This window comes from Psychrobacter sp. UBA3962, from assembly GCF_002385225.1.
Classification (GTDB): Bacteria; Pseudomonadota; Gammaproteobacteria; order Pseudomonadales; family Moraxellaceae; genus Psychrobacter.
Genome location: NZ_DGDC01000049.1, coordinates 1 through 57,671 on the forward strand (window position 1 = coordinate 1; position 57,671 = coordinate 57,671).

A 57,671-nucleotide genomic window follows, 5' to 3' on the forward strand; every position below is an offset into this window, starting at 1 on the left:
TGTATTTCAGGACGAGACACTAAATATATTATTAGCTCATTCAATAACTTTTGATTAATACACTAGCTTACCATTCAGGCATAGGTTGTACAGGCAATGTCACTAAATCAAACACTATAGCAATGGGAAGTACCATCCATAGACCAGCTTCAGCTATTTTTCCTGTACCATTATTTTGATAAAAATTTATTTTAGCAGGTTGCCTTAAGGTGTAATTCAGTGTGTTCGCATTGCTTGGTCTATTGGCAATAGTTAAATGCATATTTGACAGCTTTTTCCGACAATCAAATTTAATGTCGCGAGGAACACATTTAAAACCAAGTGATTCAAATTTTTGTGTGGTAGCAAAATAGTTGGGGGTAAATTTATTGGCGTAATCCTCATACTGTTCAACGTATTCTAAACGAAGACTTGTACACCCGTTTTTCGCTTTGCAGTCACTCCCCCCTATATCAACTCGAAAAATTCCCTTACTGTCACCTCTTCCTGGTGATATGTTCATATTTGATAAGTTTATATCAGAATTTAAGAGCTTGATAAGTGAGTCATCCTTATTTGGCATTTGTAATAAATAAGCATATTTTTCACCTGAAAGAATTAAAGCATTTTCATAACCTTTAATGGGCTGACTAGGCAAACCAACGGCTACAATAGTATCACTCAATGACTCATTTAACTCCCATCGGGCTGTTTTTCTCTCATCAATCCTGTCGATAATGTGGCTCGTTGCAACACAGCCTGTTAAACCTGTTAACGCTAATGTAGATGCTAAGGCATATTTAAAAATATTCTTTGACATAGACTCCCCTTATTAAAAACTGTTGCTTAGTTTTTTGACCCTAACAATATTTAGAGCTTTCATAGTCCTTAAACACTCTTGTTATTAACCATTATTTAACTATTTAATTATTAATTATATATTGATATTAAAAAAGGTAGGTATTTATTTTTAATAAGCTACTTCACATTTTAAGTCATCAAAGCGTATCTATGGTTCGAGAAAGCTCTATAAAAATTAAACTCTTTTTCTAGGATAATCTATTTTAACTATTTGATTAGGCAATTGGTCAAAACTACTTATTCAATAGGGAGATTGCCTATAACATGACTTTGCGCTTTAGCAAAAGCAGAGGCTAAAAACCAGACCTACCCCATAAAAAAAGAGCTAAACCATTGCTGATTTAACTCTTTTAAAGACTTTAAATGATTTAGAAACGCTTTTTGAAATCTGGTGGAAGCTTTTGTTCAAGCTCTTTCATTTGGCGCTCCATCTCTTCCTTGCTGGGCATATTACTTGGATCTAAACCAAAGGGAGGCATGCCACCAGATTTAGCTCCTGCACCTGCATTACTTTGGCCACCGCCAAACAGTGGGCCACCGCCAGAAGCGCCGCCACCCATACCGGTTAAGCCTTGAACCGCTTTCATCATCTTACTTAGCCCTTCAGGCTTAGACAACATCTTCATCATCTTAGCCATTTGCTTATGTTGCTTAAGCAAGCGGTTGATGTCCTGAATTTGCTTACCAGAACCTGCAGCAATACGGCGCTTACGGCTTGGGTTAATTTTATCTGGGTTCTTGCGCTCATATGGGGTCATTGAGTTAATCAGCGCTTCCATCTCTTTTACTTTTTCTTCTGGCTTAGCTTCTTCTAGTGCTTCTTTCACACCAGCGCCACTCATGCCTGGCATCTTATCTAAGAAACCAGCCATACCGCCCATATTTTTCATTTGCTGGAACTGGGTTAGTAAATCCTCAAGGTCAAATTCGCCGCCTTTTTGGATTTTCTTCGCCATTTTTTCCGCTTTTTCGCGGTCAATCTTCTGCTCAACTTCTTCTACCAGACTCAGTACGTCACCCATACCTAGGATACGCTGGGCGATACGTTCTGGGTGGAAAGCTTCTAAGGCATCAAGTTTCTCACCACGGCCCAAGAACTTAATAGGCTTACCGGTAATGGCGCGCACAGATAGAGCCGCACCGCCACGCGCATCACCATCGGTCTTAGTTAAGATAACACCCGTTAGCGGTAGCGCATCGTTGAATGCCTTGGCAGTATTGGCCGCATCCTGACCGGTCATGGCATCAACAACGAATAAAGTCTCTGATGGATTAACCGCAGCGGTCAATGCTTTAATCTCATCCATCATCGCTTCATCGACGTGTAGACGACCGGCGGTATCGATGATCAAGATATCTTGATACTGCAGCTTAGCTTCTTCAATAGCGCGCTTGGCAATATCAATCGGATTTTCATCGGTAGTAGAGTTGACAAACTTAGCGTTTACCTGCCCTGCCACTTGCTCTAGCTGTTTGATCGCTGCTGGGCGGTAGACGTCAGCTGAAACCAGCATTACTTTTTTCTTATGACGTTCTTGTAAGAACTTAGCCAATTTACCGGCTGTTGTGGTTTTACCCGCGCCTTGCAAGCCTGCTAGTAAATAAACCACAGGCGGCTTACCCGTCATCTCTAACTGCTGATTGGCACTGCCCATCATCTCAGTCAATTCATCATAGACAATTTTGACGAAAGCCTGGCCAGGGGCTAGCTCTTTTAGCACTTCTTGACCCAAGGCCTGCTCTTTCACACGCTTTACAAAATCACGAGTGATAGGCAAAGCCACGTCAGCTTCTAGTAACGCCATGCGCACTTCACGCAGCGTGTCTTTAATATTGTCTTCAGTCAACTGTCCTGAACCTGAAATCTTGCGCAGGCTACCAGAGAGTCGTTCGGTTAAAGTATCAAACATAAGGTTTTCTCAATAAAACGTCTGTTAAATTAGGAGGTATTAATATCTTAAATGGGGCACTAAGCCCCTAATAAAAGGGGCTCTATAATTGGGTAACTGTTATTTGGTTCAATGGTTATGTGGTTCAATAGTATTAAACCGTTTAAAATCTCAAATATTTGGCAAGTTTAGCAAAATTAATCTATAAACTCTTTTATTGTTTCTGTTAAACCATTAATTTTAACAAAAGCCGTCAGTTAACTGTATAGCAATCGCAAATAAGAGTCATTCTATGCTAAATTAGGGTATGATTGCTTTGTGATAAATCTGCTCTATGATTTATAGCCCTTATCTTACAGTTATATTGACACACAAAGATGTTGACGCACAGATTACCACACTTAGTATATCAAATATTGTCAGACCTAATTTGTTAACTCGATTTCTTTGAGGACCCAAACACCGTGTTGCTTGCCTATGTCATCGCCCTTATTATTTACACCCTTGTAAGCTGTCATTTGGCATGGGCTTTGTTACGCCTAAAGCCCATTGCTAAAGGCTTCACTTTGGGCATGCTACTGGTCGCTTTGGTAGCTCATGCAATTACCTTATACCCCAACATATATACTTTGCATGGCCTTAACTTTAATGTGTTTAATACCGCAAGCCTAACCAGCTTCTATTTTGTGCTGTTTTATGTGATATTTTGTTTTTATCGCCCTATTCTAAGTCTAGGGCTTTTTGCAGCACCGACCGCCATAATTGGTTTAAGTTTAGGGTATTTTGGGGTAGCTCCCTATGCCCCTTTGACAGATATTAGCCAAGGTCTAGAAGCCCATATCATTTTATCTATTGCCGCCTATTGCGTGCTATTAATGGCGGCAGTACAAGCTGTTATTTTACGCATTCAGATTCGCGAGCTTAAGCACAAAACCAAACAGCGCTTCTGGGTCAACAAATTGCCCTCGCTACAAAGCATGGAATCTTTGTTATTTGACATGATCTTGGTGGGCTTTAGCTTACTTACTTTAGCTTTGGCGATCGGTTTCGTCTATGTCAGTGACTTAATGGCTCAACACATTGCCCATAAGACCGTGTTTAGTATCATTTCTTGGCTGTTATTCGGCTGGTTATTATTTGGACACTGGAAATATGGATGGCGCGGTCGCCGGGCAGCCAACATGGCCATATTGGCCTTTTTGTTATTGGCTGTAGGTTTTATTGGCAGTAAGTTTGTGCTTGAGATGCTGCTATAACATCAACTTTTGACCGCCTAGCCTTTTAAACACTCACAATTTATAACTGTTTAATAAATTGACTGCGCCAGTAGATCAATGGCAATAAACATAAGCAGCCCAACCCCACGCTGATTATAAAATGAGCGCTATACCCCACCTGAGCAGCAATAAAACCACTGATTAAGTGCGCCCCACCACTAAACACCGTTAATAAGCATACCTGGGTAGTGAAATCACTGCCCGCTTTATCATGCCTGGCATAATGCATGACCATAGTCAGCATGGCGACCAGCGCCATTGCCCCTGCCAAATGCTCAATCGCATTGGCCGCGTAAGCCCACCAAAAGGGCACTGACCGTCCCTCAAAAGATAGCCCCAACCAATTTGGATGCTCAAAGCCAATAGCCACAATCACATAGAGCACCGTAGTGGCCACTTGCAGCGCATTAAAGGCTAGTAAAGCATTATGATGAGCCATTCGCTTTAACAGTACTGCCGCCAAAGCAGCCCCAACCAAAGAAGCTGCAGAGCCTAACACACTGGCCCATAACCCAATACTAGAAGTCGGTATACCCATATCTACCATCATAGGTTTAACCATACCACTAGAGATGCCATCCACTACTTTGAAGGTTAATAGTACGGCTAGCCAAGCCCGCATGTGCTCATTTTGCCAAAAATAGCCATAGTGACTTTTAATATAGGCCCTCAAGGAAGCCGATGTGGATGGGTATTTTAAGGATTGAGCTTCCTGATTAACAGGGGCTTGCTGAGTAGCTGGTAAAGAGTTTAACTGCGACTCATCAGCAGCCGCATATTTGCTTTCGGGGTAACGCCAAATCGGTAAGGTATTTAGCACAATCAAAGCTGCCATCGCAAAAAAACTATAACGCCAAGACCACTGTCCTAATACCAGTAGTAATACCCCACCTCCCAAAATCAGCCCCATGCGGTAGCCTATCACTTGTGCCGCATTGCCCATGCCTTGATAAGGATTTTTCACTGCCGGTAAAGAGGGATTGTTACGCATCAAGCTCGTTAATGACCGCGTGGCTAAACCATCTGCTGCCACATCATGGGTAGCGCCTATTAAGCTTAATAAAAAAAGCAACCCATAAATCGCCCAAAGCGTGTGCGGTGAGCTTAATTGATGCGGATTAAATAAACCCACTACGGCCACAATTACCGCTGAGATAAGCTGCAGGGGCAGAATCCAACTGCGTGAGCGCCCCCACTTAGTAATAAAATACTTATCCACCATAGGCGCCCACAGAAACTTTAGTGCCCAGGGCAATAATAGTAGCCCTGAAAGCCCGATCATCTCGAGCGACACCTCATACTCACGCAAAATAGCCGGCAGTGCCTGAGTAATAAACCCTGAAGGCAAACCTTGAGCGAAATACAGAGTCAATAGCACCAGCATCAAAGCATAAGGAGATTGATTGGGGTTGGCTGGCTGATTATTGTCAAAATTATCAGCAGGAAGCTTATTTTGAGCCTCTTGAGCTGAGGCAGTTGAAGCAGACGGTTTTTGCATCTTATGAGAGCGTCCTATAAGCTTGAGGTCAATACTGGGATAAGTACTAAGCTAAATCTTAACAAGGCGGATTACTGGATCGATAAAATTAAAAAAAGACTTTGCTAACCTGCCGAATAATATCTGCTATAATAGCCGGTTTTAACATGGCATTGGTACATCTTGCTGTGACATCCGCATATTTTAAATTTATGTTTGCAGTTTTGCAGTTTTAACCTTTAATTATTAAGCTGAATTTATCAGCTAATGGTGAAAACTTTATATAACTCTTTAAGTTTAAGCCACTTAAACAGCGCTTTAATCTTTAGGGGCTTAAAGTTTTGGGTTATTTATGCGATAATAGACAAACATTTAATTTGAAAAAACTGGGTATATGTGGTATAAATACGCCCTTAAAAATTTATTCTGGTCAACCTTTACTTGTTGTGGCGATTAAAGGGCAAAGACCACTATCTTTCTGTTAACATTTTATTCAAGTTGCAGTCCTATGTGTCCATAGCCGCATTGTGATTCGTTATCTTGAGTAGTTAAGGCAACCAACTATCTCGACATGATTGACATGTCACCCAGTTGCCTTACAACTTTATTAGGAGTCCGTCATGTCTCGAGTATGTCAAGTGACAGGAAAGCGCCCTCAGGTGGGTAACAATGTTTCGCATGCGCTTAACAGAACCCGTCGTCGCTTTTTGCCAAATCTACATAACCATCGTTTTTGGGTAGAATCTGAAAACCGTTTTGTTCGTCTTCGTGTTTCTACTAAAGGCATGCGTATCATTGATAAGCACGGTATTGATAAAGTACTTGCTGATTTACGTGCCAAAGGTGAAAAAGTTTAGTCAATTAAACGACTAACTAGAAGGCTTCTTAAGCCCTCTTACTTTACAAATTAATAGGAATGCATCATGAGAGACAAGATTAAGTTAGTATCTACCGCTGGTACTGGTTACTTCTACACCACTACCAAAAACAAACGTACTATGCCTGGCAAAATGGAAATCAAAAAGTTTGATCCAAAAGTACGCCAGCACGTTATCTTCAAAGAAGCTAAAATCAAATAATTTTTTGATTTATTAGCATAAAAAAAGCGGGTTATCTTAGGATAACCCGCTTTTTTTATGTGTTAGATTTAATGAATGCTTATTGCTTATGAATAAAAAACCAATCTTAACAATAGTTAAAACAGTTAAAAGAATTTAATAAACGGATAATTAATAGCTTAGCTATAATGCTCAGGCTCTTCATCATAGACATTCGCATGCCATTGGCTCACTTGCTTTTGCATTACGGCTTGTACCGCAGCATGAATCATTTTATGACCAATATACTGCGCTTCACCGCCTAGCATATCTTTAATCTTCTCAGAGAAAGTAATGGTCACTAAAGGATCTTCAGAGTCTGCTGAGTCACGTAGGACGATTTGACCCTTATCGTTTTCGACCAACTCCAGTATCGCTTCTTGAGCGAAACCTTGAGCTCGGCGAGTCTTTCGCTCTCCAGTGTCTGAGTCAATTTCAACATCAATGTTGTCTTTTTCAAAATCAAATACCATGCCCTATTCACCTCATATAGCATATGTGTATCTATTAACAATGGACGCTAATGATCTAAATTTCAAGGGCTAATTGTAGCAGCAGCTATCTAAAGTGATTATTTGTGGGGGTTTATAGGGCTATTACTAAGCTTAAAACTAACATTAAGCTTGGGTTAACGCCAATAACGCAGCTTAGCTAGAGTAAATAGTAAAGACACAAACATGCCCAGATAATAAGCATTTTTTAGCTCAAAGCTCGGATCTCGATATTTAAAAGGAAGGGCTATTACTGCGGTAGCAGTGGGAAATATTACCAACATCAGTAACCAGTTTTCAAAAACCGCCAACCAACCTTGCCAGCCTTCTGCATGGCGCAGTCCTGCTAACCCCATTAGTAGACAGGCAATAATTAGGGTCTTAATCAGTCCCTTGGGTAGGTTGTCTGGATAAGGGTAATAAAATGAATTGCGATCAAAAATTGACAAAGGAATTCCTTTCTATGGATTCTTATAATCTTACTTTAAATTAAGTAGAAACTGGCTAATAAAAAACTAGCTATAAGTGCCCATTAGCCACAGCATGGTCACACAAGAGATCAGCCAGCCCAAAGTAAAGGCATTACGGCGCTGAATATGCATTCCCTTAACCTTATTCATAATTAAGGCGCCCAACCAAAAAAGTAGCGGAATACCAATTACGAACGCAGGGACTAACACTGCAGCATGACGCAAAATATCTGCAATAGGGTCACCAGAAATATAACGAAATACGTAACCGGCCAAGCTTAAGACTAATGAAAAAATAGCTAAGCCGATAGTGAATCCTTTGGGCACCAAGCTAGGTGGCGCCTCAAAAGTAGCGTTTCTATCGATATCGCTAGTAGGACTACCCTTTAGATTACGGTCTATCGGCTTATTATTTGTCATAGTATCTCTATTAAATTGTTCACATTTATATATTGTGAGCTGCTATTTTTTGGATTGAAAGTTTGGGAGTTAAGCTATTAAAGTTAACGCCAAGAACTTAAGCTTGCGCAGTTTCCACAAGACTTAACTCATGACGCATCGCATCAATCGCTTGCTTGTAATCTAGTTGATTAAAAATAGCTGACCCAGCAACGAACATATCTGCCCCTGCTTCAGCAATGGCTCTTATATTGCTGGCTTTAACCCCACCGTCTACTTCTAGACGAATATCGCGGCCACTGGCATCAATAAGCTCACGTACTTGTTTGATTTTATCTAAAGTACCGTCAATAAAAGATTGACCGCCAAAGCCTGGGTTCACACTCATTAGTAAGATTTGATCCACTTTATCCATCACGTAATCCAGATAATGTAGTGGCGTGGCTGGGTTTAATACCAGGCCACACTCCGCGCCCCCATCTTTAATCATTTGCAACGAGCGGTCTATGTGATTGGTGGCTTCTGGGTGAAAAGTAATGATACTTGCCCCCGCTTCCAAAAACTGCTCAATCATACTGTCTACTGGCGATACCATGAGATGCACATCGATAGGAGCCTCCACACCATAGTCACGCAGTGCCTTACAAATCATGCTACCAAAGGTTAAGTTTGGCACATAGTGATTGTCCATCACATCGAAGTGAATAACATCGGCGCCCGCCTTAAGGACATTTTCAACCTCTTCTCCTAAGCGAGCAAAGTCCGCTGAAAGAATTGAGGGAGCGATAAGATAATCGCGCTGACAGGCTTGGGTGGCTGCGGCTTGTGTGCTGCTCATAGTGGTTCTCTAAGATAATTACAAATTTAGTTAACAGGAGGATTGGATAAAAGTACTGCTAGATTTAACATTACTTTTATAGCCTACTATTATAACAATTATCCATGACTTAATGCGGCGTTATAGTGATGATCGATATGATCTTCAATAACGGTTTGGATAAAGTAATAACTGTGATCAAAGCCAGCGTGATATCTAAGCGTTAAAGGCTGCTCAACTTTTTGACACACTTGTTGTAATGCTTCAGGGCGTAAATAGCCGTCGATATAAAAGTCATCGGCAGCCCCTTGATCCACTAGAATTAAAGGATATTGTTTGCCTGCTTTTTCTACCACATTTACGGCATCAAATTGTGCCCAATCCTGTTGCTGATTGCTGTCTTGTCCAAAGTACTCGCCAAATGCCGCTTTACCCCAATCTGATTCACTAGCCACACAGACAGGCGCAATGGCTGAGACACTAATGAACTTGCTTGGGTATTTAAAGCCAAACATAATCGCCCCATGACCGCCCATAGAGTGCCCGGTAATGCCCACACTGCTAATGGGAAATTGACTGCGAATTAAATCATAGAATTCATCTGCGATATAGCTATGCATCTTGAAGTTCTCAGCCCAAGGCTGTTCGGTAGCATCCACATAATAGCTTGCCCCTTGACCCACGAAGTAACGGTCATCGTTAGCAACGCTCTCTCCCTTAGGAGAGGTATCTGGTGCAATAAAGATCATCCCAAGCTCGCTACACTTTTGTTGAAAATGTGCTTTGTGAGTAACGTTATCAGGACTACAAGTCAGGCCTGACAAATACAATATCGCAGGGCAACTCTTACCGGCAATGGCTTCACCTGGTAAATAGATACTAAAACTCATCTCTGAATTAGTCACTGCAGACTGATGGGTATAATAACGTTGTTCGCCATTGAAGCAGCGATTGTTACTGGTCAATGTTAACTGAGTCATATCATCATCCTAATTTTCTGTTGTTTACTGTCTATAAGGAAATTCATTAAAGTATAAGTCGATTCTAACATAGCCCCGAGCTTTTGAAAGTAAGGGCTAGTAACCAAGTCAAGGCTTCAAGGGTGAAAAACGTGCTGCCCTAAAAAATTAAGATTTTTAATAAATATCTTAACCTTAACGCCCTTTAATCTTTGTTAAGCTTATAGCTATTAAAACGATAATCAACAATGGAGGTGTCCTATGAATAAAACTACCCCTACCGAAGCCCAGCGCGTATTAGACTTTTGGTTCGATCCTGAAAATCAGCCTTACTGGTTTGAAAAAAGTGAAGCCTTTGACGATAAGATTAGAGATAACTTTTGGTCCACTTTATTAGCCGCTAAAGCCGGAGAATGCGCCCACTGGCGAGAAACAGCACAAGGCGCATTGGCTGAAATCATTGTCCTCGACCAGTTTTCTCGTAACTTGTTTAGGGACTCTACTGAAGCTTTTGCTCAAGATGGTATGGCGTTGGTTTTGGCACAAGAACTGGTGAAGCGTGAAGACTACAGCGAGATTGATTTAGATCATAGAAAGTTTGCTATCATGCCTTATATGCACTCTGAATCTGCCCTGATTCATGAGCAGGCCCTGCCTTTATTTGAAGCCTTAAATGATGAATATACTCTAGGTTTTGAGATAAGACACAAAGAGATAATTGATAGATTTGGGCGTTATCCTCATCGTAATGATGTCTTGGACCGCGAATCAACCCCAGAAGAAATCGAGTTTTTAAAGCAGCCTAACTCTTCTTTTTAAGCTCCTCTTTTTAAGTTCTTCTTTTTAAGCTCCTCTCTTTAAGCCTGTTTTTTAGATAGCTCTTTTTTAGATGCTTGTTTCTTAAAAGAGAGCTAATGAGAATTAGCGACTTACATAACTAAGCCCAGCCTGGAAATTCAGACTGGGCTTTTAATTTTAAATAGCTAGAATAAGGCGCTATATTTATAAAATAAACGATATACAAAATAAAAGGCAAACCCACAATTAAGACTAAGCCACTATGCCTAACTCTTCTTTCATAATATCAATAATTTTGAATTTTTGAATTTTCCCAGTCACCGTCATCGGGTACTGCTCAACAAAACGAATGTAGGTGGGAATCTTAAAGTGGGCAATTCGGTTATAACAAAAGTCGCGTATTTCTTGTTCAGTGATGGTTTCGCCTGCCCTAGGAATAATCCAGGCGGCCAGAACCTCACCATACTGCTTATCTGGTACCCCTACTATTTGTACGTCAGAGATTTTGGGATGACGGTATAAAAAGTTTTCGACTTCAATGGGGTAAATATTTTCCCCACCGCGAATAATCATGTCTTTGCTACGCCCAACTATTGAAATATAGCCTTGCTCATCCATACTGCCCAAATCACCGGTGTGCATCCAGCCATCAACGACTGCCTCGTCGGTTTTAACCTTGTCATTCCAGTAGCCTTGCATTACCGCATAACCTTTGGTTAGTACTTCCCCTACTTCACCAATAGGCAACGTTTCGCCCGTCTCTGTGTCTACTATTTTCACTTCTAAATGGGGCTGAACCACACCCACTGTCGAAATACGTTTTTCAAATTCAGTCGTCGGCAATGTCTGAGTGGACTTCGGACTGGTTTCAGTCATGCCATAGGCGATGCTCAGCTCTTTCATATGCATGTCATTGATAACGCGCTGCATTAATTCACTTGGACAGCTTGCACCCCCCGATAAACCCCCTCGTAAACTACTCAAATCAAATGTTGAGAACTCTGGGTGGTTTAATATTGCCAAGAACATGCTTGGCACCCCATGTAATAAAGTACAACGCTCTTCACTGACTGCCTGTAATACGGCTAACGGCTCAAAGCTGCTACTAGGATAGATCACCGTACCCCCTATGGATAGCAGGGTTAGATTCCCCAATACCATCGCAAAACAATGATATAAAGGCAGCGGTAAGCACAATTTATCATCGGAAGATAAGCACAGTGATTCTGCTAAGTGATAGGCATTGTTCAATAAGTTTCGATGAGTTAAGGTTGCCCCTTTTGGGGTACCTGTGGTGCCACTGGTAAATTGGATATTAATTGCATCATTGGCATTTAGCTGTTTTTGTCGTTCTGCCAATCTAGGATCGTTGGCATCCCCTTCAGCTATCCAGTCAGAGAAGTTCTGCATATAGCCGAAGGTTTCCCAAGTACCGGGTTGGTCAATCAAAACCAAACGTTTTAAATTAGGTAAGGTAGTTAGCTCCAAATAGCGATAGTCTTGATGGCAAATCTCTGGGGCCATTTCTTGTACCATTTGTACATAGTCACTGCTCTTAAAGTGACGCATATAAACCAATACTTTGCAGTCTACTTTATTCAGCGCATATTGCAGCTCTGAGATACGATAAGCAGGGTTGATATTGACTAAAATAATCCCTGCTTTCGCCGTGGCCAATTGCATCAGTAGCCACTGTGCATTGTTATGCGACCAGATACCAACACGATCGCCTTTCTCCAAACCCATATTAATCATACTGCTGGCCAATTGATTGGCTTGTTGCTGCAGTTGTTTATAAGTCATACGAATGTTTTGATGACGCGATACTAAGGCTTCTTTATCGGGATACTGAGCCACTATTTTGTCAAAATAATCACCAATAGTGTCTTCAATTAACGGGCTGTCCGTAGGACCGATATCATGGCTCATTTTTAAGGGGGCATTTCGAGAGGATGCTTGAGGATAACGCTGCTCTAATAAGTCTCTTAACATTGAAACTCTCCTTGTCAAATGTTGAGGGGGTAGCTATCAACTTCCTGTGATAGCTGTAAGAATACCTAAATATATAAGCATAAATAAATTTAAAATGAAACTATTTTTATCGTTATAACCGATATTTATATTATTGAAATACTTGATTTAATAAATTTTTCTTATTCACCCTTGCCTAGTTAACGTGATCAACCCAACCTTCTACCTTTAACATGGGCTATTGCTGTCGAAGCCTGCCGACTATTTAATCTATAACTAAAAAGAGGACTTATAAAAGTCCTCTTTTGGTTAATCAAGAAAGCACATTGCTACTCTTCGGAAACATCTTCAATCTCAAACACCTGGCGCAAATACGCCAAATAAGTGTCATTATGAATCATGGTTTTCCCTGGACTATCGGACAGCTTAGCAACAGGCTGACCATTACATTCAACCAGCTTTAGCACAATATTTAGCTGGGTAAGTCCCATATCATTGGTCAAATTAGTACCGATGCCAAAGCTGGTCTGTATGCGTTGCTTAAAGTATTGATGTAACTCCCAAGCTTTTTCGATATCAAGGCCATCACTGAAAGTTAATATCTTCGTTTTTGGGTCAATTTTTAGCTTCTGATAATGAGCAATGGCTTTATCACCCCACGCATACGGATCACCACTGTCATGACGCAAGCCATCAAATAACTTAGCAAAGTACAAATCAAAATCACGTAAGAAGGCGTCCATTCCTACCACATCGGTCAAAGCAATTCCCAAGTCACCTCTATATTCATGTACCCATGCCTCTAATGCCGCCTTCTGTGAATCGCGTAGACGCACATCTAATGCCTGAAAAGCCTGCATAAATTCATGCGCCATGGTACCAATAGGCGTAATTTTTAATTTCTTGGCTAAGTAAACGTTAGAAGTACCCCGGACGATACTCGGTGCTGCTTTGTGCAACGTCTCAACCACATGGGTATGCCAAGCCTTGCTAAAGCGGCGGCGGGTTCCAAAGTCAGCAATAATAAAAGGAGGCTCTCCTCGGTCAGCTTTTAACGCATACTCTTGTAAGGTAACCACTTTTTGCTGCAGACGACGCTCACCTTCCTCGAGTACTGCTGGCGTGGTTAACTGCTGATAATACAGCTCATTCACAATCGCTAACACAAAAACTTCGAAGAACATGGCCTGAATCATTGGGCCTTCAATATCAATATTTAGCCGGTTTTTCTCATCAATACTAACTGTAATATGACGACGCTTTAGCTTAAATAATTCTAGATAATCTACGAAATCTGAGCGAATAAAACGCAAGCTGCTTAAATACTCGAGCTCATCTTGGGTGAAACTGAGCTCACATAGATAATCTAATTGCTGCTCTAAAGCTTCTTTGATGTCAGGCAAAGGATAGGCAGTATCTTCATAATTACGACAGCGGAAACGGTATACCCCATGCGTCTGCGGGAACTGATGCAGCATGGCTTGTAGCATGGTGAATTTATACAAGTCATTATCTAAAAGAGAGGTAATAATGGGCTGGGTCATATTATTGCTCAATGATTTGGTAGGCGATTTATTTTTATCCATATTAATATTATGACTGTTTCAGCGAATTAAAGCTATTTAGCTTTATTATTGATAATAAAAAGCTTGAGTTATAAATAATTTAACAATAGAAAAAGGACCCAGGTAATCTGGATCCTTTTTTATAATTAGCTATTGGTTAATGTTCTCAAATAGACATTATCGAATGCTCAATGCCTATTTCAACAACAGCTCATTAACACGTTTTAAATAAGCCGCTGGATCATCTAACTGACCGCCATCTGCAAGTAACGCTTGGTCAAAGATAACTTGTGCCAAATCGTCAAACTGCTCGCTAGTTTCTAACTTCTGAATTAGCGGATGGTTTGGGTTAACCTCAAGCGTAGGCTTAATGTCAGGTACTTCTTGACCCATTTGCTTTAGCATTTGTACCATTTGTGGAGTCAGTTCACCTTCGCCTACTACCAAGCAAGCAGGGCTATCAACCAGACGTGTTGACACTTGAACGTCTTTTGCACGGTCGCCTAATGCTGTTTTTAGCTTATCTACTACTGGTTTTAGGTTCTCTTCCGCTTTCTTGGCTTCTTCTTTTTCAGCTTCATCTTGCAGGTCGCCTAAATCTACCGCGCCTTTAGCGATATTCTGTAGCGGTGTTCCCTCAAACTCATGTAAGAAGTTCATGGCCCACTCGTCAACACGACTGGTCATCAAGATAACTTCAATACCTTTTTTCTTAAATAGCTCAAGCTGAGGGCTATTCTTGGCAGCGGCTAAGTTTTCAGCGGTTAAATAGTAGATGGCTTTTTGACCGTCTTTCATGCGAGCTTTGTAGTCCTCAAATCCAGTCTCTAGACCTTCGTGCGCGCTGGTCGCATAACGCAGTAATTTTGCGATACGGGCTTGGTTAGTCATGTCCTCACCAAGACCTTCTTTGATCACATCACCAAATTCGCTATAGAACTGCTTAAACTTCTCTTGCTTATCCGTATCCTCACTGTTGGCAAGACTCGCCAGCAGAGTTAACACACGGCGCGCGTTACCATCACGGATAGACTTCACATCACGTGACTCTTGTAGGATTTCACGGCTGACGTTAAGCGGTAGGTCTGCTGAATCGATAACCCCTTTTACGAAACGCAAATACATAGGCAATAACTGCTCAGCATCATCCATAATAAAGACGCGTTTTACGTACAGCTTTAAGCCATGCTGCTGCTCACGCGCATACAGATCAAATGGGGCTTTAGCAGGGATATATAACAGCTGTGTGTATTGCACACGACCTTCTACCCGGTTATGGGTCCAAGCTAAAGGATCTTGGAAGTCATAGCTGATATTTTTATAAAACTCAGTATATTCTTCATCTTCAATCTCTGAGCTTGAACGCGTCCACAAGGCACTGGCTTTGTTGATGGTTTCCCACTCATCAGTAACCACCATCTGACCGCCTACTGGCGTGTCACTGTCATCGCCCTCTTCTTTGACATCTTCCTGCCACACTTCTTTACGCATCTGAATCGGCAAGCTAATGTGGTCTGAGTATTTGTTAACCAAAGATTTGATCTTATTGCGGTCCAGATAGTTGTCTTCGCCTTCGGTGTATTCCTCTTTTAGATGTAGCGTAATAGAGGTACCACGGCTGTCTTTGGTGATGGTCTCAGTCGTGAATTTACCAGTACCGTCAGAAACCCAGCGGACGCCTTGATCGGCAGGCTCGCCCGCTTTACGGGATTCAACACTAATAGTATCGGCAACGATAAAGCCTGAGTAGAAACCCACACCGAACTGACCAATTAGTTGGCCATCTTGCTTTTGTGATTCAGACAATTGCTCCAAGAACGCTTTGGTACCTGATTTTGCAATGGTTCCTAAGTTTTCAATAGTATCCGCCTCATTCATACCGATACCATTGTCGATGAAGGTAATGGTCTTGGCATCTGTATCGACATCGATGCGAACTTTTAGCTCGCCATCTTCTTCATAAAGACTGTCGTCACTGGTGGCTTCAAAGCGCAGCTTATCGCAAGCATCTGAAGCGTTTGAGACCAGCTCACGCACAAAAATATCAGAGTTTGAATACAGTGAGTGAGTCACTAAATTTAGTAATTGTGCTACTTCAGCTTCAAAGACGTGCTGGGTGGCTTGTTGGTTTTCGCTCATAATATCCTCTTGGTTTATCCATAATTATTTTTATGCTAATAGATACCTTGCTGCTTATTACTTAATATGCTTATTGAATATAAAGTTCAGCAGCCGGATCTATAGACTAGCTTGGGATAACTCTCTAATAGGGGCACGTACTAAATTTTTCAAGCAACAAGTGATTAATTTCGCTCCCCTAACCTGTAACGACTTGTCTAAATATTTTCACCTAGACTTATACAAAAAAACGCCAGTCGAATTAACCGGCGTTTTTTTGTAACTGTGCAATTCTATAAACTGTATTTTTTTAGTAGTCTGGCTACAGTCCGTAAGGATTAATATGTTAAACAGCAACTTAGGCCATAGCACGAATAGTCAAAATCTGTTCACTACGCCCAAAAGGCCCTTGCAAATCGTGCAAAATGGTACTGGTTAAGCCAATACCATCTTCACCATATTGCTGCACTGCTTCAATCCCTAGCCATTTACCTTGTGGCAGTCGGTGCATATGGATTTGCAAGTCAGTGTTGGGGAAAGCCCACTGCATCTCAGACATTCTTAGCCCATTTCGGGGTACCACGCCATTGGCAGTATCGACCAAACCTATAAGACGTACTAAATCTGAGGTGTTCTCATCTTGAACCATATCAAGCTCTGTGGTCAACCAAACCAGGCCTTTGCCAGGACGTCGAGCAGGGTCTGAGGCCAGTTTGATACTTTCAATAAAGCCACCCGGCCAGCCCTTCATCTCATCCCAAACAGGTAAGCTCTCAGGATGCGAGGTGGCTACCAAATCTTCTAGACCTGCAATTTCAGCCGTATCTTGAGTCAATAAACGCCAAGCTCGGGCGATGATACAATCTCGTCCACCACTGCTCATTACCGCTTCGATAAGCTCGATGGTTTTGCCCGGGCGAATACAGCGGGTGGTAATAGTAAATTCTTGTAGAGGTATTAGGCCTAGGATATCTAAGCTTATCCGTGCTATGCGCAGGTTTGACTGAGGAGAGAAAAGCTCAAGCTCGCGGGCTAGAATCCCCGTGGCTGGTGCCATGTGTTGCTCATGTTCATTCCAAGCACCCTGAGCATGTAACGTCGGTTTATAATGTGCGACTGTACTATTATCGGACTGAGTTTCTCGTTTAATAAGTTGGTAATATGAAGTCATAAGTCATCCTTAACTTTTTATTGACTATTGATTATCGGGAGTAAATTCAAAGCTTTGTGTAAAAAGACAGCGAGCTTACAAAGGGCAATTGGTTTAAAAAATGGCCGTTTTAATACTTAAAAAAACTGTGGCTATTTTTCAATAAGCCACAGCTTTTTCTATTATTATTTTAGATTACACTCTAACCTGCTTTACAGGGATGCGTAACTCTTTGGGCAGACTAAAGGTAACATTTTCTTCAATACCCTTCAATTCATCAGGCATATCCCCGCCCCAATCTTGTAACTGGTTTAGCACCTCTTGAATAAGAACCTCTGGAGCAGAAGCACCGGCGGTTACCCCCACCGCATTGACCCCGTCAAACCATTCCTTTTTCATTTCACCCGCATTATCAATAAGGTAGGCTTTGCAATTCATGCGCTCAGCCAGCTCACGCAGACGGTTTGAGTTAGAAGAGTTTGGCGAGCCTACCACCAATACCACTTCACAACGTGCAGCCAAATCTTTAACCGCATCTTGACGGTTTTGGGTGGCATAGCAGATATCATCTTTACGCGGCCCTTGAATATTAGGGAACTTCTCACGCAAAGCATCGATAACTTTCGCTGTATCGTCCATAGACAAGGTGGTTTGGGTCACAAATGCCAAATGATCAGGGTTCTTAACCTCAAGCTTTGCCACATCCTCTTCGTTCTCTACCAGATAAATCTCGCCCCCATATTGAGCGCTAAAGCGGCCCATGGTGCCTTCTACTTCAGGGTGGCCTTGGTGACCGATTAAAATAGCATCCATATTGTCACGGGCAAATTTTGCCACTTCGATATGAACCTTAGTAACCAAGGGACAAGTGGCATCAAATACGGTCAAATCACGGCGTTTGGCTTCATCTTCCACCGCTTTAGAAACCCCATGCGCTGAAAAAATAACAATAGACCCATCCGGTACTTCGTGCAGCTCTTCGACAAATACCGCCCCACGATTGGCCAAGTCAGAAACCACAAATTTATTGTGTACTACTTCATGACGCACATAGATAGGTGGCTCAAAACGTGTCAATGCCTCATTTACAATAGCAATAGCACGGTCAACACCAGCACAAAAACCACGTGGATTGGCAAGATAAATTTGCATAACAGACCTTCACAATAGATAATCAGATAAATAAAGTAGGCCAACGCCAGCTAAACTTCTAGGCTTTTAACCAAATTAGTAGGCTTTTAACCAGATTGGACAAACTATTTTGTGACTACTTTAACATATCCAGTAAAATAGCACGTATAGAAGCTTCTATTTTGGTGTAATAAACATCTATTTTTCATAATCCTTATTCACCGCAATTATTATTTCAAATCCCAACCCTAAGAGATTTTCTTATATGAAAGGTTCACTATTTATTGTCACTGCCGCTTCAGGCACCGGTAAAACATCCCTAGTTAAGCAGCTTATCGCCACCACCAATGACTTAGCTGTCAGCGTCTCTCATACTACCCGAGAGCCTCGCCCAGGTGAGGTTGATGGTCACCATTATCACTTTACCGACACTGAGACCTTTACCAAGGGAATTGAAGCAGGAGAGTTTCTTGAACACGCGCAGGTCTTCGATAACTATTACGGAACCTCACAACAAAGCGTGAATAACCAATTAAACTCAGGTATCGACGTGATTCTGGAGATTGACTGGCAAGGTGCCTTGCAGGTTAAAGAGCTGTATGACGATGTGACGATGATCTTTATTCTTCCGCCCAGTAAAGCCACCTTGCGCCAACGTTTATCTTCACGTGGTCAAGATTCGCAAGAGGTTATCGAAAAACGTCTGGCCGGTGCAGTGACCGAGATGCAGCAGTATGTTCATTTTGATTACGTGGTTATTAACGATCAATTTGAAGCTGCCTTAACTGAGCTGAAATCTATTATTGTCGCCAAACGTCAGACGCTAAGTCGTCAGCAAGCCCGTTATGGGGATACTATTAGCGATCTGATCAGTGAGTAGTCCAAAATTAATACAATAAAGTAGCCCTTTAATTTTATTAATAAAGTTTCTAGTGGCTTGTTGAAATAAAGCTACCCACTTCATCCAGTAAATTTGCTATAATAACTGATTAACTATCGAATTTTTATATATCACCTAGTGATAACAAGAGGACTTTATGGCACGTGTAACCGTAGAAGACTGCTTACATGCAGTAGATAACCGCTTTGAGCTGGTATTGGTTGCCAGCAAGCGCGCCCATCAATTGGCCAAAGGCATCTCTGAGCCATTAGTTGAAGTCAATAATGACAAACCAACGGTATTAGCATTACGTGAAATCGCAGAAGGTTTGGTATCTAGAGATATCCTAGACCAACCTGATCATCATTTTGCTACCAACTCATTAGACTTAGCATTAAGCGGTGGCCAAGGTTTTTAGTAACTGACTGGCTAAATGCTAAAGAAGAGTATGTTATTTATGAAACAACCCCCTCTTCTTTAAGCTCTTTAATATAAAAACCACGATAAGCGTTAAGCAAGTCGTGGTTTTTTATATTCTAATTGATTTTCATGAATAACATTTGTTCTCTACACCTCGTTAAAGCTGTGTTTTATCGAATTAAAAAAGGTCTTATACCGCACTCTGTGCTGCACCTTAGCTGACTTTTAGGCCCATTTAGGACGATTATTTTATTTTTTTTAAAGCATTCCTAGCTTATTGGTTGACACGCAGCTATTTTTAAGATTAATTAAGGTATTAAACGCGGTGTAATTTTATTAGCTAAATATTAATTTTATTACTTTATTTTTATAATTTGACCTGGGATGGACTTGATACCCCTTGAATAAGTCTGAACAGGGAATTATTAAATTACTTATAGACTTACACTCTAAACTGATTGCCTATTATTGTCTGTTATCTGGCTGAAGGATGATTAAATGATGTTAACCTCAAATGTTAAGAATATTTCTAATCCTGATGCAAGCTTATCTGACTCTGAAGCCGATATGATTGATTCTCTAAAAACTGATATTGATGGCAATGTCATCAACAATATTGCCAATTCAAACAACATTGTGGACACCTCACTAAGTCCAGATATCATCTTGCCAAACTCCTACGATGATGAGCATTTAAATCAAACCTCTTATATGCAAAACCTACCTAAGCTTAGCCATCATTTGGTAGATGAAGCTCAGCGCAACTTAATGCGTGCTGTGGCCTATTTAAATGATACTGAGAAGCAAGATGTGCTAAAAGCTTGTGCTTACGGGGATAAAGCACATATCAAAGACAAAAGAAAATCTGGTGAGCCGTATATCACCCACCCTATCGCCGTTGCTGAGATCCTAGCGGGCTTCCGTCTTGATAGAGACAGCATTATCGCAGCAATATTGCATGATACGGTAGAGGACACAGAGGTAACTTCAGAAGAAATAGCCCAAATCTTTGGGGAAACTGTGGCAAGCTTGGTCGATGGGGTGACCAAACTAAAGTCTTCCAGTCATAATAAAAGACAAAATAAAGCGGCTACTTTCCATAAGATTATGTCTGCCACTTTAGATGATCCTAGAGTGCTAATTATTAAGCTTGCTGACCGCCTGCATAATATGTCGACCTTAGACTCAGTACGCCGAGAAAAACAAAAGTCTACCGCGTCTGAAACCTTAGAGTTTTATGTGCCATTCGCCCGTTTAATGGGGATGAATGACATAGCCGACTATATGGAAATCTTGTGTTACCGTAACCTAGACCCGGTTATGTATACCAAGATGTCAGACAAGCTTTTACAGCATGGTTTGGGCCGAAAATATCAAAAAGAGACCATCCAGCAGTACCTCAATTATGTACTAGATCGACACAATATCTCAGGTCATGTGCGTACCTTAGAAAATACGGTCATTATGTACCGTCAATTTTTCCGTAACCGCGGAGAAATCGATGATTTATTGCGTCACTATGCCTTTGAAATTGTTACCAATACCATTGAAGATTGTGATTCATTGGCAGAATATCTGATCAAAAAGTATCGTATCTCTGATAACTTCGTTGAAGATAACATTCGCCATCCGCTACCCGGTGGTAACCAGTCGTTAACCCTGACCTATAAGCGCGATAACGATACCATTAAAGTCACTTTGCTTACCCGTAAGATGGAAGCTGTTTCTCGCCTGGGTGTTATTGGGGCAGAGCAAGCCTCTGAATTGAGCCGTTCTGTCATTAAAGCTTCTTTACGCAATATGAAAGAGCTTATCGATTATGATGCAGAGCGCGAAGGCAAAGAAGGCAATCCTGACTATGATGAGATGGTGGAAACCATTGATGAGCTAATCTCTTATCTAAACACCCGAAAAATACTGTGTTACAGCCCCAAAGGCCGGGCTTATGAGCTGCCGCGTGGTGCCACAGCTTTAGACTTCGCTTATGCGGTGGGTCCTAAAGTGGGTAATATCGCAGTTGGAGCCAAAATCAATGGTGAAAATGCCAAGCTAGGCTCTACCCTAAAGCCTGGCGCTACTGTAGAGATTGAAGTCGACGCTAATGCCAAACCTAAGGCTGAGTGGCTCGGTATTGTGGTGACCAGTAAGGCACAGCGCTCACTAAAACGTTGGTTCAGTAGCCTACCTATAGAAGAGCAGCAACAGCATGGCAAGCAAGCTTTAGACCGTGCCTTACAAACCTATGGCAAATCTCTTGATGATGTCACCGAAGCGGACTGGCAAGACTTATTACTCTGGCAAAATGTCGATAAGAAAGAGGACTTATACGAGCGTATGAGTGCGGGCGCCTTACTGCCCCAGTTGGTGGTCTCAAGGCTGTTTAGTGATGATGTCACCAAGACACACCAACAAGCCAGCCAAAAAGGCTTTGATCGTCCCAATCAGCTTTTATCTAACGCCAACGGCGTTGAAGTCCACTTCGCTGGTTGTTGTCGACCCATTTTTGGTGACCCTATTATTGGTCACTTGACCATGCACGGCTTGGTGTTACACCGTCATCGCTGTTATTCTATTGTCAACAAATATGTTGAGAAGCCGTATGAGTTGGTGCAACTCAACTGGTATAGTGAAGAAGAAATAGAAAAAAGTATTGAGCACCCCAGTGAGCGTCCACACTTTACAGCTTATTTAAAGATTAACCTGGCATTAACCGATGAGCAGGTCTCGCATGTGCTGTATACTTTAAGACAGCTAAGTATTGGGATTGAAAAAGTAGACGTTCGCTCTGACTCAACGATTATTCATGTGATAGTGCGCAGTCGCAGCCATGTCTTAGAAGGTATTGAGGCTTTACGTCCTCATGTGGGCTTTGGTAGTATTCGCCGTCTATATCGCTTATAACGGTATACTTCATCTCAAACTTCAAACAAATGAACTGTTCATTTTAATCAATAAAAAAGGAAATAATTATGGCCCGTCAAATTATTCATACCGATAAAGCTCCAGCAGCCGTTGGCGCCTATTCACAAGCAGTAAAAATCCCATCAGCTGGCGGTAGCTTGGTATATATCTCAGGTCAGTTGGGTTTTGATCCAGAGACTATGGAGCTGCGTGACGGCTTTGATGCCCAAGCCGCTCAAGTTATGGACAATATCGAAGCTATCTGTGAAGCTGCAGGTGGTAAACTAAGTGATGTGGTGAAATTTAACGTCTCGCTAACCGATTTAAATGACTTCGCCGCACTAAATGCTATCTTCTCTGAGCGCCTGTCTGAACCATTCCCTGCGCGTGCTGCAGTACAAGTAGCTGCACTACCTAAAGGTGGTATCGTTGAGATTGAATCTATCTTATTTATCGAAGACTAATGGCTCAAGCATTGGCTTGTGGCTATTTCTAGCTGATAAACTAGGTTATAAACTAAACAGGCTTTAGTTTATAACCTTTCCCTTAAGGAGGCTTCCACCTGATGCTGATTCGTGTCGCCCTACCGGTTCCTCTTTATCGTGAATTCGACTATCTTCCTCCCTCAGATAAACCTTCAGATAAACTAAGTACTGCTGATGACGCCGCTTCTGCCCTTCCCCCTATTGGAGGAAGAGTACAAGTCTCCTTTGGCCGGCAAACCTTAATCGGCATCGTTGTTGATCATATTGACCGCAGCCATAGTGAAATCCCAGTCAATAAACTAAAAGCCATAAAACAGGTTATTGATACTGAGCCCTTATTAAGTCAGCAGATGCTGTCTTTAGCGCGCTGGTTGGCAGGTTATTATCATTACCCCTTAGGCGATGTGATTTCCGTCATGTTGCCAACCTTGATTCGCCAAGGCAAACCTCTCGATTTATTGATTACTCATTGGCGCATCCTACCCAATGTTAGTGACGATGATTTCCATAGCAACGCACATAAGCAAAGACAGCAATTTGCACTGCTAAAATTACATGGGAAACATGGAGCGAGCGAAGACACCTTACTATTAGAAGGGATGCAGCGTCCTTTTTTAAAACTGTTGGAAGAAAACGGTCTAATTGAGCGCTATGTACAACCGAAAGCAGCGCCCAGTCCGGTTACCTTGGCCAAGATGCCACTGACACTTAATGACCAACAGAAGCACGCCGTTGACAGTATCGTGGCCACCGCTAAAGAGGGCAAATACTGCGGATATTTATTAAACGGGGTGACAGGTAGTGGCAAAACTGAAGTCTATTTGCAGGCGATGCAATCTGTGCTGGAGGCTGGGAAACAAGTCTTAGTACTGGTCCCTGAAATTGGATTAACACCACAGACCAGAGCTCGCTTTGCAGAGCGTTTTGCAGCCAACATTCTGCTGCTACACTCTGGGCTTAATAATACTCAGCGTATGCATGGCTGGGAGGATTGCCGTGAAGGACGGGCCCAAATTATTATCGGCACCCGCTCCTCCATCTTGCATCCTTTTGCTAACTTAGGGCTGATAGTGGTCGATGAGTCGCATGATCAGTCTTACAAGCAACAAGACACTTTGCGCTATCATGCGGCAGATGTGGCACTATATAGAGGCTATCAATTGGGAATTCCTGTGGTATTAGGCACAGCGACCCCCTCATTAGAGCATTTAAAATTGGTTCAAGACGGCAAATTGACCGAGCTTGTCCTCACACAGCGTGCCGGTAACGCCCAAGCGGCTACCTTACAATTAGTCGATGCCCGTGACAATCCCACCCAATACAGTAACTCACCAGCCACTCCCAGTGAGCAAGCTTCCTTATTACCAAACTTAAAGCACTCACAAAATACAGGACTGACAGAAGATACCATCACTGCTATTCGAGATACTTTAGAAGCCGGTGATCAAGTACTGGTTTTTTTAAACCGCCGTGGCTATGCGCCTATCCTGCTGTGTGAAGCCTGTGGCTGGCAAGCCGATTGTGTCCGCTGTGAGGCCCACTTAACGGTGCATCACAGTCAGCTCAATACGCACCAGCCCAGCTATTTAAAATGCCATCATTGTGACTGGCAAGCCTCTATCCCACTAGCCTGCGCAGACTGTGCGAGTGTCAACTTAAATGCTGTGGGTATGGGAACCACTCGATTGACAGAAAGCTTACATGCTCTTTTTTCAAACCCTCAGACCAGTAAAAAAACGTATCCAATCATTCAGATTGATCGAGATACCACTCGAAGAAAGGACAGTTGGGAGGACATCTACCGGCGCATTAATACTGGTGACCCTGCCATCTTAGTGGGGACCCAAATGGTGGCCAAAGGACACCACTTTCCCAATGTTACTTTGGTGTGCTTGCCAAATGCTGATCGCGGATTTTTGTCCCCAGACTTTCGCTCACCAGAGCACACAGCACAATTAATTGTCCAAGTAGCTGGCCGCTCAGGCCGAGGTAGCAAACCTGGTAAGGTCTTAATTCAGACGGTACAGCCTGAAAATCCTTTACTACGCAAACTGGTCCGTGATGGTTATCAGCCTTTTGCGTTAGAGCTGTTAAAAGAGCGAAAAATGCTGGGTTTACCTCCCTATACCCATGGGGCGCTGATTCGCTGTGAAGCGAAAACATTACAACGGGCCACTCAGGTCTTAAAAGATGCCATTGCTCTGATGCCTCAGAATGACTTGGCTATTTTGGGCCCCATTGACGCGCCAATGAAAATGAAAAACAGCCGCTATCACAGTCAGCTTTTATTGCTATCCAAGCAGCGCCAACCGTTGCATCAGCTATTAAACTTTTGGTGGCCCCAGGTTTTACAGTTGCCTTCAGCCAAGTATCTCAAGCTGACTTTGGATGTGGATCCTGTCGGCTGGTAGCCACCAAAACTTGATTTATAATATAGATTTACTACTCATAACTTTTCGGAGATTAATAGCAGCCATGACCTCTAATAGTGATCATAACCATGAGCCTATTCATGCTCATGACCCACCCCACTTTCACGATGAGCCCGGTGCTCGAGATATGAGTAAGCAGCGTCGTACTTTGCTGTTCAGCTTCGTTCTAGTCACAATATTTATGTTGGTAGAAGCTGTCGGTGGTGTACTAACCAACAGTTTGGCCCTATTATCAGATGCCGGGCACATGCTGTCTGATGCGGCTGCCTTGGGAGCCACTTTACTGGCCTTTAAAATAGGTGAAAAAGAAGCCAATAAAGAAAAGACTTATGGCTACAAACGTTTTGAGATATTGGTCGCAGGAGCCAATGGCGCAACCTTAATCATTATTGCTTTAATGATTGTTTGGGAAGCTATAGGCCGTTTTTCATCTCCCCCAGAGATTGCCTCTAAGGGTATGTTAATCATTGCCACTATTGGATTAACCATTAACTTGATAGTGGCCTATATGCTACATCGTGGCGGTGCTTCTCACAGTCATGACCATGAGGATCCCGAGTCAGGATCGCAAAACCTTAATATGCATAGTGCCTACTTGCACGTATTAGGCGACTTATTAGGGTCAGTGGCGGCCATTATTGCAGCTTTAGCAATGATGTGGATGGGCTGGGCGTGGGCTGACCCTGTGGCGTCAGTTGTGGTGGCCATTTTAATCTTGATCAGTGGTTTTAGGGTGGTAAAAGCGTCAACACATATCTTGATGGAGGGTACCCCAGAAGAGATTTGTTTAGACGAGGTAAAAGAGACCATTGAATCTCATGAGCACATTATCACTGTCCATGACTTGCATGTGTGGAGCATTACCAGTGGTATTCATGCCCTATCTTGTCACGTAGTGGTTGATGGTGATATGCGTATCCTACAGGCTAGTGAGTTGATTCATGATATTGAGCACAGTTTGGCTCAATTAGGTATTAGCCACACTACCATTCAGGTTGAATCAGTAGAGCACCCTCATAACCGATTAGACGCCATAGTGTGTGCTTTGGATGAGGTAGACAGCCCTAATACGGGACACAGCCATATTGGTCACCATCATTAATATTCTTTACAGCACATATAGACATAGACACCTATCCTTGTAATAGGCTGTCTATGTCTGCTTCTACATCTAAATGAGTTGTCTCAGCTAACTAATGTCTCAGCTAACTAATGTCTCAGCTAACTAATGTCTCAGCTAACTAATGTCTCAGCTAAATAAGCAGCTATCTACTGTAACAGACCGCCTTCTTATTTTAACGGCTGTAGCGTTTGACGAAGGGACTCAATCTCTTCTCGGTATTGTTCAGGCTTTATTTGCAAAATACGAAACAGCTCAAGCACAAACTCATCAGCAGTATAAAAGGGATCGATATAGCTGCCATCTAAGCCTAGGTTTTGACTACAAAGCACATAACGCAGGCGATCCGTGGCGGCAAAAGTATGCTTCCTAGGATAACCCATCGATTTTACGATATCAGCCGATCGAATTTGAAGTAGGGTAATTTGTTGCACAGCCAATACTGCCAGTGGGCATTTTGGTTTGTATCGAGGCGCATATTGGAAAGTATTGGTGGGGGCTGCGGTGGCAGTAAGGGACTGAAATTTACACATGATAGACTCCTAGAACTCCGACTGAAACGAATCTTAAAAGGCACAACGGACCGTGTCGGAGTACAGGTTCATGCGCTTTACCAGAGTTGTTTTATATCGTGCTGGAAGTTGCAGGGATAGCAGTTATTAATAATCCAGCTATCCATTAAACCCACGATGTTGATTTATTATCTTATCACAAAGTTTTAGCTGAATAAATAAAAGCTCAGGCTATTTTACCAGCCTGAGCTTTTACATACCTTTAATTTGAATACCTTTAAATTATCTCAGCAATTATTTTAAGGCAGTCAGTCACTAAAGAGTATTGATCGGTACCTTTAAATAACGAACACCATTATCTTCTGGTTCTGGCATCTCGCCGGCACGAATATTGACCTGAACCGAGGGGATAATCAGTCGTGGCATCTCAAGGGTGGCATCCCGTTCAGTGCGCATCTTTGCAAATTCAGCCTGACTGATCCCATCTCTGACGTGAATATTGCCAGCTTTTTCTGCAGCCACTGTAGTCACTGGAGAATGCTCACGCCCTTCTGGTGGATAATCATGGCACAGATAAATTTCTGTATCCCCAGGCAGCGATAATATTTTTTGGATGGAGTGATATAAATCGTCCACGTCTCCCCCTGGGAAGTCCACTCGGGCTGTGCCCACATCTGGAGCAAATAGCGTATCCCCCACAAAAATAGCCAGCGCACGCTCACTATCGGTCGTATCTTGTGCCACATAAGCCATATCAGCTGGTGTGTGGCCTGGCACATGCATCACGCTAAGCTTGATATCGCCTAACATAAACTCAGTGCCTTCTTCGGTTAATTTATCAAACTGACTGGCATCTGTCTTAAAGTAGTTATCTAGGTTAAATACTTCTTTGAATATTTTTTGAACCTCAGTGATGTGCTTACCTATCACCAACTCACCGCCTAGCTGCTGTTTTATATGCGGTGCCGAACTAAGATGGTCGGCATGAGCATGGGTCTCAATAATGTACTTTACGGTTAAATCCTGCTCTTTGACATAGTTGATGACCTCATCCGCCGACTCAGTACTGGTATGCCCTGATTTAAAATCATAATCCAATACAGGGTCAATAATGGCACACAGCTTATTGGCCTCATCAATTAATACGTGAGTATAAGTCTCCGTATCCTCATGTAAGAACGATTTAATTTGCATAGGACTACCCTTCTATTTTAAATTTTATTTAACTTTATAATGCCTGAAAACGGTTATAATTACCATATAATAATATATATAAATATGTAATATATATAGATATAGTAACAGCGGATTAATTGTTGAGGTAATTGCCCGCCTGATTCCGTAACATCATATTAGTCTTGATAGTATTGCTCTTATAGCATTGGCTCCATAAAAGTAGACGCATAAAAAAAGCTGGCCATGGCCAGCTTTTTTTTACAACAAGTAATATCCTTTAAGTCCTTAGACTTAATGACTTAGAATAAAACACGAACGCGGATGGTCTCTTTGATGTTTCTTAACTGATCCAAGGCTTCTTTTGAGTTACGGTTGTCCACATCCATAACCAAATAACCCACATCGCCTTCAGTCATTAAGCTTTGTGCCAAGATGTTAATACCAGCCGTAGCAAATGAGCTGTTAATTTGCGACAGTACGCCTGGTACGTTTTGGTGAATGTGCAGTAAACGGTGTGAGCCTTCTTTAACTGGAATACTAACTTCAGGGAAGTTCACAGAAGTTGTGGTATCACCGGCGTCAGAGTATTTAACGAACTTCTCTGCCACTTCAAGACCAATATTGGCTTGTGCTTCTTGAGTAGAGCCCCCGATGTGCGGCGTTAAGATAACGTTGTCAAACTTACGCAGTGGGGATTCAAACTCTTCTTCTGCTGATTTTGGCTCTTTCGGGAAGACGTCTACTGCAGCCCCTAAGATTTTACCTGACTCTATTGCAGCGGCTAAGTCATCAATCTCAACACAAGTACCACGGGCAGCATTAATAAAGTAGCTGCCGTCTTTCATAAGATCAAACTGCTCTTTTTTCATCATATAACGCGTACTTGGTAGGTCTGGTACGTGTAAAGTCACAATATCTGCATTTTGTAATAATTCTTCTAAACTACCAACTTGCACTGCATTACCTAAAGGTAGCTTGGTTACTACATCATGATAAATAACTTTCATACCTAAGCTTTCGGCAAGTACTGATAACTGTGAGCCAATTGAGCCATAACCCACAATACCCATCACTTTACCGCGAACCTCATGTGAGTTCTTAGCTGATTTACCCCAACCGCCGCGGTGTACCACAGCGTTTTTCTCAGGGATACCACGGTAAAGCATAATCGCTTCTGCCAGTACCAGCTCAGCCACTGAACGGGTGTTTGAATAAGGGGCATTAAATACGGGAATACCAAACTCACGAGCAGCTTCTAAGTCTACTTGGTTGGTACCGATACAGAAACAACCGATTGCAATAAGTTTTTCTGCCTGCTCAAGAATGTCACGAGTTAACTGAGTACGTGAGCGAATACCGATAAAATGAGCATCTTTAATTTTTTCTGCTAATTCATCAGGATCTAAAGCATGCGATAGATATTCAATATTGGTGTAACCCGCATCATTTAAAACTTTCAGTGAGTTCTCGTGTAAACCCTCTAGCAGTAAAAAACGTATTTTATCTTTCTCAAGCGATAATGCCATGTCTTTGCCCTTATTTTGATGGGTTATTAATTTTAATGGGTTATTAACAACTAACCTTATCTGGTATCACTTTGCCATAAAAAGCCAAAAAGTGAAAAATATGACGTTGAGTGAGCCACTATTTTTGTGACCGCCCTAAAACTAAAGTCGCTCGTCTCGAACTGCGACTTACATCCTCTATTAGCACTATGTCATAATATAACTATCTTATAACATATTTTATTATTTTGGCAGACTAAATTATGAATAAAGCCCTGTCAAATACGACTATAATGGTAAACTTTCAGTTATGCGGTTTGTCGCAACTGGCTTTTGTTTGTTTGTAACTTGTTTTGTATCATAAACTTTTGTAGAGACCAATATGACTGCACCCAATGTTTTAAATAATGCTTCCGCTGCTCATGAGCTGGCACACAGTTCAGATCAATCCTTAGTTGATGCTCCAGAGCTTTCAAAACAACAAATAACTGACCCTGCAGCATTAACCGCTCTACTCACTAGCCTAACTACTAGCCACGGCTTTGACGATAGTCAAATTAAAACCGATGCTGAGAGCTTAGAGCATTGGGGTAAAGACTGGACCAAACATTTTGCCCCCGCACCCTGTGCCATTGTTTTTCCCAAATCAACCGAACAAGTGCAAGCGGTGATAAAGCTAGCCAATGAGCACAATATTGTTGTGACTCCGAGCGGTGGCCGTACCGGTCTGTCTGCAGGCGCTGTGGCCAGTAATGGCGAGATTGTCATTAGTCTAGATAAAATGAATAAGATTGGTGAATTCTACCCAGCCGACAGAATGGTTGAGGTTGAAGCCGGTGTCATCACTGAGCAATTACAGCAGTTTGCTGAAGACAAAGGCTTATATTACCCAGTCGACTTTGCCTCAGCAGGCTCTAGCCAAATTGGCGGTAACATCGGTACCAATGCCGGCGGTATTAAAGTGATTCGTTATGGCATGACCCGTAACTGGGTACTGGGCCTGACTGTGGTTACTGGTAAAGGCGATATTTTAGAGCTCAACCGCGGTATGATTAAAAACGCCACCGGTTATGACTTACGTCACTTGTTTATTGGTGCAGAAGGTACTTTAGGTATCGTTACCAAAGCACAGATCAAGCTTGAGCGCGCACCGCAAGATTTAACGGTGATGGTATTTGGCATGGATGAATTTGAGCACGTGATGAACGTGTTGTCCGCTTTCCAGTCACAACTTGATTTAACCGCCTTTGAATTCTTTGATGAAGTGGCGATTGATAAGTTAATGGCCACCGGTCATGTTCAACAGCCCTTTGAGGCGCGTACCAAGTACTATGCCCTATTAGAATTCGAAGCCCCCTACGAGCCGATTATGGACAAAGCGATGGCCATGTTTGAGCAGTGTATGGAGAACGGTTGGATTGTGGATGGGGTAATGAGTCAAAGCTTATCGCAAGCTGCTGAGCTGTGGAAACTGCGTGAGTATATCTCAGAGACCATCTCTGTATTCACCCCCTACAAAAACGATGTGTCAGTACTAATTAGCTATGTGCCTGAGTTTATTAAAGACATTGAGGCCGTAGTAAACGCCAATTACCCTGACTTCGAGATTTGCTGGTTTGGTCATATTGGTGATGGCAACCTGCATCTAAATATCTTAAAGCCGGAGAACCTATCTAAAGATGAATTCTTTGAGAAATGCCAAAGCGTGAACGACTTAGTGTTTCAAACCGTTCAAAAATATGGCGGCTCGGTATCAGCAGAACACGGCGTGGGCATGACCAAAAAGCCTTATCTAAGCTATAGCCGCAGCGAAACTGAGATTGAGTATTTAAAAGAATTGAAGAAGGTATTCGATCCAAAAGGTATTATGAACCGTGGGAAGATTTTTGATGTTTAAGTCAGTTTATAGCATCAACCTGATGCTGTTTTAAGCTGTCTTTCTTTTTAAATCCTTTTTTAAATCACTTTTTAAATCATGATGTTTCTTAAAAAATTGCCCTTTATTTAATTAAAGGGCAATCGAAACAATAGCACTATGGCGACAAGGGTCAAAATAGCCAATACACTTTGAACCAAGATAAAGGCCTGATGCGGTCCTACCACATGCTGAATCATGTTTCCTAAGGCATTGAGACTAATGCCCGACTCCTGGACATGCGGTGGAGTTTGAATTTTTTGAATGGCGTGTAGGAACTCTTCTGTTTCCTCCTTATCCCATTGACTGGGTTTAAAAGGAAGAAATCTAGACAAAGTATCTGCCTGTTTTTTGGTCTCAGGAGACCATAGCCAACGCTCTAAAAACATCAAGCGCATTCCCCAATTGCTAAACTCTCTCTGCTCAATAGGTTGCACTATCAGTATTTTTGCTTCTTTGTGCCGGGTATCATCAAAAATCTCTTGCAGCAAAGGCAACAGTACCTTTTTCTGTCCTTCCAAGCATTGCAAAAACTGACCGTTTCCGTAGCAAAGTGTCCCTGTGATCCCATTTTGTTGATTATATCGACGAGCATCTTGCTCTACAGTCTGGAAAATAGCGGGCTTAAAACGGCTTTTGAAAGTCAGGCTACTAGCATAGACCAAACGAACCAAAGCGTTATCTTCTATTTTACTTAACGCCGTGGCTGTACTGTGTTCGTTGAGAGGCATAATTCAGTCCTTAGTATGCATCACAGTTTGTTATCCAAAGCAGAATTAAATAGGGCATACATAATTTAATGTCAATAATACAATAAATTACGTTTTTTATATACTTATTAACATATAAATTAAATATTTGTTGTTTCAACTGTTTTTAAGCCTAGCTATAGCTGCTATAAATTTTAATTTTTCTATAGACCAGGTAGATTGTCTGTGGGGACTAACTCAATTTGTAGACTGAAGGGAATTAAGCATATTAACGCAGCTTCACAACAATAATATATAGGTTACAATTCTTTAGTTTTCATCTACTTCCTGACCCTTATAATATGTTTTTTTATAATAATTTAATGCCCAGTACCCAGTTGTTATTAACCAGTGCTCAGTATTGGCTTTTATTAATGAGCACTTAGAGCAACGGTCTATTTTATCTTGGCTAGCTATAAATTATTTAGAGCCACTTATTTATTTACTAATAATTCACTTATTGATAACACCATCTGAGTGGGTGACGCTATAACCTCTTTATATTTTTTATATTTATAAAAGCTTTAAAACTTTAAATCCAAACTTTTCTATCCTCGCGACGAGTAATCCCATGACCCAAAAAACTGAAGACTTTCACTTAAAAATAGCTGAAATTAAGAAAAAAGATTATCCTCAACTAAAAACCTTAATGGATCGAGTGTATGTCAACTTAGGCGGTGCTTGGTCAAAAAACACCATCCATACCCTGATTGACTCCTTCCCTGAAGGACAAATCGCTTTATTTGACCATGATAAATTAATCGGTATGGTGTTAACCATGCGTGTTAATTATCAAAAATTCTCTAACCCGCATACTTATGATGACTTACTGGGGCAACGTGAGATTATTAAAGATGATCCCGAAGGTGATGCGTTATATGGTATTGATGCTCTAATCGATCCAGACTATCGTGGTTATCGTTTGGGCCGCCGTCTTTATGATGCCCGTAAAGAATTGTGCCGTCAGATGAACTTCAGAGCTATTTTGGCAGGGGGCCGTATTCCCAAATACCACAGCTACCAAGACATGACTCCGGGTGAGTATATTGATGCTGTTGAAAACCGTGAGATATACGACCCTACTCTATCTTTCCAACTGTCTAATGGCTTCATCGTTAAACGTATTTTAACTGGCTATCTTCCTGATGATCAGCAGTCTAAAGGTTTTGCGACTTTATTAGAGTGGGCCAATATCTATTATGAGCCCCAAGACTATAAGCCCAACACTCGAAAAACCGATGTGCGTATTGGCGGCATTCAGTGGCAGATGCGTGAGGTGGAGTCTCCTGAAGAGTTATTACAACAAGTTGAGTTCTTCGTAGACATTATGGCCGACTATAATGCTGACTTCGCTTGCTTACCAGAATTCTTTAATGCGCCACTTATGGGGCTGTGTGAGTCAACCGATCAAAACATTGCAATTCGTTTTTTAGCGGACTACACCGAGTGGTTTAAAAACGAGATTTCAAATTTAGCCGTCAGTTATAACGTCAATGTCATCACCGGCTCTATGCCATTGTTTGATGAAAACGAAGAAGTGCTTTATAACGTCAGCTACTTATGTCGCCGTGATGGTACCGTTGAAGAACAACGCAAAATCCACATTACCCCACATGAGCGTAGTGCTTGGGTTATTGAAGGCGGCAACAAGGTACAAGTTTTCGATACGGATGCTGGGCGTATTGGCATTTTGATTTGTTATGATGTAGAGTTCCCAGAGCTTGCTCGTTTATTGGCTCTAGAGGACATGGATATCTTGTTCGTTCCTTTCTGGACAGATACCAAAAACGGCTATTTACGCGTTCGCCACTGTGCTCAAGCTCGTGCCATTGAAAACGAATGCTATGTTATGATTTGTGGCTCTGTGGGTAACTTACCTCAAGTTGAAAGCTTGGATATTCAATATGCTCAGTCTTCGGTATTTTCTCCGTCTGACTTTGCTTTCCCACACGACGCAATCATGGCGGAAACCACCCCGAATACGGAGATGGTATTCTTCTCAGATTTAGACTTAGATAAGCTTATCCATGTGCGTAATGAAGGATCGGTCAATAACTTAAAAGACCGCCGTGAAGACTTATTTACCCTTAAATGGAAAAAGAAAGCCAAAAAATCTGTGGAAGACAGCTCACCAGAAGAGTTAAAACAAAACTCTCATAGCGTCACCGAAGGGGTGCCTCTGCACGATAGAGCAACCAAACCCTTTTAAGTAAAAGCTTGATATAGAATTTCTCTGGCTTTTGAACCCATTTATTTATTAAAGATATGAATAACTATGACACAGGATCAAAAGTCAGTAGATGGCTTACAACTTAAAAAACCAAAGTCAAAACTGCTCTCTTGGGGCTGGTCTGCTCTTAAATTCTTGGTGCTTTTTGCCGTTATCTACACTGCGATCAATTGGTGGCGGCAACCGGTCATGCCAGCCGATCCTCAGCTGCAATTGACAGATTATCAAGGACAAAGTGTTGATATTGAAGCTTTGAGCCACGAGTCGCCGGTGTTGGTTTATTTTTGGGGAACTTGGTGCCCTATCTGTAGCACCACCTCTCCAAAAATAAACTCATTAGCACAATCAGGCAACTATCCTGTGGTAAGCATTGCTGTGCAGTCTGGCAGTAATCAGGATATTGAGCAGTATATGAACGAGAACAACTACTCATTCACCACCATTAATGATGAATCTGGCAAGATATTTAGTGACTGGGAGGGACAGGTCACCCCCTCTTATGTGGTCCTTAAAGATGGCGAGATGAAGCAAGGCTTAACCGGTATTCAACCTGAGTGGTCACTTAAGTTAAGACTATGGTTGTCTTCTTTATTTTAATCTCTTTATTCTAAACACTTACCTATCAATTTTTATTGATATATATTTTGGGTTGGTAACGGCTACTCACTATAATAGCTGTCATTTTTTCGCAACCACCAGTTCATATTATTCTGTCGTTTCGCTCTAAAGTCTTCAAGCTTAATAGCCGCCTTGGTATTATGACGCCTTAAAGTATCTAGCCCAAACAATATAGGCACACTGACCAATACCCCGTGACGTAGCCGAGACTTAGGCAACCCCAGCCCATCGCTGATATCATCACCGACAAGCGTGCGAGTCACACTGGCATTGACCAGCTCTACAAACCTGCCCTTTCTATTGTCCTCACCCATAATTTGTGACGGTAATCTATGCAGAGCGTCTGCCAAGGGCTTACCTACTTCAAAGTCTAAATGCTGCGTCGCCAAATAGGTATAGAGCCACGCCCAGCAATCCGTCTCATTCTGTGGCAAACGCTTCAAATCAATACCCATCCACCAACTGGCTAAGTGCCATAGATGCAAAATACCTTTGGCTTCCTCTGCGCTAATTCTTGCGCCTAATATTCTTAGCCCACGCATGATAAGCAGTGAAAACTGTAGATGCGTGGCCACCATGTCGGTCTGATTAATAGGTGTGCCCCAATAATCGCTATCCCAGCCTTCCTCAATAAGCTTTTGCCGCACTATGGCATGTATTTGACGTACGTTAATGCTCTGACGCCACCCTTCACTACCTATGGCCAACACCGTTGGGGCATCATTAAGTCCAGGGTGTTCTGAAACTGCCAAAATATACGAGTAAGTGCGCATTAATCTGGGCAACGCCTCATGAACCAAAGCACCAGTCTGTATTAAGGGTAATGACAAAGCAGGAATACTGTATCCCGCCATTAAAGCCACATTCCTTAATAGCCAAATCAGCATCAAGGGATAGCGGCGATAAGCTACGGCACCAATTTCAGCCAAGTCTGCGTCAAACCAATCGGGATGAGTAGAGAGTTGGGTGACCAGCTGCTGAAAATCAGGGTTATCGGTTAAGTCTTTCTTTAAGCTTAAGTTTATCTCTAAATCTAAATTAGAATTTGATTCCGTATTTAAAGGATTATTAGACCGAACTCCTGATTGACTCGATGCAGTGTTTGAGGTTTTTTGAAGAATGTAAGCTTGCAATGGTTTGGCAAATTTTTGATTATTCGCAAGTAGTCTATCGACAACCGGATCACCGATATCATAGCCTTCTGCCATTTCTTCAAGCAATGCTGAGGATACTGTAAAATCTTTTGGTAATAAGAATTTGCGAATTCGCTTTAATACCTGTAACTCAGCATGCTGAGTTATCTCTGTGGTACGACCATGCTTTCGAATCATTGAGTTACTCATGTTAAATTTATCCTACTGAATATAAAGATGATAACAGGGGATAAAAAATATGTATTTAAATAGGGTTTTAAATATTAGTATAGCGTGACTTAACTATTATTGAGTTAATATTACTTATTCTATACAGGCTACTTCAGATCCAAATTTATTAACACTTCCATTATTTCATTGTTTATTTTAAATTGTCATCGCAACACTCTACTTATAACCTATTAAATTCGTCTATAATACATTTCCTTACAATACTACTGTCAACATCTCCTCTATTAGCGTCATTAATACATCAATATAACCCCCACACTAAGGACTACCTATGGACCCTCGCCCTGTGGATACTCCCACATCTCACACTGTAGAACCCACCCCTTTATATGAGTATGACCCTGACTTTAGTAATGGAAAATGGTTTCCGACTTGGAAGCCTTTCCAAGGGGATCTAGATCAGCATCCTGTCGCTATTAATGAGTACTTACCTGCCGGCAAAAGTATCATGTTAGGAGTACAGCATACTTTTGCTATGTTCGGGGCAACCGTGCTAGCGCCTTTATTAATGGGCTTTGACGTTAACCTTGCCATCTTAATGTCAGGTATCTGTACTATCTTATTCTTCTTGATGACGGGCGGACGTATGCCCAGTTATCTAGGCTCTAGCTTTGCTTTTATTGGTCCCGTTATCGCAGCCACAGCTTATGCCGGCAGCGGTCCTAATACCAATTTAAATGTGGCACTGGGCGCCATCATGGTTTGTGGTATTCTCTACGCTCTAGTGGGTCTGCTGGTGATGAAAATCGGTACCAACTGGATTGAAAAATTAATGCCTCCCGTTGTTACTGGTGCGATTGTTATGATTATTGGTCTAAACCTTGCACCTGTCACGGTACAAGGGGTCTCTGCCAACCAGTTTGATGCTTGGATGGCGACTTTAACCGTGGTATTGATTAGTAGTGTGGCCATATTCACCCGAGGTATGCTGCGCCGTCTGCTGTTACTGGTAGGCCTAATTCTTTCTTATGTGATTTATTATCTGGTAACTAACATTATGGGCTTTGGGACTCCTATTGACTTTAGTGGCGTCCAACAAGCGGCCTGGTTTGGGATACCTACGACACATAAGCCAGAGTTTAGCTTGAATGCCATTATTCTTATTGCCCCGATTGCCTTTATTCTAATCGCTGAAAACCTAGGTCACTTTAAGGCCGTAGAGGGCATGACTAAGTCTCATGTTACCCCTTATATTGGTCGTGGCTTTTTAGCGGATGGTCTGGCCACCACTTTCTCTGCAGGCTTTGGTGGTACAGGGGTAACCACTTATGCGGAGAATATTGGGGTAATGGCGGTGACTAAGGTTTATAGCACCACCATTTTCGTTATGGCTGGTATTGTGGCTATCTTCTTAGGTTTATCACCGAAGTTTGGCGCTATTATCCAAAGTATCCCCCCTGCACTACTGGGCGGCGCTTCCATTGTGGTGTTTGGCTTAATTGCTGTGGCTGGCGTGAAAATCTGGATTGATAATAAGATCGACTTTAGCAAAAACAGCAACCTCATTATTGCTGCTGTGACCGTTATCATGGGTGCCGGTAACTTTAGCCTACATTTGGGCGGCTTTGACTTAGGTGGCATTGGTACAGCTACTTTAGCGGCCATCGTGCTAAACGCTTTATTCAATCGTGAAATTGCCAATAAACGTCCAGCTTAGGCGGATTGGTTGCACTAATTATTTATTAACCCTGTTAATAGTCTGAATGTATAAAAGCCCACAGTTTACGCTGTGGGCTTTTTTTATTTGCGGCGATAGAACCTTGAAAAAAAGCGATAGCGTCGCATTTTGGTATTTTGAGTTAACGGCTTGGGTTTTAACGAGCCTAGATAAATAGCAAACATGGTTAATCCAGCACCCGTCCACTGTAAGATATTAATCGACTTGTGTAACCAAAAATAGTCGATGAATAAGGCTGCAACAGGCTCACTTAAGAGCAATAACCCAGTTAATGCCAACGATAGTTTTGGGATTGAGTAAGCAATCAAACCCCAAGCCAAGCACTGCATCACCGTGCCATAAACGATAATCCAACCCAAATCAGAGAGCGAGTTTGGCAGTATTTGGCCTTTATCAAACAAAAACATCGGGATTAGCATCGCCAAGCTACCGCCGATACTAATTCGCTGCATCAATAAAAATATGGGCGTTGGTGAGGCTTGGTGGGTCAAGCGAATAAAGGTCATCGATGCTGCCAACATACTGGCTGAGACGATACCGGTTATAAAACCATACGCAGCGTGATCGTTACTGGCAAACTCTGGGCTGGCAATAAATACCACACCCATCAGGGCAATAACCAAACTTATTAACTGTAATATGGTCTGACGCTCTTTAAATATTAAAAAGCCTATAGCCGCCAAAAAGAATATTTGTAAGCTATTGAGTAAGGTAGATATCCCTGGGCCAACCGCATAAATACTTTCATGCCATAACGCCAAATCCAAACCCAAAAAGGCGCCAGACAGCAGAGCAAAAATAAGTGCCTTTTTATTATTTAGGCGGCTGTTGGTAATGTTAGGGTTAGAGTTATTGTCATTAGCGTTGGGCATTTTTTGGCGAAACACTGTAGCCAACATAGTAAAGACTACACCAGACACTGCCAATCGCCAAAAGGCCATAGCATAGCCTCCGACCTCAACATGGGCAACGATAAGACTGCCTAACCCAAATATTACGCACCCAATAATCAGCCCAATCGCTGGCAACTGAGAGTTGTCCTTTTGTTGTATCATAAATCGACCTAACACTATCCCTTAGAAAATAACGCGAAATCAGCTTGAATAGTGATAAGTATAACCTTACCTTAGAGATAGAAGACACTCTTTGAAGAATATTATTTAGGAATCATTATGAAATACTTACTACAAGTTGATTTTCCATACTCAGGCCCGTTTGGTGATGAGTTTTTTTCAGCCATGAAAGAGTTGGCTGAAGATATTGCTACCGAGCCTGGTCTTGTCTCAAAAATTTGGACCGAAAACGAAGAGAATCAAGAGGCAGGCGGTATTTATGTTTTTGACAATCTAAACGATGCCCATCGCTACCTAGATAAGCATACCCAAAGGCTACACTCTTTTGGATTTACCGACATTAAAGCCAAAGTATTTAAAATCAATGAAGAGCTAAGTGCGATTTGTCATGCCAAATTTTAGTAAGTAATTACTATTTCATATTAAATAGATGATACGTCCTTAATTTTCAGGTATTGTTTTAATTAGAAGATTTCTATAAAGTTTTTCATAGGGTAATAGCCCGCTGTTAAAGCTAAAAATAGAATGAGTTAAACAAGACACACCATCACATAAAAAATTCAGCATATTAAACATAAGCTGTGAATTTAAGGACAAATAAATGCCATCGAATGATAATATTTTGCGTTCGCGCGTCAGATTACTTGGGTCATTTTTAGGGGAAGCTATTGCTCGCCAATCAGGGCAAGAGACGGTTGAAACCATTGAGGTATTACGCAAAGGCTTCATTCAAGAACGTCGCTCCCCTGATCCAAAAAATAAGCAAAAACTAATAGAACTCATTGCCTCTTTAGACAATAAGACGCTACAAAATGTTATTCGTGGCTTTTCAATTTATTTCTTTTTAGCCAACCTCACAGAAGAAAACTTCTTACAACAAGAGCGGCGCACCTTAAAACAGAACTCTTACCATTATTGGGAGGGCTCGTTTCGCCACACTTTATTAGAGTGCAAAGAGCGCAATATTGAAGCAGACCAAATCAAAGAGTTGATCGATCAACTAAAGTTTATACCGGTATTTACCGCTCATCCCACCGAAGCTCGTCGCCGCACTACGATGAACATCTTGCAGAACATTTATGCTCATAGTAATACCCTAAATGAGCTACCTGAAGGCAGCTTAGCTTATGAAGAAGCCAAACAAAAAACAGCTGAAGCCATTGATTTGCTGTGGTCATCGGATGAGGTTCGCACCCGCAAGCCCTTAGTTTTTGATGAGATTAATAACGGGCTACATTACTTTAATGCCAGCTTATTTAAAGCCATTCCTCAGGTGTATCGCAATATAACAAATGCCATTGTAGACATTTATCCGGAATTGTCTGACTACCCGTTACCGGCCTTCTTACGCTTTGGCTCTTGGATTGGCGGTGATAGAGATGGCAACCCTTTTGTTACCCACGAAACCACAGAAATGGCGGTGTTAATGCATGCCAATACTGTGCTGCGTCATTACCGCGTTGTCCTCAAGAAGTTACGCCGTGAACTGATTCACAGTGACACCATCGTTGATATTTCTCCTGAAATCTATCAACGTATTGAGGACTACCGTGATCTGGATCAAAAGGTGTTTTACTATAATCCAGAGGACTACAACCATGAACCTTACCGTAGGCTTCTATCGCTAATCCTTGAGAAAATTTCAGCCACCAACCAATACATTCAAAGCCGAGGAGAAGATTTAGAGGCCGCAGCTTATGCTTACGCCAGTCCTGAGGCGCTATTAGATGACTTACGTCTAATTAGACAAAGTGTCAGTATTCATGATGAAGCCCACTCAAAAGGGTTGCTGCTGGATATGATTCGCTTGGTCAAAACTTGTGGCTTCCACCTTGCCTCCTTAGATATCCGTCAAGACTCCGCTTATCATGGTGAAGTTATTGCAGATATCTTTGACAGCGCCTCTAACCTACCCGACTATCGTAATCTTAGTGAAGAAGAGCGTCAGCAGTGGTTAACTCGTCTTCTGCAGCAACCCGGCACACCGCTCATTTATAGCGACAACTTAAGTGACCAAACTCGTGAACAGTTGGCTTTAATGCACTCAATTGCCAAGCTGAGAAAGCTGGTCGGTGAAGACACCTTTGGTAGCTATATCATCTCGATGACCAACAATGCCAGTCAACTGCTGGAAGTTTTATTATTAATGCGCTTTGCTGGCCTATCCGGGGTCGATGAGGAGGGCAATTTATTTGCAGCTTTACCTGTAGCCCCTCTGTTTGAGACCATCGATGACTTAAAGAACATCGATCATATTATGCCTGCAGTATTAGACAATCCTCTGTATCGTCAGCTATTGCAAGGCTCAGACAATATTCAAGAGATTATGCTGGGCTACTCAGATTCATCAAAAGATGGCGGTATTATTACCTCAGCCTGGCAACTATACAGCGCCCAACAAACCATCACTGAGATTGCGAAAAAATACGGTATCCAAACCCGCTTATTTCATGGTCGCGGCGGATCTGTTAGCCGTGGGGGTGGCTCAACTCACCAAGCTATTGCTGCTCAGCCGGCAGGCACTCTAAATGGCCAAATCAAATTTACTGAGCAAGGTGAGGTGCTCTACGCCAAATACGCCAATCCAGACACGGCAGTATTTGAATTGACCATGGGTATCACTGGTGCCTTAAAGGCCAGTTCGTCTCGCTTCGTTGAGCAGCCCAAGCAGTTATCGAGCTATGAGTCCTTATTTGCGCGCTTAGCAGAAGCTGGCGAGCAGCAGTACCGTGCGCTTACTGATAATACCGAAGGCTTCTATGAGTTTTATTCGCAAGCGACGCCCGTTCAAGAAATTTCATTATTAAATATTGGCTCTCGCCCCGCTCACCGCAAAAAAGGCTTACCCAGCAAATCGACCATTCGCGCTATTCCGTGGGTATTTGGTTGGTCTTTGGCCCGCTTCACCTTACCAGCGTGGTACGGTGTAGGCAGTGCTCTTGATAGTGTTAAGCAAGATGAAGCGCTAATGAAAGAGATGAATGATAACTGGCCATTTTTTAAAGCCTTTATCAGTAATATTGAAATGGCGTTTACCAAATCAGAGATGAATATTGCCCGTGCTTACAGCCAATTATGCGAAGATGAAACCTTACGCGAAACGGTGATGCAGGCTGTCATTAAGGAGCATGAGCTGACGCAATCAGGGCTCAACTCTTTGCTTGAGCAGCAATCTTTGCTATCTGGGCAACAGGAGCTGGCAAACTCCTTGGAGTGGCGTAATGCTTACTTAGACCCCATGAACTACATCCAGATTGAGCTGCTAAAGCGTCTGCGTCGTTCTGATAAAGCGCAACAAGAGGCTCACAACAGCTTAGATGTGGAAGACCCCTTAATTCGCAGTATCAACGCCTTGGCTGCAGGCTTACGTAATACCGGCTAAGCGCTTATAAATAAATTTAGAGACACAAAAAAGCCCCTCACATTGTGATGGGCTTTTTACTGCTGCTTTTGACTACTATGATAGGAGACACAGCGCAGACTATCTTGTGAATCAAAGTTGTGAGCTAAATTAGTACCACAATCTTAATAGCTTCACAGAGTTAGGGACAGGTAAGGCTAAGCATTTAGTTTGATAGCTACTTAACCATTGATTCATTATTTTTCTTTGTATTGCATAGTGCGCAGCATGCTCTTGGGCTTCCCACCAGGGCCTAAAATCAAAAATATAGCTTTCATTTAGATCCTTTTTATTCTCAAAAACTAATCTATAAATCGTCTCGTGAAATAGTCTTTTTCGTCTAATATGATGATCAATTCGCTGTGTAATCTCGATGTTGTTATAAAGCAGTTGCTTAATACTTTTTTCAAAATCATTGATATAGTAATCGACAGACAATTTGAATAAAGTTCTTCTCTTGGCTTGACCTTCTTCACAAATATACAGTGCGTTAACTAAAACCTTATATGTTCTTTTAAAATTCGTTATTTCTTTAAACTTTCGGTCATTCTCTACTTTATCTTTAGCCTGTTGATAATTTAAATTTTGATCAATATTAGACTCACTTTTGACAGTGCTCATCTCTTGTTCAAGCTGGGAAATATAGTCAAAGTAGACTTGACGCGCAGCTTTACATTGCTCATCAGTAACAGGCCAAGCTAGATTCTTGTGAAAACCTAAGTGAAGTACGGTAATAACTTTACCACTCAACCCATCTTGTATGGCCACATAATAAAAATAATCTTTAGGGCTATAAAATAATAGATGCTTTTTATGAGTGCCATACGTTCCATATTCTTGAGTGATATCAATACAAATATTTAGATCTAAAAAATGCATTAGCTCATGAGGTAGCATTGAAGTACGCTGTCGAATCCTTAAAGCGGCATGAGTGGAAGGATATGAAAAGAAGGGCCTATCCTTACTGTTTAGATCCTTGAAAATAATATCCGTATTTGGCATGTTCTCATAATGTGGTGAAAGTAAAATGTATATTAAGTGACTATATTATATTAAATATCTTACTATTAACTAAAGCAAGTACAAATAAACGATAATAAAAAAGCCCATCACATTGTGATGGGCTTTTCGTATCATTAGTCCAGTCATGATATCGGATTATATTAGGCTAAGCTCGTATTCTCCAATTCAGACAGACTATATGAGACTGACTTTAAACTTACTTAGCAGCAGCGGCTTGAGCAGCAGCAACTTCAGCAGCGAAGTCTTCTTCTTTCTTCTCGATACCTTCACCAACTTCAAAGCGTACGAAGTTTTTAACAGTTACGCCTTCAGCTTTTAGAACATCGCCAACTTTCTTGTCGTTGTCCATTACGTATGCTTGACGAACCAATACTACTTCGTCTAGGTACTTACGTAGGCTACCTTCGATCATTTTTTCGATGATGTTGTCAGGCTTGCCAGATTCACGAGCTTTGGCTTCAGCGATGTCTTTTTCACGAGCTAGAACGTCAGCTGGTACGTCAGTGTCGTTAGCTGCTACTGGGTTGAATGCAGCAATGTGCATTGCTAGGCTCTTACCAGTTTCTTCGCTACCGCCTTCAGTTGATACCACAACACCGATACGTAGACCATGACGGTAAGAAGCTAGATTGTCACCTTCAACGATTTGTGCACGACGTACTTGAATGTTTTCACCGATTTTTTGTACTAAAGATACACGAGCTTCTTCAACAGTTTGACCGTTACCATAGTCAAGCTCAGAGATAGCTGCTACATCAGTAGTGTTGTTAGCTAGAGCTAGCTCAGCTACTTTGTTAGCAAATTCTGTGAAGTTATCGTCTTTTGCTACGAAGTCAGTTTGGCAGTTTACTTCTAATAGAAGCGCTTTGTTGCCTTCTTGAGCGATAACGATAGCACCGTCAGCTGCAATGTTACCTGCTTTTTTAGCAGCTTTAGCTTGACCTGATTTACGTAGGTTGTCGATCGCTTGTTCAACATCACCACCAGTTTCTTCTAGTGCTTTTTTACATTCCATCATGCCAAGACCAGTACGGTCACGAAGTTCTTTTACTAATTTAGCAGAAATATTAGACATATCTTTTCCTCTATTTGAGTAGTTATGGTGTAGAAAATTATTCGATCAATTGCGCAGTGTAAGTTTCTAAAATGACAAGGGCATGACGAGGTTTTCCACATCATGCCGCAATAAGTCATAGAGTACTTATGAGATTAAGTAACGGTTTAGAGTCATACCGTTTTTTATCATTCAGCTATTTAAGCTGAGTTACAGCACCGTCTAAAAAATGTTACTTAATTCAATTCTTCTGCTTGTTACTTCTATTACTCAGCTGAATCAGCTTCAGGGGCTGCAGCTTCTTCAGTTTGAACTTCTTCAGCAGCAGGAGCTTCAGCAGCACCGCCAGCTTGTGTTTTAGCGTATTCTTTACCAGCGATGATAGCGTCAGCCATACGAGTAACATATAAAGTTACAGCACGGATAGCATCGTCGTTAGCTGGGATAACGTAGTCAACGTTGTCTGGGTTTGAGTTAGTATCAACGATACCGATAACTGGGATACCTAGGTTTTTAGCTTCTTTAATAGCGATAGCTTCGTGATCAACGTCTACAACGAAGATAGCATCAGGTAGACCGCCCATGTCTTTAATACCACCTAAAGAGCGCTCTAGTTTTTCCATTGCACGAGTACGCTCTAACGCTTCACGCTTAGTTAGCTTAGCGAAAGTACCGTCTTCTGCTTGTTTTTCTAGCTCTTTTAAACGGTTGATTGACTGACGTAAAGTTTTCCAGTTAGTCAACATACCACCTAACCAGCGATGGTCAACGTATGGCATACCAGCACGTAAAGCTTGCTCACGGATTACACCACTTGCTGCACGCTTAGTACCAACAAATAAGATTTTGTTGTTCTTAGCCGCTAAACCGTTAACGTAAGTCAATGCTTCGTTGAACGCTTTAACAGTGTGCTCAAGGTTGATGATATGAATTTTGTTACGAGCACCAAAGATATATTGGTTCATTTTTGGGTTCCAAAAACGAGTTTGGTGACCGAAGTGAGCGCCCGCTTGTAAAAGGTCGCGCATTGGCATATTAGTTGGACTGTTTGACATGTGAATTCCTTAGTAAAATTGGGTTATGCCTCCACACTGCAAAAATTACCGATTTATCGACACGCATTTGTTTTATTAATCAGCTACACGCCGTATAACCAAACAAATTAATCAAGCCGACAAACACCCAGTAATTCTTAAACGCAATGTGTGTGTCATTGGTTAAATAAGTGAATCTATATTTACTTTAGATACGTCTTAAAGACTAACCTTTTGGTTGTCCACAAGACAGAAAGAAAATAAGGTCGGTATTTTACCACAAATAAAGTAAAGATAGAAGCCTTGCCCTAACCCTATTTAATGGCAATTTGCACCCGCTTTAATAGGGATTTAATCGGTCTGTAGAATGAGTGGCATAACACTTCTATAAATAAACGATTACGATGGCTATGCTATAATAGGCCCCTTATTAAGGCATTACCAAAAGCGCTTGGCTCGTATATATAAAAGTTTTGCTGCTATCAATTTTTTTGCGATTAGTAAAAAGATAAGCCAAGGCAAGTACAAAGTAAGCAGCTTTCGTTATCAGACCTCTGATCCTTCCTGCACGTGGCCAATGCTATGCCTCGATGCTATATCAGCCGTCTTTTATTTCTCCAAACTAACTTGAAAAACAAAAATATTATGAGTAAAACAGACAATTTAATACTTGGCCCAGAAGCCATCGAAAAAATGCGTATTGCTGGTAAACTTGCCAGCGATGTTCTAGTCATGCTTGATGAGCATGTTAAAGAAGGCGTAACTACTGAAGCGTTAAACCAACTGGCTCATGACTATATTGTTAATGAGCAAGGTGCGATTCCTGCGCCGTTGAATTATGGTCAGCCCCCTTTCCCTAAATCCATCTGTACCTCGGTAAACCATGTGGTATGTCATGGTATTCCCAGCGATAATAAAATCTTAAAAGACGGTGATATCATTAATATCGATGTGACTGTGATTAAAGATGGCTATTATGGCGATACGTCGAAAATGTGGATTATTGGCGAAGGCTCAATAATGGCCCAGCGTATCTGTGAAGTGGCACAAAAAGCACTTTATGCGGGTATGAGCGTGGTAAAAAACGGTGCTCACTTGGGCGATATTGGCGCAGCCATCCAAGAAGTGGTAGAGCCTGAACGCTTTAGTATCGTTCGTGAATTCTGTGGTCATGGTATCAGTAACCAATTCCACCATGAACCACAAGTGATGCACTACGGCCGTAAAGGTACTGGCATGGAGTTAAAAACTGGCATGACCTTTACCATTGAGCCGATGATCAACCAGGGCACTTGGAAGACCAAAATCTTACCTGATCAGTGGACAGCGATTACCAAGGACCGCAAATTAACCGCTCAGTGGGAACACACTTTAATGGTGACGGACAACGGCTGTGAAGTATTCACTACCCGTCCAGAAGAAGACTTAAGCTTCTTAACTGCTTAATTCAATAAAAAAAGACTGCTTAGGCAGTCTTTTTTTTGGCAAAAATGATGTAAACCTTATTAACATGGCTCTATACTGTATAAATTAAGCAGAGCTTCATTACCACCTATTTTTTAAAAGGAATATATCATAAACGGTAAATACAACTTTAACTGTTTTATAGAGCCTTTTATAAAGTATAACCATTTTTAAAATTAAAAATATATATCCCCAACTCACAAACCTTGCTTGGACTCCAACATGTTTATTGCCGACTCAATCGACACTTTAATTACTGAGTTACCTGATCTATCGAATGTCTCCTCTGCCCAGTCTAGGAACTTAGGTATACCTGACTGGCTAAAGCAGGTTGAAGAAGACATCTCAGCTGCATTGGCTAAGGGCGTAGACATAAGAAGTTTGGTTGAGGCGCGTGCTGAGGCGATAGACAGCCTGCTTATTGAACTGTTTAAGCTACATGAGTTACAACAGACTGAGTTGGCATTATTCGCAGTCGGCGGTTATGGGCGTGGTGAGCTCTCGCCCTACTCTGATGTGGATATTTTATTACTGTCCCCTGATACCTTAAACGATGAAACAAACAAAAAAGTAGATGCTTTTGTGGCCAGACTATGGGACATAGGTATTGAGCCAGGATTGTCAGTGCGTAGCGTTCAAGACTGCTTGCAAGTGGCCACAGACATCACTGTTGCCACCAACTTACTCGAAGCCCGCCTCTTGGTAGGTAATGAAAGTCTGAGCCAGGCTCCTAATGATATTGTGCAACAGCTGTGGTCTCAAAAAGATTTTTATGAAGCAAAAATGGCCGAAGCTCGTGCCCGTCACCTCCGTCATAATGGTACTGAGTACAACCTTGAACCTGATATCAAAAAATCGCCAGGTGGCTTGCGTGATATCCATACCATTGGCTGGATAACCAAGCGCTATTTTAGAATCGGTAAACTTTATGACTTAGTGCCACAAGAGTTCCTAACCGAAAGAGAGTTTGATGAGCTAATGTTTGCCGAGGATTTCTTATGGCTTATCCGTCATCATTTGCATCACTTAACGGGCCGCAATGAAAATAAACTGCTATTTGATTACCAACGCGATATTGCCGAGCGTATGGGCTATGAACAAACTGCAGAGGACGAGCCGAATGCCGCTGTTGAAAACTTTATGCGCGACTATTATAGATGCGCTATGCAAATTTCAACGCTCTCGGAAATGCTTACCTCTCATTACTATGAAACCATAATTGAAGCCCGTCTTCCTGAATCAGAGCGTCCCACCAAAACTGTATTAAACGCTCGCTTCAATCAAGTAGGCGATCAAATCGGTATCGCCCATCACCATGTCTTTGCTCAGCATCCTGAAGCCATCTTAGAGATGTTCTTATTGATGGGACAGCAAGGCATTAAGAAAATCCGTACTCGCACCTTACGAGCACTAAAAATTGCTGCTCGAGGTATTGATCAAAGTTACCGCGATACTGAGCTGCATAAACAGCTATTTTTAGCCAACCTCAAAGAGCAAAATTACTTATATCAGCGTTTGCGTATTATGAAACGCTATGGCGTATTGACCAATTACATGCCTCAGTTCGCCAACTTAGTGGGATTGATGCAGTACGATTTATTTCACCGTTACACCGTAGATGCCCATATCTTACTATTGGTTCGTATGCTGCATCGTTTTACCGATCCTAAATATAAAGATGATTTCGGCCTGGTAGGCTCAATCTATAAACGTATCGAGCGCAAAGAAATCATTATACTAGCCGCTATTTTCCATGATATTGCGAAAGGGCGCGGCGGGGATCATAGCGAGCTGGGTGAGATTGATGCCATTGAGTTTTGTTTAAATCACGGTATGAGTGAAGCCGATGCCAAACTGATTGGCTGGTTAACTCGATATCACTTATTGATGTCGATGACCGCCCAAAAACAAGACATCTCTGACCCTGAAGTGGTCACTAAATTCGCCAATCTTGTGGGCAACGTCACTCACTTGAACCACTTATATGTGTTGACGGTCGCTGATATGAATGCCACCAACCCTCAGTTATGGAACAGCTGGCGCGCCAGCCTAATGAAGCAACTCTATACCCAGACACGCCGAATCTTACGAGCAGATTTAGACGCCCCCACCAACCGCCAAGAAATGATTGCCACTACCCGTCAGCAAGCGTTGGCCATGCTAGATAAAGTAGACAATCAGCATATGAATAGAGAAGAAGTGTTGGCTTTATGGGATGAACTGGGTGATGAGTATTTCTTACGAGAGATCCCTGAAGCCATAATGTGGCACACTGAAGCCATCTTAAACCACCCTCCTATTGGTCGAGCCTCGGATAGCAATAGTGAGCCTCTTATTGTGCTGCGTGAGCACCGAGAGTTGGCACTAGATGCGGTACAAATCTTTATTTACACTCAAAATCAGGCCAATCTATTTGCGGTGACCATGGCCGTATTTGATCAAATGAACTTGGATGTATTAGACGCTAGAATTATCACTGCCACCCGTGATTTTGCTTTGGACTCTTATGTGTTATTAGACCGTCATGGCACTTTATTAACTGATCCTGAGTCTCGAGCAGAATTAAGTCGCCGCTTAATTGAGGCCTTTAAAAACCCTCAATCTCCCAAGTTAGTACACAAGCGTTTGCCGCGCAGACTAAAAAACTTCCAAGTACCAACCACTATTGATTTTCACTATAATGAAGCCAGTCGTCAGCACGTAATGAGTTTGACCACGCTCGATCAGCCAGGGTTGCTAGCCCGTATTGGTCAAGTATTTTTGAATGAGCAAATTGAGGTGCATGCAGCTCGAATTACCACTTTAGGGGAGCGCGCTGAAGATATGTTTTACATTAGTGATAGAGGCGATGCGATGCTTAGTGAAGCGAAGCTTGAGCGCTTAAAGAGCATTTTAATACAACAGCTTACGCCTTGCGGCTAACCTAATAATTCAGGCAAGATATAATACCAAAGCTCAGAGAAGAGCATAAATAATTAAAGATGACCATAAGTAGGCAATCCATGAATCCAAAATTAGACTTGCTGCACCCTTATCCTTTTGCCAAGATGGCTACTCTGCTTCAGGACTCAGTAGCTGCTAGCGAATATCAAACCATTAAATTAGGGATTGGTGAGCCTAAGCATACGCCTCCCGATTTTGTGGTTAAGGCCTTAGCCGACAACTTAAATAAGGTGCAAAACTATCCTAGCACCAATGGACTACTGGAGTTACGCCAAGCGATTGCCCAATGGTTAAGCCGCCGCTTTAAGTTATCAAACATTGATGTCGACTCACAGATTATTCCGGTTATGGGCACTCGTGAAGCTTTATTTAGCTTCGTACAAGCGGCCATTGATAATTCTAAAGTGACAAGCAGCAATGACAAACCTTTGGTAGTCATGCCCAACCCTTTTTATCAAATCTATGAGGGAGCCACTTTACTGGCTGGAGCAGAGCCCTATTTTGTCGCCTGTAATGCTGAGAATGACTTTAAAGGCGATTACCGCTCTGTGCCCAGTGAAATATGGCAGCGCACTCAGCTGGTCTTCGTTTGTAGTCCTAATAACCCTACTGGCGCCGTATTTAGTGAAGCTGACTGGCAGGCATTAATTGAGTTATCTGATCATCATGATTTTATTATTGCCAGTGATGAGTGTTATAGCGAACTTTATTTTGATACGCCGCCGGTAGGTCTGCTAGAGGCCTGTGCCAACATGGGTCGCCATGACTATAAAAACTGTGTCGTTTTTCACTCCTTATCAAAGCGCTCAAACTTACCAGGTTTGCGCTCAGGCTTTGTGGCCGGTGATGCCAATCTACTCAAGCCCTACCTTCAATACCGTACTTATCAAGGCTGTGCCCTTCCTATTCACCATCAGTTGGCGTCTATTGCCGCTTGGCAAGATGAGACTCATGTAGAAGAAAACCGACAGCTTTATACCCAAAAGTTTGACTTATGGATGAGTGAGCTTGGAGATTTGCTAAAGCTTAATAAACCAGATGCTGGCTTTTATTTTTGGGTACAAGTTCCCGAGCAATTTAAAGATAAGCAAGGTAATCTAGATGATGAGGCTTTTGTTAAGGCTTTATTTGAAAAGGTAAATATCCACGCCTTAGCCGGCCGCTATTTATCACGAGAAGTTGATGGTACTAATCCAGGTAAAGGCTTTGTCAGATTGGCTTTGGTAGCCAGTGTCGAAGAAAGCCAGGAAGCCATCACTCGCATTAAGACCCTACTTAGCTAAGCCTGTACTATCATTAAAATTGCCGCTGAATAGTTAAAGATAAAACCTAAACGATTATAATTACGCAAAAACATAACCAGGGAGTGGTTCATGACAAGGCTAGACTTTACCCAGCCTCCTTTTGACGTTTTAAGCTCAAGTGAACGTGAAAGTATCAAAAAGCAAACCCAAATTCGCTATTTGGCCAAAAACGAAGCCTTAACGGCTGAGGACAATAACTACTTTTATGTGGTTTTAAAAGGGCGTATCCAGCAAACGCTTAATGGCGAGGAGCTGCATGATTTTGCAGCTACTAACTTTAGCAATGACTGGTTTGATGCTCGAAAGCAGCCCACAAATGAGTTCAACTCAATTTCATCTATCGATCAGATAAACTCTGAAGCCGCCGCAAATTTGTCCCTGCATCAACCGCATAACGCCGCCTATGCTTATCGCTATCAGTACCATGCCGTAGAAGACAGCTTATTACTTCAGGTAAACTCTGAAGCCATTGATAAGCTTTCAGTACAAAACCGTCATATCCGCAAGCTACTGAGTGGCGAGTTGGCTGAAAGGATGCAGGCTTATAGCGAGCGAAGCCAGAGCAGTACAGCTGCTCAACATCTTAATTATTCGTTGAATCAGTCTATAGTAGGCAACCAAGCTGAGTCGCAGCAGCTGATGCTACAGCCAGTCACCGCCATTCGTATGCTAGAGGTGCATACCATTTCAGAGACCGCCACCTTGTTTGAAGCAGCGATGACCATGACCAAAGCTGGCTTAAAGCATGTGTTGGTCAAACGTACCCCTACGATAGAGCGTCACCCTACCCGCTCCCATCAAAGCAATCTTGGGATACTAACCGATGCAGACATTTGCCGTGCGGTAAGTGAGCAAGTAGACATGAGCACAGCCCTGTGCCGAGATTATGCCAAGTTTAAACTGCACACTATTTCTCATCAACAAGATATTAGTGAAGCATTATTGACCATGATTCGCTATCGAGTGCACCGCCTTCCCGTTTTGGATGAAAATGAGGAGGTTATCGGAGTACTGGGTCAAAGTGATTTATTGGCTTTTTTGAGTCACCACTCACAGCTGTTGTCGTTACAAATTGAGCAGGCCAACAGTATCGAAGGTCTAAAACAGCCGGTTGAATCTATCGGTCAATATATCCGTACCCAGCACAATAATGGCATTAAAATCGGCGTCATCAGTCGTATCGTCCAAGCGTTAAATGCGCACGTGTTTGCCAAGTTATGGCGGTTAATTGTTCCAGACATGGTTTATGAAAACACTTGTATAATCGTCATGGGTTCTGAAGGCCGTGGTGAACAAATCATGCGCACAGACCAAGATAACGCGCTTATTATTCGTAATGGCTTTAGCGACCCCAATCTTGCTGACTATGCAGAAACCTTTAATCAAACACTAGCAGACATGGGGTATCCTCTATGCGAGGGCAATATTATGATGACCAACCCCTTATGGCGACAGCCTCTAAACCGTTTCAAATCTGAAGTATCTACTTGGTTTAGTCAAAAAGAGCCGGAACACGCCATATGGCTGTCATCATTATTAGACGCCTCATATGTTTGCGGTGATGAGCGTCTGCTTGAGGGGTTACGTAAACACCTACAGATTGCTCATCGTAGTGCCGACCCTATGTTTGTGCGCAGCTTTGCACAAGCTGCTTTACAGTTCGGTGAAATCAATCAGTGGTGGAAAAAGTTCGTGCCTTTAATCGGCAAACCCATGCCACAAGATATTGACTTAAAAAAGGCCGGTATTTTTCCTTTGGTACACGGTATTCGTGCCTTGGCCTTAGAAAACGATATCTTCGAGGCTACCAGTACCAAAGATCGACTACAACAATTGGCCCATTTGGGTGTTATTACCCCTAAACGGGCAGAAACTTTAAACGAGGCGTTAGAGTTTTTTATGGCAAGACGGTTAGATATTGCCCTTGCTACCGATAATAAGTTGGCTCGAGAAGTAGACCCTGCCATGTTATCCGCGTTAGAAAGAGACTTATTAAAAGAGTGCCTCAACGTGGTAAAAAGTTTCAAAAATGAACTGCGTCAACGCTATCAATTAGATATCGCTTAACCTGAAGGCGGAAATCATGAACCTAGTGCAGAACCTAAAGTCCGCTTGGTATCTAAAGAAATTGACTCGTCCTGAGCATAAGGTAATGTTTCAGCCACCACAGCCGAATCAATGGGTGGCTATTGATTGTGAAATGACCGGATTAAATCCAAAAAAAGATCATTTGCTGTCTATTGCTGCCATTCATATTAATGGCTCACAAATACAAAGTGGTGAAGGTCTACACCTGATTTGCCACCCGCCTGTTATGCCAAAAAAAGACACCATTGTCATTCACGGCCTACGTCCGCTAGACGTGGAAAACGGCTTAAGTTATGAACAAATGCTCGAGAGGTTACTGCCCTTTATTGGCAATAGACCCATCGTAGGTTACTGCCCGCAATTGGATTTAGGGTTTTTGAATCCAATAACCAAATCCTATATGGGCACTGCTCTACCTAACCCCGTTATCGACATACGGGATTTATATAGCCGCTACAGTGGCAATCGTACTCAAGGCATCTCGCATCAAGCTCAGCAGCTAAGTGCCATTTGTCAGCAATTAAAACTGCCTGAGCTAGCAGCCCATGATGCTTACAATGACGCCTTAATGACGGCTATGGCCTTTTTACATCTTAAATAAATTCCTCATATGATATCGCTTTAAGTCCTTTCAGTACTGCTAACTCACCACTGCTTTAACAGCACCTTTGATTGACTATTTGTCCCTGCCCCTGTGTTTATTAACTACATGAACCGTTATAATGGAGAATCTAAACCCATTTCTGCTGTCTCAAAATTAACCGTTGATTGTAACCTTATGACTCTGTCTAACCTCAAAAACCCTGCCAATTTAGCTTCTCATTATCCTCATAAATACCAACCAACCTGTACCCTGCCTTTCAAAAAAATGGCAGCTGCGCTAGGTCTGTGTCTGGGGTTATCGTCATGGGCTCAAGCTCAGCTTCCAGCCCCTGTAGAGTCTGCGTTAAATCGGGCTAAGATTAGTACCGAGGATATTAGCTTACTTATTATGCCGATCAATGCTGCGACAAATAACAATACACAGCCTATACCTAATAAAAGCAGATTGCCAAAAACCGTTAAGCCCGAACAGGCCAAAGCATTGGAGGCAGAATCTTCTGATCCCGATGCTCTGCCACCTGAGACTCAAGACACTATAGTAATGTCTGGGACTGCTGCTACTGAGCCCAAACCCTCTGCTCAGCAAAGCAGTGCTGCCACAACCACGCCTACCAGTCCGGCAGTCACTGAACCTAACTCTCAATCGGCTTCTCAAACTGCTGTTACAAGCAATGAAGCAACAGGCCTATCTGTCGTAGAAAAACCGACTCCGAGCATAGAGTTTCCAGTCAGACACTTGGCGGAACTACCGCGAACGCCTGCCAGTACCATGAAACTAATCCCTACCTTTGTGGCTTTAGATTTATTGGGTCCAGACTTTGTTTGGTTTACCCAGGTCTATCATACTGGGTTTATCTCAGCCAATACGCTATATGGTGATTTGATTATCAAAGGCAGTGGCGATCCTAAACTAACCGCCCAGCGCTTAAATAAATTATTAGAGCAAGTGCAAAAATCAGGCATTCAGCACATCAAGGGTGACATAGTATTAGACAGTTCCATATTTCAAGGGGTGACTAAAGATCCTGCAGCGTTTGACAATGACCCTTTACGGCCTTACAACGCCAGCCCTGATGGCCTACTGGTTAATTTTAGCTCCGTAGAGGTGACTGCAGTCCCGTTATTAAATGAAAGCCAAAAAGGCCGATCCAAAATTTATTACAATCCGCGACTGGCAGATTACGAGCTGCCTAACACTCTTGCAAACACCTCCACCGGAAGATGCTCTTCTGCCCGATCGAGTTTGGCTCCTGTTTGGCAAGATTCAGGATTGGTTTTTAATAGAAAACTACCAGAAAGCTGTGGCACCCATACCTTCTATATTGCTTATCCCGATGCGAAAGACTTTGCCAAAAGAGTGATAAAAAACCAATGGCTCAATTTGGGGAATACTTTATCGGGCAACATTAAGTTCCTAGGCTTGGGAAATACAGTTTCAGGAGAAATGATTAATACCGAAAGCCCCCTAAAAAGTCGGTTTGGCAACTATTTTGATATGAGTGCGGGCCCAAACAAAGATTCTGTTTTGACCCCATCTTTTTCACTATTACCGTCCTCACCCCTGCCTTTTGTCAGCTATCCTTCCTTACCGCTGTCACAGCAGATTTATGACATCAATCACTATTCAAACAATGTGATGACCGAGCAGGTGACTTTAACCTTGCCGTTATATACTCAGGTTAAACAAAAATCTGATGATCCTAATGCTAAACCCATCACCAAAGTCATAAAGTCTCGACAAACCCAACACTCTGATTATTTGAAATCACTGGCTACCATCAATCAGTGGTGGCAAAACAACCTAACTACACTACCTCCGGTCATGACCAATGGCTCAGGCTTATGCCGCGACTGTACAGTGACGGCTGAGAATTTAGCTGAATTGCTCAGTTATGCGTACAATCATCGTAACTTTGATACCTATGTTAATTCCCTTGGCGTGGCTGGCATTAGTGGCACCATCGCGGAACATTCTGAAAGACTGCCCAATTCTGCAGCTATAGGCCGGGCATGGATTAAAACCGGGACTTTGAATGATGTCACTTCAATGGCAGGCTATGTTCGTGGTCAGTCTGGTCAAGATTATGTGGTGGTTGGGATAATTAATGGCACTGCTACAGATCAACCTTTTAATACTTACGAAGCTCGCTACGTATTAGATACGATGTTAGACTGGACCGCTAAACAATAACGCTATGAGCCCATTTATCATAGATTAAGGGAACCCCTGATAAGTTATGGATATGTTATTTTTTGACAGTCAACAAACCCTGCTAAGGATGATTATCTCAGCAGCAGTGGTCTATATCTGTATAGTACTGCTTCATAAGGTGTCTGGTAAGCGCTCTACTTCACAGTTGAATAACTTTGATTGGGTGGTGACCGTAATGATTGGCTCTATAGGAGCCAGTACGGTTATTTTAAAAAACGTTCCTATCATTGAAGGGATGGCTTCGATAATCACTTTACTTACCTTACAATATCTAGTGACTAAATACGCTTCCTTGTCTCCAGAATTTGCCAACACCATTCTCTCGGAGCCTCGCGTGGTGTTCTATGAAGGTCAGTTCTTACCAGAAGCCATGCGAAAAGAGCGTTTGACGCGTCAGGAGATTGAATGTGCCATGCGCAGCGAAGGAATTCATGATTACGAAGATGTGGCTGCTGTAATCTTTGAAAGCGATGCTAAGTTAACCGTGGTACCAAAGCGAGATAAGAGTGATAGATTAGATGCACAAGGGGATATAAAACCTTCTGACACCTTAAAAACTCTGTTTTAAATTTTAAATACTGGAGCGTGTGAGCCACACAACCGTCAAAAATAAGCCATAAAAAAAGGTTAAAGAGCCTGGCCCTTTAACCTTTTTTATACTTTGAAAATTTATTATATCTATTGCATTATTAAAGCTATTTATTTAACGCGAGTCCAAGTTTGGCTACGCTTCAAGAATGGCATACCTTTAACGTTACCTGTTAACTTCAGGGTCTTACCATCTTCAGAAAGCTTCACAGTACCGCCATAAACTTTACCACTTTCTGGATCAACTAAGTCACCACCAGACCAAGAGTTACTACCGTCAGCTTTAAGCTTAGTTAAAATAGGTAGACCAACAATTGGTTTGTTCTTTAATGAGCCTTCACATTTTGAGCAAACTTCTTTTGCCTGTGAAGCATCATTAAGCTTAATAATAGTCCCTGTCACGACCCCGTTACTCTCGGTCATTTTAATA

General features: G+C 42.1%; 46 protein-coding genes (1 of these 46 running past the window's edge). 23 read left to right on the forward strand and 23 right to left on the reverse strand.

Annotated elements, in window-relative coordinates; all coding sequences use genetic code 11:
* Positions 1-67: 67 nt before the first annotated feature.
* Together B3S92_RS11315 and ffh are read right to left on the reverse strand one after the other, a co-directional pair.
* Complete coding sequence (locus B3S92_RS11315) at positions 68-799, reverse strand: hypothetical protein (RefSeq protein WP_296206174.1); 732 nt, start codon at positions 797-799, stop codon at positions 68-70.
* Between the two features lie 409 nt (positions 800-1,208).
* Positions 1,209-2,750 carry a signal recognition particle protein gene (gene ffh, locus B3S92_RS11320; protein WP_296206176.1) on the reverse strand — a complete coding sequence of 514 codons (1,542 nt, stop codon included), beginning with the start codon at positions 2,748-2,750 and terminating at the stop codon, positions 1,209-1,211.
* Between the two features lie 443 nt (positions 2,751-3,193).
* On the opposite strand from ffh, the gene B3S92_RS11325 reads away from it, so the two are divergent.
* The gene (locus B3S92_RS11325) at positions 3,194-3,985 is read left to right on the forward strand and encodes a cytochrome C assembly family protein (protein WP_296206179.1); all 792 of its coding nucleotides are present in this window, start codon (positions 3,194-3,196) and stop codon (positions 3,983-3,985) included.
* A gap of 40 nt (positions 3,986-4,025) precedes the next feature.
* On the opposite strand, the gene B3S92_RS11330 is transcribed toward B3S92_RS11325, so the two are convergent.
* Positions 4,026-5,504 carry an MFS transporter gene (locus tag B3S92_RS11330; RefSeq protein ID WP_296206182.1) on the reverse strand — a complete coding sequence of 493 codons (1,479 nt, stop codon included), beginning with the start codon at positions 5,502-5,504 and terminating at the stop codon, positions 4,026-4,028.
* A gap of 599 nt (positions 5,505-6,103) precedes the next feature.
* Between B3S92_RS11330 and rpmB the strand changes: the two genes are divergently transcribed.
* Together rpmB and rpmG are read left to right on the forward strand one after the other, a co-directional pair.
* Complete coding sequence (gene rpmB, locus B3S92_RS11335; RefSeq protein WP_007394060.1) at positions 6,104-6,340, forward strand: 50S ribosomal protein L28; 237 nt, start codon at positions 6,104-6,106, stop codon at positions 6,338-6,340.
* A gap of 66 nt (positions 6,341-6,406) precedes the next feature.
* On the forward strand, positions 6,407-6,562 hold the full coding sequence (gene rpmG / locus B3S92_RS11340; protein ID WP_007394061.1) for a 50S ribosomal protein L33: 156 nt from the start codon (positions 6,407-6,409) through the stop codon (positions 6,560-6,562).
* Positions 6,563-6,720: 158 nt separating this feature from the next.
* On the opposite strand, the gene B3S92_RS11345 is transcribed toward rpmG, so the two are convergent.
* From B3S92_RS11345 to fghA, 5 genes are all read right to left on the reverse strand, one after another.
* Positions 6,721-7,053: a hypothetical protein gene (locus B3S92_RS11345; protein ID WP_077450989.1), complete on the reverse strand. Its 333-nt coding sequence runs from the start codon at positions 7,051-7,053 to the stop codon at positions 6,721-6,723.
* 155 nt (positions 7,054-7,208) lie between these two features.
* The gene (locus B3S92_RS11350) at positions 7,209-7,520 is read right to left on the reverse strand and encodes a hypothetical protein (protein WP_077450990.1); all 312 of its coding nucleotides are present in this window, start codon (positions 7,518-7,520) and stop codon (positions 7,209-7,211) included.
* 66 nt (positions 7,521-7,586) lie between these two features.
* Positions 7,587-7,961, reverse strand: coding sequence for a hypothetical protein (locus B3S92_RS11355; RefSeq protein WP_296206189.1), 375 nt, complete (start codon positions 7,959-7,961; stop codon positions 7,587-7,589).
* A gap of 97 nt (positions 7,962-8,058) precedes the next feature.
* Complete coding sequence (gene rpe, locus B3S92_RS11360; protein WP_296206192.1) at positions 8,059-8,778, reverse strand: ribulose-phosphate 3-epimerase; 720 nt, start codon at positions 8,776-8,778, stop codon at positions 8,059-8,061.
* Between the two features lie 98 nt (positions 8,779-8,876).
* Positions 8,877-9,737 carry an S-formylglutathione hydrolase gene (gene fghA, locus B3S92_RS11365; RefSeq protein WP_296206194.1) on the reverse strand — a complete coding sequence of 287 codons (861 nt, stop codon included), beginning with the start codon at positions 9,735-9,737 and terminating at the stop codon, positions 8,877-8,879.
* 240 nt (positions 9,738-9,977) lie between these two features.
* On the opposite strand from fghA, the gene B3S92_RS11370 reads away from it, so the two are divergent.
* Complete coding sequence (locus B3S92_RS11370; RefSeq protein ID WP_296206195.1) at positions 9,978-10,535, forward strand: DUF924 family protein; 558 nt, start codon at positions 9,978-9,980, stop codon at positions 10,533-10,535.
* A gap of 231 nt (positions 10,536-10,766) precedes the next feature.
* Here the strand turns inward: B3S92_RS11370 and B3S92_RS11375 are convergent, their stop codons facing one another.
* The 5 genes from B3S92_RS11375 to ispH all read right to left on the reverse strand — a co-directional run bounded on the left by B3S92_RS11375 (position 10,767) and on the right by ispH (position 18,470).
* Positions 10,767-12,506, reverse strand: a complete 1,740-nt coding sequence (locus B3S92_RS11375; RefSeq protein ID WP_296206199.1) for an AMP-binding protein — start codon at positions 12,504-12,506, stop codon at positions 10,767-10,769.
* Positions 12,507-12,814: 308 nt separating this feature from the next.
* Positions 12,815-14,029 (reverse strand): nicotinate phosphoribosyltransferase, encoded by a 1,215-nt coding sequence (pncB, locus tag B3S92_RS11380; RefSeq protein WP_296206200.1) that lies wholly within the window; start codon positions 14,027-14,029, stop codon positions 12,815-12,817.
* Positions 14,030-14,245: 216 nt separating this feature from the next.
* On the reverse strand, positions 14,246-16,189 hold the full coding sequence (gene htpG, locus B3S92_RS11385) for a molecular chaperone HtpG (protein ID WP_296206203.1): 1,944 nt from the start codon (positions 16,187-16,189) through the stop codon (positions 14,246-14,248).
* A gap of 337 nt (positions 16,190-16,526) precedes the next feature.
* The gene (locus tag B3S92_RS11390) at positions 16,527-17,339 is read right to left on the reverse strand and encodes a thioesterase family protein (RefSeq protein ID WP_296206206.1); all 813 of its coding nucleotides are present in this window, start codon (positions 17,337-17,339) and stop codon (positions 16,527-16,529) included.
* Between the two features lie 174 nt (positions 17,340-17,513).
* A complete protein-coding gene (gene ispH / locus B3S92_RS11395) occupies positions 17,514-18,470 on the reverse strand; it encodes a 4-hydroxy-3-methylbut-2-enyl diphosphate reductase (RefSeq protein ID WP_296206207.1) in 957 nt (318 codons plus the stop codon).
* Positions 18,471-18,714: 244 nt separating this feature from the next.
* Here ispH and gmk point away from each other — a divergent pair, with 244 nt between their 5' ends.
* The 6 genes from gmk to B3S92_RS11425 all read left to right on the forward strand — a co-directional run bounded on the left by gmk (position 18,715) and on the right by B3S92_RS11425 (position 26,669).
* Positions 18,715-19,329 carry a guanylate kinase gene (gene gmk, locus B3S92_RS11400; RefSeq protein WP_296206210.1) on the forward strand — a complete coding sequence of 205 codons (615 nt, stop codon included), beginning with the start codon at positions 18,715-18,717 and terminating at the stop codon, positions 19,327-19,329.
* Positions 19,330-19,486: 157 nt separating this feature from the next.
* Positions 19,487-19,747, forward strand: coding sequence for a DNA-directed RNA polymerase subunit omega (gene rpoZ / locus B3S92_RS11405; protein ID WP_077450745.1), 261 nt, complete (start codon positions 19,487-19,489; stop codon positions 19,745-19,747).
* A 713-nt stretch (positions 19,748-20,460) separates the two neighbouring features.
* A complete protein-coding gene (locus tag B3S92_RS11410; RefSeq protein ID WP_296206278.1) occupies positions 20,461-22,650 on the forward strand; it encodes a RelA/SpoT family protein in 2,190 nt (729 codons plus the stop codon).
* Positions 22,651-22,718: 68 nt separating this feature from the next.
* Entirely contained in the window at positions 22,719-23,114 is a 396-nt protein-coding gene (locus tag B3S92_RS11415) for a Rid family detoxifying hydrolase (RefSeq protein WP_077450746.1), read from the forward strand.
* A 101-nt stretch (positions 23,115-23,215) separates the two neighbouring features.
* Positions 23,216-25,546, forward strand: a complete 2,331-nt coding sequence (locus B3S92_RS11420) for a primosomal protein N' (RefSeq protein ID WP_296206217.1) — start codon at positions 23,216-23,218, stop codon at positions 25,544-25,546.
* 64 nt (positions 25,547-25,610) lie between these two features.
* Entirely contained in the window at positions 25,611-26,669 is a 1,059-nt protein-coding gene (locus B3S92_RS11425) for a cation diffusion facilitator family transporter (RefSeq protein ID WP_296206220.1), read from the forward strand.
* A 188-nt stretch (positions 26,670-26,857) separates the two neighbouring features.
* On the opposite strand, the gene B3S92_RS11430 is transcribed toward B3S92_RS11425, so the two are convergent.
* The 3 genes from B3S92_RS11430 to serA all read right to left on the reverse strand — a co-directional run bounded on the left by B3S92_RS11430 (position 26,858) and on the right by serA (position 29,901).
* Positions 26,858-27,220 (reverse strand): hypothetical protein, encoded by a 363-nt coding sequence (locus B3S92_RS11430; RefSeq protein WP_296206223.1) that lies wholly within the window; start codon positions 27,218-27,220, stop codon positions 26,858-26,860.
* A gap of 294 nt (positions 27,221-27,514) precedes the next feature.
* Positions 27,515-28,393, reverse strand: coding sequence for an MBL fold metallo-hydrolase (locus tag B3S92_RS11435; RefSeq protein WP_296206225.1), 879 nt, complete (start codon positions 28,391-28,393; stop codon positions 27,515-27,517).
* 281 nt (positions 28,394-28,674) lie between these two features.
* Entirely contained in the window at positions 28,675-29,901 is a 1,227-nt protein-coding gene (serA, locus tag B3S92_RS11440; protein WP_296206228.1) for a phosphoglycerate dehydrogenase, read from the reverse strand.
* A gap of 463 nt (positions 29,902-30,364) precedes the next feature.
* Here serA and B3S92_RS11445 point away from each other — a divergent pair, with 463 nt between their 5' ends.
* A complete protein-coding gene (locus B3S92_RS11445) occupies positions 30,365-31,777 on the forward strand; it encodes an FAD-binding oxidoreductase (RefSeq protein ID WP_296206282.1) in 1,413 nt (470 codons plus the stop codon).
* A gap of 107 nt (positions 31,778-31,884) precedes the next feature.
* Here B3S92_RS11445 and B3S92_RS11450 read toward each other — a convergent pair whose 3' ends face one another.
* On the reverse strand, positions 31,885-32,526 hold the full coding sequence (locus B3S92_RS11450; protein ID WP_296206229.1) for a BLUF domain-containing protein: 642 nt from the start codon (positions 32,524-32,526) through the stop codon (positions 31,885-31,887).
* 589 nt (positions 32,527-33,115) lie between these two features.
* Between B3S92_RS11450 and B3S92_RS11455 the strand changes: the two genes are divergently transcribed.
* Together B3S92_RS11455 and B3S92_RS11460 are read left to right on the forward strand one after the other, a co-directional pair.
* Positions 33,116-34,753, forward strand: a complete 1,638-nt coding sequence (locus B3S92_RS11455; protein WP_296206232.1) for a carbon-nitrogen hydrolase family protein — start codon at positions 33,116-33,118, stop codon at positions 34,751-34,753.
* Between the two features lie 66 nt (positions 34,754-34,819).
* Entirely contained in the window at positions 34,820-35,371 is a 552-nt protein-coding gene (locus B3S92_RS11460) for a protein disulfide oxidoreductase (RefSeq protein WP_296206235.1), read from the forward strand.
* A gap of 62 nt (positions 35,372-35,433) precedes the next feature.
* Here the strand turns inward: B3S92_RS11460 and B3S92_RS11465 are convergent, their stop codons facing one another.
* Positions 35,434-36,735 carry an oxygenase MpaB family protein gene (locus B3S92_RS11465; RefSeq protein ID WP_296206238.1) on the reverse strand — a complete coding sequence of 434 codons (1,302 nt, stop codon included), beginning with the start codon at positions 36,733-36,735 and terminating at the stop codon, positions 35,434-35,436.
* A 313-nt stretch (positions 36,736-37,048) separates the two neighbouring features.
* On the opposite strand from B3S92_RS11465, the gene B3S92_RS11470 reads away from it, so the two are divergent.
* Positions 37,049-38,434 carry a solute carrier family 23 protein gene (locus B3S92_RS11470; RefSeq protein ID WP_296206240.1) on the forward strand — a complete coding sequence of 462 codons (1,386 nt, stop codon included), beginning with the start codon at positions 37,049-37,051 and terminating at the stop codon, positions 38,432-38,434.
* An 83-nt stretch (positions 38,435-38,517) separates the two neighbouring features.
* Here the strand turns inward: B3S92_RS11470 and B3S92_RS11475 are convergent, their stop codons facing one another.
* Positions 38,518-39,510, reverse strand: coding sequence for a DMT family transporter (locus B3S92_RS11475; protein ID WP_296206243.1), 993 nt, complete (start codon positions 39,508-39,510; stop codon positions 38,518-38,520).
* A 117-nt stretch (positions 39,511-39,627) separates the two neighbouring features.
* On the opposite strand from B3S92_RS11475, the gene B3S92_RS11480 reads away from it, so the two are divergent.
* Together B3S92_RS11480 and ppc are read left to right on the forward strand one after the other, a co-directional pair.
* Positions 39,628-39,930, forward strand: coding sequence for a monooxygenase (locus tag B3S92_RS11480; RefSeq protein ID WP_296206246.1), 303 nt, complete (start codon positions 39,628-39,630; stop codon positions 39,928-39,930).
* 199 nt (positions 39,931-40,129) lie between these two features.
* Positions 40,130-42,910 (forward strand): phosphoenolpyruvate carboxylase, encoded by a 2,781-nt coding sequence (gene ppc, locus B3S92_RS11485; protein WP_296206247.1) that lies wholly within the window; start codon positions 40,130-40,132, stop codon positions 42,908-42,910.
* Positions 42,911-43,039: 129 nt separating this feature from the next.
* Here ppc and B3S92_RS11490 read toward each other — a convergent pair whose 3' ends face one another.
* The 3 genes from B3S92_RS11490 to rpsB all read right to left on the reverse strand — a co-directional run bounded on the left by B3S92_RS11490 (position 43,040) and on the right by rpsB (position 46,060).
* Positions 43,040-43,930 (reverse strand): hypothetical protein, encoded by an 891-nt coding sequence (locus tag B3S92_RS11490; RefSeq protein WP_296206250.1) that lies wholly within the window; start codon positions 43,928-43,930, stop codon positions 43,040-43,042.
* Positions 43,931-44,147: 217 nt separating this feature from the next.
* Positions 44,148-45,026: a translation elongation factor Ts gene (gene tsf, locus B3S92_RS11495; RefSeq protein ID WP_077450760.1), complete on the reverse strand. Its 879-nt coding sequence runs from the start codon at positions 45,024-45,026 to the stop codon at positions 44,148-44,150.
* A 245-nt stretch (positions 45,027-45,271) separates the two neighbouring features.
* On the reverse strand, positions 45,272-46,060 hold the full coding sequence (gene rpsB, locus B3S92_RS11500) for a 30S ribosomal protein S2 (protein ID WP_077450761.1): 789 nt from the start codon (positions 46,058-46,060) through the stop codon (positions 45,272-45,274).
* Between the two features lie 561 nt (positions 46,061-46,621).
* On the opposite strand from rpsB, the gene map reads away from it, so the two are divergent.
* From map to B3S92_RS11535, 7 genes are all read left to right on the forward strand, one after another.
* Positions 46,622-47,485, forward strand: coding sequence for a type I methionyl aminopeptidase (gene map, locus B3S92_RS11505; protein WP_279626172.1), 864 nt, complete (start codon positions 46,622-46,624; stop codon positions 47,483-47,485).
* A gap of 240 nt (positions 47,486-47,725) precedes the next feature.
* A complete protein-coding gene (gene glnD, locus B3S92_RS11510; protein WP_296206255.1) occupies positions 47,726-50,425 on the forward strand; it encodes a [protein-PII] uridylyltransferase in 2,700 nt (899 codons plus the stop codon).
* An 80-nt stretch (positions 50,426-50,505) separates the two neighbouring features.
* On the forward strand, positions 50,506-51,729 hold the full coding sequence (gene dapC / locus B3S92_RS11515; protein WP_296206258.1) for a succinyldiaminopimelate transaminase: 1,224 nt from the start codon (positions 50,506-50,508) through the stop codon (positions 51,727-51,729).
* Between the two features lie 90 nt (positions 51,730-51,819).
* The gene (locus B3S92_RS11520; RefSeq protein ID WP_296206260.1) at positions 51,820-53,817 is read left to right on the forward strand and encodes a DUF294 nucleotidyltransferase-like domain-containing protein; all 1,998 of its coding nucleotides are present in this window, start codon (positions 51,820-51,822) and stop codon (positions 53,815-53,817) included.
* 16 nt (positions 53,818-53,833) lie between these two features.
* Positions 53,834-54,439, forward strand: coding sequence for a 3'-5' exonuclease (locus tag B3S92_RS11525; protein WP_296206263.1), 606 nt, complete (start codon positions 53,834-53,836; stop codon positions 54,437-54,439).
* Between the two features lie 177 nt (positions 54,440-54,616).
* On the forward strand, positions 54,617-56,632 hold the full coding sequence (locus tag B3S92_RS11530; RefSeq protein ID WP_296206266.1) for a D-alanyl-D-alanine carboxypeptidase/D-alanyl-D-alanine-endopeptidase: 2,016 nt from the start codon (positions 54,617-54,619) through the stop codon (positions 56,630-56,632).
* Between the two features lie 46 nt (positions 56,633-56,678).
* Positions 56,679-57,221 (forward strand): DUF421 domain-containing protein, encoded by a 543-nt coding sequence (locus B3S92_RS11535; protein WP_296206268.1) that lies wholly within the window; start codon positions 56,679-56,681, stop codon positions 57,219-57,221.
* Positions 57,222-57,352: 131 nt separating this feature from the next.
* Here the strand turns inward: B3S92_RS11535 and B3S92_RS11540 are convergent, their stop codons facing one another.
* Positions 57,353-57,671, reverse strand: partial view of a DUF2147 domain-containing protein gene (locus B3S92_RS11540; RefSeq protein WP_077452025.1) — the 3' portion only. Its footprint extends 131 nt past the window's final position; 319 of the gene's 450 nt are visible here — the last part of the coding sequence; its start codon lies off the right edge, out of view — the gene reads right to left on this strand; its stop codon occupies positions 57,353-57,355.

Coding starts and splice junctions, on each gene's coding strand:
- B3S92_RS11315 (WP_296206174.1), bottom strand. CDS start 799: ATGTCAAAGAATATTTTTAAATATGCCTTAGCATCTACATTAGCGTTA.
- ffh (WP_296206176.1), bottom strand. CDS start 2,750: ATGTTTGATACTTTAACCGAACGACTCTCTGGTAGCCTGCGCAAGATT.
- B3S92_RS11330 (WP_296206182.1), bottom strand. CDS start 5,504: ATGCAAAAACCGTCTGCTTCAACTGCCTCAGCTCAAGAGGCTCAAAAT.
- rpmB (WP_007394060.1), top strand. CDS start 6,104: ATGTCTCGAGTATGTCAAGTGACAGGAAAGCGCCCTCAGGTGGGTAAC.
- rpmG (WP_007394061.1), top strand. CDS start 6,407: ATGAGAGACAAGATTAAGTTAGTATCTACCGCTGGTACTGGTTACTTC.
- B3S92_RS11345 (WP_077450989.1), bottom strand. CDS start 7,053: ATGGTATTTGATTTTGAAAAAGACAACATTGATGTTGAAATTGACTCA.
- B3S92_RS11355 (WP_296206189.1), bottom strand. CDS start 7,961: ATGACAAATAATAAGCCGATAGACCGTAATCTAAAGGGTAGTCCTACT.
- rpe (WP_296206192.1), bottom strand. CDS start 8,778: ATGAGCAGCACACAAGCCGCAGCCACCCAAGCCTGTCAGCGCGATTAT.
- fghA (WP_296206194.1), bottom strand. CDS start 9,737: ATGACTCAGTTAACATTGACCAGTAACAATCGCTGCTTCAATGGCGAA.
- B3S92_RS11370 (WP_296206195.1), top strand. CDS start 9,978: ATGAATAAAACTACCCCTACCGAAGCCCAGCGCGTATTAGACTTTTGG.
- B3S92_RS11375 (WP_296206199.1), bottom strand. CDS start 12,506: ATGTTAAGAGACTTATTAGAGCAGCGTTATCCTCAAGCATCCTCTCGA.
- pncB (WP_296206200.1), bottom strand. CDS start 14,029: ATGACCCAGCCCATTATTACCTCTCTTTTAGATAATGACTTGTATAAA.
- htpG (WP_296206203.1), bottom strand. CDS start 16,189: ATGAGCGAAAACCAACAAGCCACCCAGCACGTCTTTGAAGCTGAAGTA.
- B3S92_RS11390 (WP_296206206.1), bottom strand. CDS start 17,339: ATGACTTCATATTACCAACTTATTAAACGAGAAACTCAGTCCGATAAT.
- ispH (WP_296206207.1), bottom strand. CDS start 18,470: ATGCAAATTTATCTTGCCAATCCACGTGGTTTTTGTGCTGGTGTTGAC.
- gmk (WP_296206210.1), top strand. CDS start 18,715: ATGAAAGGTTCACTATTTATTGTCACTGCCGCTTCAGGCACCGGTAAA.
- rpoZ (WP_077450745.1), top strand. CDS start 19,487: ATGGCACGTGTAACCGTAGAAGACTGCTTACATGCAGTAGATAACCGC.
- B3S92_RS11410 (WP_296206278.1), top strand. CDS start 20,461: ATGCAAAACCTACCTAAGCTTAGCCATCATTTGGTAGATGAAGCTCAG.
- B3S92_RS11415 (WP_077450746.1), top strand. CDS start 22,719: ATGGCCCGTCAAATTATTCATACCGATAAAGCTCCAGCAGCCGTTGGC.
- B3S92_RS11420 (WP_296206217.1), top strand. CDS start 23,216: ATGCTGATTCGTGTCGCCCTACCGGTTCCTCTTTATCGTGAATTCGAC.
- B3S92_RS11425 (WP_296206220.1), top strand. CDS start 25,611: ATGACCTCTAATAGTGATCATAACCATGAGCCTATTCATGCTCATGAC.
- B3S92_RS11430 (WP_296206223.1), bottom strand. CDS start 27,220: ATGTGTAAATTTCAGTCCCTTACTGCCACCGCAGCCCCCACCAATACT.
- B3S92_RS11435 (WP_296206225.1), bottom strand. CDS start 28,393: ATGCAAATTAAATCGTTCTTACATGAGGATACGGAGACTTATACTCAC.
- serA (WP_296206228.1), bottom strand. CDS start 29,901: ATGGCATTATCGCTTGAGAAAGATAAAATACGTTTTTTACTGCTAGAG.
- B3S92_RS11450 (WP_296206229.1), bottom strand. CDS start 32,526: ATGCCTCTCAACGAACACAGTACAGCCACGGCGTTAAGTAAAATAGAA.
- B3S92_RS11455 (WP_296206232.1), top strand. CDS start 33,116: ATGACCCAAAAAACTGAAGACTTTCACTTAAAAATAGCTGAAATTAAG.
- B3S92_RS11460 (WP_296206235.1), top strand. CDS start 34,820: ATGACACAGGATCAAAAGTCAGTAGATGGCTTACAACTTAAAAAACCA.
- B3S92_RS11465 (WP_296206238.1), bottom strand. CDS start 36,735: ATGAGTAACTCAATGATTCGAAAGCATGGTCGTACCACAGAGATAACT.
- B3S92_RS11470 (WP_296206240.1), top strand. CDS start 37,049: ATGGACCCTCGCCCTGTGGATACTCCCACATCTCACACTGTAGAACCC.
- B3S92_RS11475 (WP_296206243.1), bottom strand. CDS start 39,510: ATGATACAACAAAAGGACAACTCTCAGTTGCCAGCGATTGGGCTGATT.
- B3S92_RS11480 (WP_296206246.1), top strand. CDS start 39,628: ATGAAATACTTACTACAAGTTGATTTTCCATACTCAGGCCCGTTTGGT.
- ppc (WP_296206247.1), top strand. CDS start 40,130: ATGCCATCGAATGATAATATTTTGCGTTCGCGCGTCAGATTACTTGGG.
- B3S92_RS11490 (WP_296206250.1), bottom strand. CDS start 43,930: ATGCCAAATACGGATATTATTTTCAAGGATCTAAACAGTAAGGATAGG.
- tsf (WP_077450760.1), bottom strand. CDS start 45,026: ATGTCTAATATTTCTGCTAAATTAGTAAAAGAACTTCGTGACCGTACT.
- rpsB (WP_077450761.1), bottom strand. CDS start 46,060: ATGTCAAACAGTCCAACTAATATGCCAATGCGCGACCTTTTACAAGCG.
- map (WP_279626172.1), top strand. CDS start 46,622: ATGCCTCGATGCTATATCAGCCGTCTTTTATTTCTCCAAACTAACTTG.
- glnD (WP_296206255.1), top strand. CDS start 47,726: ATGTTTATTGCCGACTCAATCGACACTTTAATTACTGAGTTACCTGAT.
- dapC (WP_296206258.1), top strand. CDS start 50,506: ATGAATCCAAAATTAGACTTGCTGCACCCTTATCCTTTTGCCAAGATG.
- B3S92_RS11520 (WP_296206260.1), top strand. CDS start 51,820: ATGACAAGGCTAGACTTTACCCAGCCTCCTTTTGACGTTTTAAGCTCA.
- B3S92_RS11525 (WP_296206263.1), top strand. CDS start 53,834: ATGAACCTAGTGCAGAACCTAAAGTCCGCTTGGTATCTAAAGAAATTG.
- B3S92_RS11530 (WP_296206266.1), top strand. CDS start 54,617: ATGACTCTGTCTAACCTCAAAAACCCTGCCAATTTAGCTTCTCATTAT.
- B3S92_RS11535 (WP_296206268.1), top strand. CDS start 56,679: ATGGATATGTTATTTTTTGACAGTCAACAAACCCTGCTAAGGATGATT.